This window comes from Treponema berlinense, from assembly GCF_052273165.1.
GTDB lineage: Bacteria > Spirochaetota > Spirochaetia > Treponematales > Treponemataceae > Treponema_D > Treponema_D berlinense_A.
The window spans coordinates 1-57,140 of record NZ_DAVZIU010000013.1; the positions used below are offsets into that span (position 1 = coordinate 1).

Consider the following 57,140-nt stretch of genomic DNA (forward strand, 5'->3'; position numbering starts at 1 on the left):
ATCATTACCGCACTGTAACCGTATTTGGTTATAATACTGATACCGCCACCCATAACCAAGAACTTTTTCTATTACATTTGAGCATAAATAAAATCTTATATTTGCTCTTACAATTTCTATATGATTGATAGGTGACAGTTTTATATTTAAATCAAGTGTATTCAATAAATTGTAACACTTCTTTGCTTTTGAAAGGTATTTATCAAAACTTTGTTTGCTTGTTGCCCAGATTTTGATTTCGTCATTACCGAATACCGGAACATATATTTTTTGTTCAAATGTCATCTATCTTCTATCCCGATTATATTTTAATAAATTATTCTTCTTTCTTTTCAAAATAAACTTTTAATTTTGGTACAGTTGCAGCCATATGATTTACAGTTTCGTGAAAATTACCAGTAATATTTTTTTCATTACGGCGCAGTGCTAAATTTTGGAACAAAAAAATCCATCATATCAGCTTTTTCTAATTTTAAAAGTTCAATTTTTTTATCAATTCCGCCGGCATAACCTGTAAGGCTTTCACCTGTTCCAACAACCCTGTGACACGGAATTATAAGCGAAATGGAATTATGTCCGACAGCTCCTCCGACTGCCTGCGCTGACATTTTTTTAAGTCCGCGCTCTTTTGCAATTATGCCTGCAATTTGTCCGTAAGTCATTGTTTTTCCATACGGAATTTTTAGCATAACATTCCACACAGCTTTTCTGAATTCGCTGCAGCGCATATAAATTTTCGGAATAAAATCCGGGATACCTCCTTTAAAATAAATGTCCAGCCATTTTTTTTGTTTCTTCAAAAACAGGAAGATCTTTTTTTTATGCTGTTTATTAAGCGCGTCTGCAAAAAATTTTTGCTCGTCAAACCATAAGCCCACTAAATTTTCTCCGTCAGCTGCAAGAGTAATTCCTCCTATAGGCGAATTATAATGATTTGTGTAATCCATTTTTACTTCTCCATTGTTTTTTTTGATTTATTTTTTTTTGCAAAAATTTTGGAGCGTAATCTTTCATTTCAGGAATTGCGTCTTCTGCAACTGCCCAAAAGTACAAACTTGCAACGCTGCAATACGGACTGAACCGTCTGCGGTATTTTTCTGTGATGATAAACCATTCTAATTCCGCGAAGAATTGCAAGATCTCCAATAAAATGCGCCCTTTTGTCAATACAAAATTCCAGGCAGTTTAAGGTGTATTAAGCCGCCTCTTTGTTGTCCAGGCTGACAGTCTGGAATGATTCTTAAAATTCATCAGGAGTATGGTAGTCCAGACTCTGATAAAATCTTGCTGTGTTATAGTAGTTGCTTAATCATCGCATTTGTAAAAATATTTTTTTTGATGAGTAAAAATTTATTTTATAACTATGGTTTTATTTTTTATCTTCCTCCCTCTAAATGTTTTTATAACAGATTGTTAGATAAAGTGCAAGATTATGCTTTTATAATTAAATTAAGCTAATGTTTCTCTTGAAAAAAACAAAACGTTTAGATAAAATGTATCATTGTCTTGGAATATATCTGTTGGAGGATATTTATGAAATTCTTGAATAAATACAACTATATCTCTTTTGTATTGTTGTTTTTAGTTATTGTTGCTCAGTTGGTTCCTTTTACAAACTCTGCAAAACTTTACTCTGAAGTAGAAGATATTGGAAAAACATGGGCTGAGCTTCCTGTTGGAATTACTGGAAAAGATAAAAGTTCATGGCCGCCGGAGATTAAATACGGTGAATTTAAAGATTGGGAAAAATCTGTACAGGAAAAATATCCATTGTACGGCGAAAAAACAATTTCCCTCTTTACTTATGTTTGGGATCCTGCTGGTGCTCTTTACGGTCCAAAAGTAAACGCTTTTATTTTTGCTCAGGTTGCATTTATTGCCTTCCTTTTGACTACTTTCCTTATCAAAAACTTTATGGCTAAGGCTGTATTTGCATTTATCCTTGGAATTGCTCACATTTGGGCTTTTGTTCAGATGTTTGTTTTGCAAAAAACAGGAGATCTTTCTCCTTATATGGTTGTTCCTGTATTTATGGCAGTAATTGCTGTCATTGCAATTGCCGCTGGTGTTTACTTTATCCCTGAATACTTTAGAGAAAAGAAACACAACGAAGAGATTAGAAAATCTCTCTAGTTTGTTATTTACGGCCCGGATGTTGTCCGGGTCTTTTTTTTTGCTTTGTGAAAAAATATTTTGTGCTAGAATTATAAAATGAATAAAAAAAATTCTTGGTTTGCAGTTTTTGTTATTTTTATTTTTTTCGTTTGTCAGACTGGAATTTTTGCACAAAAAAGCGGATATAAAATTATTCAGGTTGAATTGCCTAGGGGAAAAACGGTTTTATATTCGACATTTTACTGTTTTAACGATTTGGAAACAGGCAGAAACCTTGCCGAAAAGCTCTACGGTGTTAAAAATCTTGATAAAATCTTAAAAACCGGACGATTTAAAAAATTGATGGCAGTTCCTGTCGGTTCGGAACTTAGCGCATATAATTTTGCAATTATGACTCACAATAAGGAATTTTGGTTTTTTGAAAATCGTGATGACGGCTGGTTGTGGGGAACTGGCCGATATTAGTTTTTTTGTTGACACTTTTATAAGATTTGTCATTTTGATATAGTAGATTGTAGTTTTACAAAAATGGAGATAGAAAAATGGCAGATTTAATTCCTCAAGAAACGGGAAGCAGACAATATTATAAAGAAGATTTCTCTTTTAACTGGGAAACAATGGTGTTTTTTAGCCAGTGCAATATAAATAAAAATTTAAGCCTTAACGAACTTTTAAAACTTACTTCGGATATTGCCGTTGAAGATTTTGCAAGACGCGGAATGAGCCGAGAAACTCTGGCAAAAAACGGAATTGCGATTCTTGTTTCGAGAGATTCGTTTAGAATTCATAAATTTCCGAAAGAAAACCAGCGTATTGTTGTGCGCACTTGGGAAGAAAAAAGCGAAGCCTTGCAGTTTGTGCGCGCTGTCGAAATTGAAACTCTGGACGGAGAAAAACTTGTTAGCGGAATAACAGCCTGGCTTTTGGTTGATTTGAATAATCGCCGTATTTTGCCGATTAAAAAGTTTGACGAAATGGGATTGCGTACGCCAACCCTGAAAAAAACAGAGCACGACTGCCTTCCTTATGGAAAAATCCAGCTTCCTGAAGACGCAGTGCTTTTGGACGAACGTTTTATAAAATATACGGATTTGGATGCAAACGGACATACAAACAATTCTCGGTATGCGGCTTTTGCGGTTGATTCTTTGCCGGCTGAATTTCAGGGAATTGAATTTAAAGATGTCAGAATAAACTTTGCTAAAGAAGCAATGCTTGGACAAAAAGTGCAGGTTTTTGGAAAAATTGACAAGGAAGTAAAGAAAATTATTCTGGTTGGAAAAACCGAAAACGGAACTTCTTTTGAAACCGAACTTTTGTGGTAGTTTTTAATTTGCTGTCTGTTAAAACGGACGGACAAGGGGGTGGAGTACCGCCGAAGGCGTTCCAAAAAGGTTTTTCTTTTTGGAATGGAGCGCTGCGACGCGGAAGTACGGAAGCCCCGGTGGGGCTTTTATAAGCCCCATGGCCCCAAATTTTATGATTTTAATTTGAAGGTGAATTCAGCATCCATGGAGCTTTTTCTTTTACGGATTCCATGTCGATGTTTTTTACGAGATTTAGAACTGTGTTTACCAAATTCATAATCTTGTCGAGCGATTTGTAGATATAAATAAAATAGTAAACCTGAGTGCCTTTTTTGTGGCTGATTATCATGCCTGCGTCTTTTAGAATTTTCAGGTGGTGCGAAATTGCCGGGCGTGAAAGGCTGATTTTTGCAGTTATGTCTTGAACGTCCATGCCGTCTGTGCCGGATTCTGCGAGGATAAGGAGAATTTTTTGGCGTACAGGGTCGCTTAACGTTGTAAGGTAAGGAGTGCAGACTTCAAACTGGTTGCGGATAATGCTGATTTGTTGTTTAAATTCTGTTTCGTTGGGGTTTAGCAAAATGTGTGCCTCTATTGGTTTATTTGTTTAATCGGTTAAGTTTATAAACGCTTTAACTAATTGTCAAGTTTTTGTGTTTTTTTTGAACGTAAAAAACTGTTTTATGATTATCTTTTATAAAAAGAATTGAAAGAAAACGGAAGAAAACAAAAAATTGTGATTTTTTGGGAACGCTGTTATTATAAAGTTTAGCTATTATTAAAAATTTTTAGAGTTGATTTAGAGTTGTTATTGAAATTTTCCGAAAAAATAATTTTTTTTTATTCGATGTTAAAAAATGTTAAAAAAAAACTATTTTATTGACGTTTGAAATTAAAGAGATTATATTTTGTTTATGCGTTTAATTTCTTAAACTTATAAACAAAAAGTTGGCATAATTGAAAAATGTGCTGAAATTTTGTGTGTTTTACAGAAGGAGGATTTATTAAATGAATCGCTTATTTAAGCATCCATGGCTTATTATTGTAACAACTTTTCTTGTTACAGGTCTGCTTGCATTCCAGCTTAAAGACATTAAGATGGACAACTCGACCAGATTGTATTTTCCTCAAAAACATGAATCTTATCAGCGTTTGATTGATTCGGAAGATCGGTTTGGAAGCACTGTTGTGATCGGAGTTTCTCTTGAAACTGACAAAGGAACAATTATTACTCCGGAAAATTTGCAGATTATTGACCATATTTCTACGGATGTAGAAAACCTTCCTTGGGTTGATAGAATTGATTCTCTTACAAAAATTGACTTTATTGAGGATGTTGACGGTGCCCTTACTGCTGGAAATATTATCAATGCAGATCGCGACGAAAACGGATATCTTCCTCTTTTGACTCAGGCTCAGGTAAATGATCTTAAGCAGAATCTTACTGACTGGGACGAAATGTATACGCGTTCGATTATTTCGGACGACAATAAAGCGGCTCAGATGCAGATTACTCTTGTTACAAACAATCATCCTGGCGAAATTGCATATTTGAGTTCTTTGTCTGCTTCTCAGATTGATGCTCTTGCAAATGCCGGAATTAAGACTTTTGAGGAGTTTAAAAAGGCTCAGAAGGCCGGCAAACTTTCTTCTATTGAAGGTTTGTCTGAAGAAGACCTTTCTTCTCTTACCGAAACTATAAATGAAGCTGCAAAAACTCAGATATCAGAATCTGACCTTGAAGCCGAAACCCTCGCTAAAGTAAAAGAAATTGCCTTCAAATATACAAAAGGCACAAATCTTAAAGTTATTTTCTTTGGTGATCCAGTTGTTTCTGAAAACTTTATGGATTACATGACTTCGGATTTGACGAACTTGATTCCTCTTGTTTCGATTGTCGTTCTTTTGACTTTGTTTGCCAGCCTGAAAACTTTGGACGGAACTCTTTTGCCACTCGTTACGGTTTTGCTTGCAACTGCTTGTACTTGTGGACTTATGGCTGTTTTTGGATTTACATTCACGATTGTTTCGAGCGTAATTCCTGTTGCATTGATTGCCTGCGGTTCCGCGTACGGAATTCACGTCATGACGCATTATTATATAGCTCTTGACGAAGCAAAAGCTCAAGGCGTTGAAATTACAAAAGAAAGTCACAAAGATATTATTTTGAAAGGCGTTGCTAGCTGTAGCACTGCGGTTTTCCTTGCTGCAATTACTACTGTAATCGGATTTATTTCTTTGATTTTGAGTCCTATGGGACCTCTTCACAGTTTCTCAATCTTTACCGCCGTTGGAATTGCGCTTTCATGGATTTTTGCGGAAACATTTATTCCAGCAGTTTTGATGGTAAAGCCTGTAAAGAGAATCGGCCAGAAATCAAAGTTCATTATGAAACTCTCAAAAAGGGCAAAAAAGCACATTATTAAGCGTGGAAATGAACGCAAAGACACTTTGTACAACATCTTCCTTTTCTTCTGTGGTTCGCGCCCGAGAATGTTTGTATTTATGATTTTCCTTGTTGTGGTTTCTGTTTTTGGTGTGCGCAAGGTAAAAATCGAGTCTTCAATGATTAACTACTTCCCGCCAGATTCTAAGTTGCGTCAGGATATTGATTACGTTGACGACAGGTTTGCCGGAACAAACTTGATTTTTATGCTGGTTGACGGTCCAAAGGTTACTGACGAAAACGGAAACTTCCTTGACGAAAACGGAATCCCTGTTATGAACAAGGACGGAAAATTCCTCGACGTAAACGGAAACATCATAAAAAAATCTGATGGACGTCATTTTGCGCTTGTTGAAGGTTCTATGAAAGATCCTGATATTCTTGAGGCGGTTGACGGTCTTCAGGAAAATATTCAGAGCAAATTCCCGTATATCGGAAAAATAGTTTCGTTCCCGACTTTAATCAAGCGAATGAATCAGGTGCTTCACGCTCCAAGTGCAGAGGCGGTTGCTGTTTCTTCTGGTTCTGGCTATTCTGACGATTTTGGTTCTGATGATTTTGGCTTTGATTCAGGTTCTGACTTTGGTGATTTTGGCGATTTTGGCGATTTTGGCGAAGCAGAGGATTCTTCTGACGAAGACGAAATGCTTCCTGACTATGTTGATCCGAACGTTGAATATGTAAAAAAACTCAACAGCACTCTTACAGTTGATGAAGGATTTAAGCTTTTGACTTCGGCTTATGCTGAGGCTGGCGGAAAAAATGCTTCTCTTGACGATGTTGTAAAGGTTCTTGAGAGAAAATTGAATTACAAGGGAACTGATTATTACGAAATTCCTTTTGATGAGGCAAAATACGGTTACAAACAGCATGCAGCCCTCAAAAATATTGTTGGAAACTTTCTTTCTATGCTTTCTGACAAGGAAACTTTGGGACGCTGGGCAAATGACCCTCAGAACGAAAACGTTTTGAACCCGAACCGTCTTCGTGTTCAGCTTGTTTCCCGTTCTAATTCAAGCAGCGACATTGAAAAAGTAATCCGCGAATGTAATTCTTATGCAAAAAACCACTTCCCTGAAGGATACACAATTTCGTTTACTGGAAAGGGAGAACTTGAAACGGTAATGACAGAAATGGTTTTCTCAAGCCAGATTCAGAGTTTGATAATCTCGCTTTTGAGCGTATTTGTTGTTATTGCAATTTCGTTCCGTTCTATTTTGGCAGGACTTTTGGGCGCAATTCCTCTTACCCTTACAATTTTGCTTAACTACTGGACGATGGGAACTTTGGGAATTAGTCTTGACCTTGTTACTTCGATTATTGCTTCTGTTGCGGTCGGAATTGGAATTGACTACACGATTCACTTCCTTGAAACTTACAGAATGGAGCGTGCAAAGACAAGCGATGTTCATGCCGCTGCAAGACGCACATTTAAATCGAGCGGAACTGGAATTTTGACGAATGCCGTTGCCGTTGGTCTTGGATTTTTGGTTTTGTGCCTTTCAAGATTTATGGTTTTGCGCTACATTGGAATTTTGGTCGCAATCGTAATGTTTACAAGTTCAATGCTTGCAATGACAATCCTTCCAGGATTCTTGACAAACTTTGACCCGAAATTCTCTCGACCAAAAGTTGAGCCGACAGAAGATTTGGGTGTTGCCGAAGATTTGATTGAAGAATCTGAAGAAAAAAATAAAAACTAACCTGCAAGAATGCAGTAAGGAGGCATGATAAAAATTACATCCCTGTAATTTTTATCATTACAGTTTGTTCAAGCGTTGCTTTCACAAACTGTGATTCTCGCCATCCGTGGCTCGCCGCTAACGCGGAGTTTTATTAAGAAGTGTAAGATAAAAACAGCCAAAATGACGTCTGTTTTTATCTTTAACAAGTTTGCGTTGCAAACTTTCTTATAATCTGTTGTTTCTCACTTTGTTGCGAAACAACTTAAAAAGTCAATTCTAAAACTGAAGTTTTAATCTTGACTTTTTATGGGAGTAATCTATGAAAAAGAGTTTAAAAAAATCAATTTTGGCTTTGGCTGTTGCTATGGTTTCAACAGTGGCTTTTGCTCAGGATGCGCGTTCAATTATTGATGCGGCATTGAACATTAAAAAACCTGCATATAACCATTCGATTATCGAAATGGATCTTATCAACAAAGCTGGCAATATCGAGGAACATCGTATTATTGATGAACTTGGACGCCACAACGAAAAAACAGACACTTCTGACGTTGTAATGAACTTTAAGGTCAGCAACAACAAGTCGAATCAGGGAATTAAATTCTTGCAGATGGAAAACAAAGGCAAGGACGATGACAAGTGGATTTATATGCCTTCTCTCAAAACTACTCGCCGTGTAAATTCTTCTGAAGGAAGCAAGTCTTTTACTGGAACTGACGCAAGCTACGACGATATGTCTACACGCGAACTTGATGATGATACTCATGAACTTTTGGCAGAAGAAAACAAAAATGGTTATGACTGTTGGAAAATTAAATCAACTCCAACAGCAGCAACTGTTGCAAAAGCTCAGTATCAGTACCGCATTCAGTGGATTGACAAAAAAACAAACGTTCCTGTTTATGCAGAAATGTACGACAAAAAAGACGGAAGCCTTTTGAAAATTTTGACGGTTGATTCTCTTGAAAATATTCAGGGATATACGATTACAACTTCGACAACCCTCAAAAATGTAAAGTCTGGACATTCGACAAGAATTGCAGCCCAGAAAAATCCAAAGAGCCCGAACGGTTATAATATCATTCTTGATAAGCCGATTCCGGACAATGTATTTACACAGAACTATTTGAATACAGCAAAATAATTGATTTAACTCCGTTGCAGCGGTTTCTTTAGTTCTGTTGTGGCGGAGTTTTTTATTTATAGGAATAGTTTATGAAAAAAATAAAATTTATCGGGCTTTTTACAGCCGCACTTTTTACAGCAGTTTTTGCCTTTGCTGATGATTTTGATTTTGGCGATGATTATGGAAGCGACTTTGGCGGAGATTTTGGTGATTCTTCCACTTCTTTTGCCGGCGGTGCCCTCGAAGTAAACGGAGAAGCGCAGATTGATTTTCGCGCTTATTTTGATGATGAAGATGAATACGGACTTCCTGTTGACGAGTGGAAAACCGACACAAATCCAAAAGGAAAAATCAATTTAAAATATTCAAATTCGGCAGTTTCTGCAGAAGCAAAATTCGCATTCAGCAAGGACGTTCTTGAAAATTACAGGGAAGATGTAATTGATGAGCTTACTCTTGAATCTTATCTCGGAAATTTTGTTGTTCAGGCAGGAAAAATGAAGGTTGTCTGGGGAAAAGGCGACAAGCTGCATGCTATAGACAATTTTAACGCAAACGACTACACGGATTTTATAATTCCTGACTACATTGACAGAAGAATTGCAGAACCGATGATTCGTGTTCTTTACAATGTTCCAAAAGATGTTGGCCCTTTTTCTTCGAGCAGATTTGAACTGGTTTGGACTCCAACGATGACAGCAGACCGCTATGCTGCTTCAGGAAGATGGGGTCCGGCTCAGGTTGCAGGTTTGAAAAGTTCTTTGACTGATAAAGCTGGTACTGCGATTGTAGGGCAGGGAATAAAAGCTGGAACGGCAAATGCAGAATTAGCTAGCATAATGGCAAATCCTTCATTAACAGATGAGCAAAAATTAGAGGCAAAAAATAAAGCGGTAAATGCGCAGTCTCTTTACACGGCAATGCTCAGCAACTCATCTTCTCTTGCAGACAATCTTTATCCTGATACAAAACAGCTCAAATATATGCAGGCAGGTGCCCGTTTTACAACTACGACAGGCTCTCTTGACTGGGGGTTGAGCTACTATGTAGGACGTGATAAACGCGCTTCTTTTGACAGATCAAAAATTGATTCTTTTGTGAGCACTTATCTTTCAAAGGGAAGTGCGGATGACGACGACAAATTTATTGACTACGACTTTTTGCAGGTATTCGGCCTTGAAGCTGCAAAAACTTTCGGCGCATACAACTTCCGCGCAGAAGGTGCATACAATTTGACAAAGGACACAGCCGGAGACGATCCGAAGGTTCATAATAATTCAGTAGGCTGGGTATTTGGTTTTGACCGTGACTTGCCTTTAAGCGAACTTAACATGAATGTTCAGTTTCAGGGAAAATATATTCTTAACCACGAGAAAATCAATGATTTAGGAGTGCTTGATACAGAAAGCGGAACTTTTGAAAATGACAATAAAGTTGTCGTAAATATTTCTGACAGTTGGAATCATGGAAAAGTTAAGCCGGAAGTAAGTGCGGTTTACGGTTTTCAGCATTATGACTTGATTGTAATGCCAAAAATTACATGGTATGTTTCTGACGGACTTGAGTTCTGTGCAAAAGGAATGTACATGGCAAGCTATAAGAGCGACAAAACTGAATTTGAAGGCTGGCATAACAACGGTTTTGTTCAGCTGGGCGCAAAATACACGTTCTAATAATTGCCATTTTCGGGCAAGGGATAGTAGTGGCAGCGGAGCGGGTGCGCAGCACCGAAGGCGCGTAAGACGCCGTAGCCACGAATAGCCCGTTTTTTTGCGCAGCAAAAAATGACCCCAAATTAAAATTTAAAAATAAAAAATCCCCGAATGAAGCTGAATGACTTTTTTCGGGGATTTTTGTTTACGCAACTGTTAAGAAATTAGTTCTTTGCGCGTTCTACGAATGAACCGTCGCGTGTATCGATTACGATGCGGTCGTCTGTGTTGCAGAACAAAGGAACTTTTACTTCCATTCCTGTGTCGAGAGTTGCAGGTTTTGTTGATTTTCCAGAAGTATCGCCTTTTACACCAGGTTCGCAGTATGTGATTGTGCGTGTTACGTTTACCGGGAGAACAACGCCAACTGGTTTGTCGTTGTAGTAAGTAACTGAAACTTCGTAGTCGTCATCTGGAGAGATGTAGCCAGCATTGTCGCCAAGGTAATCTTTGTCCAGCATGATGTCATCGTAAGTTTCCTGATCCATAAAGTGATATTCGTTGCCATCGATGTAAGAAAGTTTTACAGTTTTTTTAACAAGGTCAACTTCCTCAAATTTTTCACCGGCATCAAGACCAAGCTGCATTGTTGAACCAGTTACGATATTCTGAACGCGGAGGTTTGTAACCATGCCCTGGCGTCCGCCTTTCTGTCCGAGAAGTTTCTGAACAATAAGAGGGCTGCCTTCATACATAAAAGCTGTTCCGACTCTAATTTCGTTTGTCATTAACATAATATGTTACCTCAAAAAAAATAAACGTTTATTCTATAATATTAGTGCTTATTGGACTTTTTTTCAACTACTGCAAGGTTTCGAGAACGTTGAGCAGTTTTTTTGCAAGGTTGCCGTTTTGAAAAAGATTTTCAGAAAAGTTTTCAAAAAAAGCCGTTAACTCGCCTTGTGCTGATTTTTGAAGAAAGTCATAAAGTTTACTTTCGTTTAATTCTGCGTCTGGAGTGTTGTATTCGTTCCAGAGAGATGAAAGTTCGTTTTTTAAGTTTTTGTCGCAAACAAAGGGCAGCATTTTTTCTAAGAGGGCATTAACCTTTACGAGCTGGTAATTTTCGTCCTGAACGTATGCATGCCAGAAAAATGGTTTGCCGGAAAGACAGGCCCTTGCAAGGCTTTCTTCGCCACGGACAAAGTTAAAGTCGCTTGTGCAGAGAAGTTTGTCCCATTCTTCCTGCGTTAAAAAAGGCAGTTGAACGAAATTCAATTTTTTTCCAGTCTGTTCCCAAGCTTTTTTTGCAAAAGGCAGGCTTTTTCCTGCGGCTGCAAGAACTTTTATGCAAAAGTCCGGATTTTTTTGTCTCTGAGTTTCCTGAATGCGGTTTAGAGAGTTAAAAATCTGAATAAATTCGCGTTCGTAAGAAAAAATTGTAACGCAAAATTCATTTTTGTTTTTTGGAAGAGTTTTTGATTCTTTTAAGGTTTTTAAAAACTGGCTGTCGATTAAAAGTCCTGCTGTTTTTTTTGTAAAGCCGGGCATAAAAAACATTTTTTTTACGTTTGGACTTCGCGTATAGCATTTTAAAAGATGAAAGTCGTCAGCATATTCTTCTGCCGTTAAGTATTCGATATTAAAAATATGAAAAATTTCTTTTGCATTTTTGTCAAAAAGAATTTTTTCAAGCCAGTCTGGCCGTCCGCACTGAAAACATTCGAGAATAATTGGAAAAGGATTTGAACTGAATGTAAAATCTTCGCTTTGGTTCCAGTCTAAAATTTGCCATCTTGTGTTTTTGTAGTCGAAAAATTGAGTTTTTTTGTCGGGTTCAATTTTTTTTGCCATTGAAGCAAAACTTTCCAAATTTGAACAGACAATTGTAAGGTTTAGAGAAGAATCGAGGTCGCTCAAGGCTTTTGCAAGTCTGTAGACAACTCCAATATCGCCAAAATTGTCTACAACTTTGCACAAAATCATTATATTCTTGTTTTGCATTTAGAATTTTATTCCGAAAGACATATTTGGTACTACCCTCATTTTTGAACCTGTCCAGACCTGACCTGTTGTTTTTAAGCGATATGCGTCGTCAAAGGCCGCATCGTTAAAGTCAGAAATGTGCATATCGAAATTTGCCGCCATAAATAGTTGAGTTTTGTGGCGTGGCTTAAACGAAAGAGAAAATCTTACGCTCGGCACAACGTTGAACCGGTCGTCTTTTTCTTCGATGTCGTCGGAATAAGCATAAAAAAGATTTGCAAAAATTTCTGTATCGAGAAGAATTTTGCTTACTAAAATGCTCTGATGTCCAATTCCTGGACTAGCCTCGAATGAACGTCCGATTTTTGCGGCATTGTGTCCTAAAAGCAACGAACCGTAGATTTTTGTTGAACCGGCATGGATTCCAGCGTTGAATGAACCACTTGTTGAAGCAGAAAATTCTCCCATCAACCTGAATTTTGAAATATTTTTTAGATTTCCTTTTTTGCGGATTATATTTGCTTCTGGATTGCCGATTTTTTTTAAATCAATTTTTGTAAAGAGAGGAGTTAGAGTTTCTGAATTGCAACTGTAAATTTTTGAGTTGTATGGATATAGAATTGTTTCTTCGGATTCGTCAATAAAAACTCCTGCTGCAGAATAATGCTGTACAGAAACTTTTAACATTGTAGGAATAATGCTTTCTTTGCTTATCGCAATTTTGTACTTTCGGTTTACAGGAAGTCCGAGAGCAACCTGTCCTTGAAGAAGGGAATTTGCCGCCAACGGAAGGTCTACTTTTGAAAAATCAACTTTTCCGTCCAAAATTGTTGCTACAACTTTTCCGTCGCTGTCAAAAACTGCATAGTCGCCAGCGCCTTTTAAGAGGAGAATATCCGTTCCGACAGATGAATAAACATTTTCTTCATCAACCGACATAATCCACGAAAGGTAAGTTTCCATTGCGTGCATATCGGCAAAGCAGTTGATTAAATAATTTATATCAACATCGAAATTTTTATAGCACCATCGGGTTGCTGCCGCAAAAATTGCACCCTGCTTTTCTGTTCTTGAAACTGGTTTTTCTTCAGTTTTATTTTCGATTTTTGTTTCGTCTTTTTTTGGAAAAACTTTCCAGAAAGCGGAGATTGAGCGGTCGTGAAGTGCTGTAATTCCGTTGTAAAAGTTGTAAACATTTTTGTTTAGTTTTGAGAGAATCGTAGTGCATTGAATCGGCAAAAATGGACCTGTCGTAAAGGGACAGTAGTCGCGCAGCATGAATTTCTTAAAGTATTTGTTCATGGCTGGAATATATTCGTCTTCGTATTTTTGAGGATCAGTATTCCAGTTGTTTATTAAAACTTTTGTCTGACCGTATTTTTGGTATTTCCAACTTTTGTAATTTGGCGGAACTGTCGGAACAATGTCTTCGGCATTTACAATATTCCAGATAAAGTCGTATTTTTTGTCATGTACGCTGTCGTTTGTCGTAACGTTTGGAGAAGCAAATGTGTATGTGTAGATGTAATTTGTGTCAAAAAGTTCAGCATCGCACAATTGTGCAGAAAGAAGGTTTGCAATTGCCGCTCCACGGGAGTGCCCTGTGATTAAAAAACAACTGTCGTCAATGTCGATTTTATTTCGTAAAAGGAAGGCAATCAGCGCGTTTTCGACGAGTTTTGTGGTTTTGAAAAAACCTTCGTGATATTCGGCTTCATTGCCAGTTTTGTCGGAAATATTTACGTTTGAGATCCACTCGTTTGCGTTGAGCGGAGTTCCGCGGATTACAATTATAATCAGATTTTTTTTTGAATTTGAACCGTTGATTTGTTTTGTCGCAAAACTAAAAGCCGCCTGGTCGTTTCCCCAGACTGGATTGTTGTAATTGACAGAATAATGAAATTCAATTTGTTTTTCCGAAAATCCGAGGGCTTTGTAACATTGAAGAATTAAATTTGAATTTTGTCCGATATCGCTATCTTCGTAAGAAACGGCAGAAAAAATTCCGGCAATACGCGCAATGTTGTGGTTATAAAGAGAGGCCGGGTTTTCACCGAACCATTTTTCATTCCAGTTTGCCGAAATCATTATTGGATTTTCTTCGATTGTAACGAGGCTTTTTACTGGAAATGAAATTTTTTCTGCTTGTGAAAGTGTCGCCACTGCAAAAATGGCAACTGTGCTGAGAGTTTTTTTTATTAAATTCATTTTTTCTCTTTCCTTAAATTTTAAAGCGAAGTTCCGCGGGCTTCTGAATCGGTGTCAATTCCATCAAGAACCAGTTTGATTTTTTCAAAATTGCCGTTGCGGAAAACTGTAACGGTTACTGTGTCATTCGGTTTTTTTGATTCGAGAGCGCTCGTATAATCTGCATAAGTGCGAATGTTTATTCCGTCGATTCCTGTGATTATGTCGCCACCAAGGTAAATTGTAGATGGATTAAAGCGACTTCCGTATTGAACAGGTTTTGTTCCGCCCAAAATTCCTGCTTTTTCTGCGCTGCTGCCTTCTTTTACCTGACTTACGAGAATTCCGTAATTGATTTTTAAGCCTGCATATTGTGCAATGCTTGAAGTCATCTGAACTGGAGATATTTGGATTGTTCCGCGGCGGACTTTTCCGTATTTTAAAAGGTCGCTTACAACGCGCTGGGCCGTGCTTACAGGAACTGCAAAGCCAATTCCAGCAGATGAACCCGAATTTGAAATTATCATTGTGTTTATGCCGACCATTCTTCCTTTTGTGTCTAAAAGAGGTCCTCCAGAATTTCCTGGATTGATTGCGGCATCGGTTTGAATCATATTTCTGATAATTACATTTGCACTTTCCTGAATCGGTCTTCCCAGTCCTGAAATTATTCCTGTTGTCATTGTTCGTTCAAGGGCAAAAGGGTTACCGATTGCGATAACTTTCTGTCCAACTTTTAACGTGCTTGAATCTCCAAAATCGATTGTCTTAAGCTTTACATTTTCCGGCGGATCAAATTTTAAAACTGCAATGTCGCTTTCAATATCTTTTCCTATGACTGTTCCTGGATAACTAGTTCCGTCAGCGAGTGAGATGTTGATTTTGTTTGCCTTGCTGATTACATGCACGTTCGTAACTACATATCCGCGTTTGTCGATTATTGAGCCTGAGCCTGAGCCTCCGTCCTGAACGACAGGCTCTAAAAACCAGTTGATTCCCATAACCTGCGTTGTAATGTTTACGACTGCTTCGTTGCATTTTTCGTAAACAAAAATATTCTGTTCTTCGTCCTGCGTGTATTGAGAAACAGGAGAGGCGGCTGGTGTTACAATATTTTTTTGAGGCAAAACTTCTTCAACAAATTCTGCTGTTTCGGAATTCTGCTGTTTTTGAACGTCCTCGGTTTGTGTCTGACCAGTTTTTTCAGAATTTTCAGATTTTAAATTTTTTTGAACTGCAAAAAATGCTGCGCTAGCACAAACTGCGCCTGCAAGAATTCCAGTTAATGTGTTTTTTATCATTTGCTGTTTTGAATATAATTTCATCTTTTGCCTCCAATTTTTATAAAAGCATGGAAATTCCGGCTTCTGTTTTTAAATAAGTTTGATTCTCAAAAAATTGTGCGTTTGAGCGCAAATTTAGATTTAGATAATTTAATGCAATTTGGAAGTCGAATCCAATATCAACCGCTCTCAAAAAATCAATTGAATTTGAACTTCTGCCGTCGTTTTCGAGGGCTGTTGTTCCAAAAGAAGAATTCAACGCGCTGTAAATTGCAAACGAAACCGACTGCCCCTTTAATTGAAAGCAGATTCCGTTTCTTAATACTTTATCGTAATTGTCGTTTTTTGTGTTGAATGTGGAAGTTGCAAAAGTGAATTCTGATGAAATTCCTGCATAAAAATTATTGAAATCCAGTCCAAAAATAAGTCCGCCGCCAAGACCGCAGCCATTGTCTGCTCCGTAAGGCTCGAACGGTTTGTTTTTAGCTCCTCCAGCTCTTATCAAAAAACCAAAATCCATGTCAAAATCAGTCTGTTTTTTTGAAGCAGTAAATTTTAAGGCTGAATTTATAAAAGGCGAAGAACCTTCGTGTCCTGCGTTTAACCCGACTTTTGCTGAAAGTTCGATATTTTTTGAAAAAGAATAGGCAAAAAAAGTTGAAAGTGGTGCGCAATAAAAATTTTTATTTTCACAGGCGGAAATTATGCCGGCATTTACGCCAACACAGAATGTTTTTTCAGGAAAATTAAAGGCTGCCGGAAGAATTCCAATACCAGAACCGCTTGCCGTAATTGAGGCAGAAGGAATTTTTATCGAACTGTCTGCTGTAAAATCAACCGAAAACTTTTGTTCGCCAGCTTTGAGACTTGCAGTGTAAGTTCCGTCTTGAATTTTTGTTCCGTTCTGTGCGATTCCGTCCCAAATTACATTTTGAATCCATGTTGTAAAGCCTGGCAAGTTCCGGCTTATGATGGAATTGCCCAAAGAATCTTTTATTGTTAAGGTTCCGTTTCCGAACGAAGTAACTTCAAAATTGAATTTTATCTGACCTGCTGAACCTTTTAACGCTGGATTAAAGCGCTCCTTGTTTGCCCTGAAATTTGAAACCGAAAACTGTGCTTCCTGAAGGCGGATTGTGATTATTTGATATGAATTTCTTGGAACGTAGATAGATGAAGATTCGCTCTTATAGCCAAATTTTTTTGCAGAAACCGTGTGGCTTCCTTCTTCAAGTTGAACGATGTTTCCGCTGATTTTTGTGTTGTCGACATAAATTAAAGTTTCTGGTTGAACTGCAATAAAATTTACAGTTCCTTCGTACTTTTCAAGTTCTACATAAAAAACGCGTTCTTCTCCCTGAGGAACATTTATTCTGTAGAATTTTGGTTTATAGCCTGTTTTTTTTACGCGCAGATTGTAGCGACCAGCCGGAAGGTCGTTTACCGTTAAATTTGTGTGGCCTTCAAAATTGCCGTTTAGAAAGACTTCTGCGTTTGGAACGTTTGATTTTACTGTGATTTTTGTTTTTTCTTTTTCGATTGCAGATTTTCTGTCAGATTTTAATAAATCCGGATAAGTTGAATACGCCTCATCAAATTCAAATCCTTGCTGAACGGATTTGTCTTCGACAAAAAATCCAAAAGAAGATGCGTTTTCGTTAGAAAATAAAGCACCTGCCGAAATTATAAAAATTGCTAAAATAGCAGTAAATCTTTGCAATGACATAAATTAACTAAATCCTTACTATAATTTACCCGATTATTCACAGGTCGGCAACAGACCGTGTTCAAGAAAACTAAAGTAACTGTTTTTTGTTATAATTATGTGGTCGAGCAGGGGAAGCCCTAAAAGTTCACAGCCTAAGGACAGTCTTCTAGTCGTTTCTATGTCGTCGTCAGAAGGCTCCGCGTGTCCTCCCGGATGATTATGAGTCAGAATAATTCCAGAAGCGTTTTCTTTGACAGCTTCTCCGAAAATTTCAGACGGCTTTAAAACTGCCATGTTTTTTCCGCCAATGCACAGAACTCTAATTGTAAGAATTTCTTTTGCGCCGTTCACGGTTACCATTACAAAGTGCTCTGCTTTTTGCATTGCATAGTGCTTTATGAACGGAATTACGTCCTGCGGCTGATTAACAACAGCCTGTGGATTTCTGTTGTGGCGTTTTCCAAATTCCAGTGCTGCCAGAATTGCCAGAGCCTTGCTTGCGCCGACTCCTTCGATTAATTGCAGTTTTTCAAGCCAGTTTTCCGGATTGTGAGAGCAGATTACTTTTAAAATTTCTTCCGACATATATTCGATGGGCATTTTTTTTGTTCCTGATCCCAAGACAAGCATTATGAGCTCTTTGTCGTTTGGGTAGGAAAGTCCATTTTTTAATGTCAGCCGTCTTAAATCAATTGGTTCCTTAAAATTGTTCATATTATATATATTGACCTGAAAATCAATATTTACCGATTTTTGGTGAACTTTTTTGAAAAAATAGAAGCGTTTGCGGATTTTTCAAGTATCTTCTTGTAATTTCTATACTTTTCTATTATGATTTGGCTTCAAGGTGCAGAGGGCACTTTTATTTTAACTGCGATTTTTAGGCCTTTTAGTGTATTTTAGAGGCTTTTTTGTCGCCTTTGGGATACATTTTATGAAAGACTCAATTTTTGATGCTGAAAAAACGGCAGATTATGGTGTCGGTTCAGCTGACAAAACTCAGGAAATTCCGAAAAATCTGGAAATTTCAGAAAGTGAAAATGATGATGAACAGTCGGAAGAAATTTCTTTTGAAGATTTAGGACTTGACCAGAGAATTCTGGAAGCAATCGAAAAAAAAGGTTTTAAAACTCCTTCTCCGATTCAGGTATTGGCAATTCCACGTCTTCTGAACGGCGATACAAACCTGATTGCAAAGGCACGAACTGGAACAGGAAAAACTGCGGCTTTCGGACTGCCGATTGTTCAGAATATTCACGAAGAAAGCGACCATGTGCGCGCTCTTGTGCTTGAACCTACTCGCGAACTTGCAATTCAGACTTGTACAGAAATGCAGAGTTTTACTTCAGAAAAATTTCCGCGCGTTACCGTTTTGTACGGCGGAGCTTCATATTCAACTCAAATTAAAGATTTAAAACGTGGAACCGAAATTGTCGTTGGAACTCCTGGCCGGATTAAAGACCATCTTGAGCGTGGAACATTAAAACTCGACAAAATCGATTATTTTATTCTCGACGAAGGCGACGAAATGCTCGACATGGGGTTTGTCGATGACATTAAGTTGATTTTTGCACAGGCAAATCCAGACAGCAGAATTTTGCTTTTTAGCGCAACCATGCCAAAACCGATTCTTCAGATTGCAGAAGAATTTATGGGCGAATACGACATTGTTCAGGAAGAAGGTTTTGTAGAAGAGCCTCTTTTGATTGATCAGAAATATTGGGTTGTAAGCGAACGCGACAAAATTGAAGCTCTTGTTCGCCTTATCGACATTTCGCCTGATTTTTACGGACTTGTTTTTACAATGACAAAAAACGATGCCGACCTGGTGAGCCGGATGCTCGACGAAAGAGGTTATGAGGCGGCCGCTTTGCATGGCGATGTTCCTCAGGGACAGCGTGAAAAAATCCTTGCAAGATTTAGAAATAAAAAAACGCGTGTTTTAGTTGCAACCGATGTAGCCGCCAGAGGAATCGATATTTCTGGCTTGAGCCACGTTGTAAACTATTCTCTTCCGTTTGACGCTGCAACTTATGTTCATAGAATTGGACGAACAGGACGTGCTGGAACTTCTGGAATTGCAGTTACCTTTGTTCGTCCAGAAGAAAGACGCAAACTTGAATTTTTAAGAAAGCGAATTCGCGCTGCGGCAAAAGGCGAAATGAAAGAAGAGCAGGTTCCTTCAATCGAAAGTGTTCTCGAAGTAAAACGAAGCCGTATACTTGAAGAATTGAAAGAAAAAATCGGTTTAAAGGCAAAAAAAGAATTTGTGCCAGAATCGAAAGAAAAACAGTTTGAAAACGACGAAATTGTTGCTTTGCCAGCAGATGTTGAATCCGAAAAAACATCGGAAAGAGAAGAGTCTTCTTCTCAAATCGGTCAGATTTCTAAAGAAAATAGCGAATCTGGCGAAGCAAAAGAAGAATTTGTTCCTCAGCTTAAAAAAGTTGAAGAATTGTACAAAAAAATGGCAGAAGATTTGTGCGCAAACCAAAATGCAGTAGAAGTCCTTGCCGCTGTTTTGCAGGTTAATTACGGAAAGTCTCTCGACGAAAGCCATTATGGAAAAGTTCAGAGCCAGAAAGGCGGAAGTTTTGCCTCTAATCCAAACCAGAAACGTATTTATGTTCAGCTCGGAAAAAGGGATGGCTTTAATGCCCGCTCAATTGCCGAATATTTTAGCGATTTATTGAATATTCCTGGACGAATGGTTGACAGAATCGACGTAAGTCAGAATTTCTCTCTTTTGAGTCTGCCGACAGGAAATGCCCTTCGTGCTCTTGAACTTTCAAAGAGCCGCACAAACTTGCCTCATATGCATCTCGATTCAAAAGAAGATGATAATTTTGGAGGAAGACGCCGCAGAGGCGGACGCGACAATGCAGACCGTTTTGAAGGACGCGGACGGCGTGGTTTTGGCTCAAATCGTTATGATGTAGCCAAAAAAGACGGAGAAAGACGCGGTCAAGGACGAAGCCGCCGGGCAAATGACGGTTTTAAAAGCGAACACGGACGCACACGCGTTCACACTTCAACCCAAAGAAACGGTGCCAGTGCTTACAAAAAATCAAACAAAAAGGCAGAAGTGTTCTAAAAATGCTCTTAAAAAGTTTCCTGTAAAAAGTCAGGGTAAATAAAATCCCGAAACATTTTGCGGTCAAAAAACAAACTCCGCAGTTTCGGGATTATTTTTTAGTATACGCCTAAATTTTGTTAAAAGCAATTTTTATAGTTCGGGCGATTGCATTTTTTACTTTTTTTGAAATCTTACATTCTTACAGGAACGCCCATTTTGTCCAGATCGGCTTTTATTCCGCCGACTGTGTAGCCCATGCTGTGAACCATGCTCGCAATGAGGGCTGCATCGGCTTTTCCTTCTTTTAGTACATTCGCCAGATGTTCGGGAGTTCCGCCGCCGCCAGAAGCAATTACAGGGACACCGACACTTTCCGCAATCATTTTTGTAAGGTTTATTTCGTAGCCGTTTTTCATTCCGTCTGCATCAATCGAATTTAGCACGATTTCTCCGGCTCCAAGTTTTACGGCTTTTATTGCCCATTCTCGCGCATCAAGGTCGGTTTTTGTCCGTCCGCCGTTTATAAAAACCCTGTAACCGCTCGGACAGGACTCGTCTTTTGCAGCATCCATTCCAAGAACAATACACTGGTTTCCGAAAATTCGCGCGCCCTGGCTAATAAGTTCCGGATTTTTTACGGCCTGGCTGTTCAAACTTACTTTTTCTGCCCCGGCAAGAATTGTCGAGCGAATATCTTCTATCGAACCGATTCCTCCTCCAACGCAAAAAGGAATAAAAACCTGCTCTGCAACGTGGCTTATAAGATCTAGAATTGGACCTCTGCCACGCGCGCTTGCCATAATGTCGTAAAAAACAAGTTCATCAACTCCCTGCTCGTAGTATTTTTTTGCCATTTCGACAGGATCGCCAATATCAACATTGTTCTGAAATTTTACGCCTTTTGTCGTTCGGCCGTCTTTTACATCAAGACAAACAATAATTCTTTTTTTTAACATACTTTCTGACCTTTTTTAGATTCGGCTGTATTTTTTGCTTTAGCTGATTCTTGCCTAAAAATTTCTACCTAACCGTTAATAAAATTTTTCAGAACCTGAAGTCCGCATTTTCCCGACTTTTCCGGATGGCACTGAAAAACCGTAATATTTTCGCTTTCTACGCAGGCTGGAACCTGTGTTCCGTAATCGACCCACGCTTTTACAATAGTTTTGTCCTCGGGCTGGATTAAATACGAGTGAACAAAATAAAAGTCCGAGTGTTCTGGAACGCCTGCCAAAAGTTTTGAACCGCCGTTTGCAAAATTCAAATCGTTCCAGCCAATCTGCGGAACTTTTAATCCCGGATTTTTTTCTTCTTTTTTCCAGACCGTGTTAAAAAGTTTTATTTCGCCTTTTAAAAGTCCAAGACAATCAACATCGCCTTCTTCAGAATGTTCAAAAACAATCTGACTTCCAAGACAGATTCCAAGCATTGGCTTTTTTGATTTTGCCCAGTCTTTTAAAAATGAATCAAAACCTGTTTTTTTAAACTGTTCCATTGCGTATTTTGCTTCGCCAACTCCGGGAACAATAAGCCGTTCGCAATTTTCGAGTTCGGACGGTTTTTTTGAGAGAATAAAATTTGCGTTCAAAGACAAAAGCGCGCGTTCAACACTTTTTATATTTCCTGCATTATAGTCAACAATTCCAATCATGGCTGAAATTCTAGCGGTGAGTGATTTTTTGGTCAATGCCAGCAGTTTTTAATCTGAAAAAAGTTTTGTTTTTTCGTATTGAAAAAATTGCGCAGGTTTCCGATAATTTTTATATGAATGAACTTTTTCAGGTAATAAAAGCAGTTTTTTCCAACAAAAGTGTAATTGCAGCAGCGATTGGTTGTGCCGTTATCTTTGAATTCATCAATTACATAAGCAATTACCGGAAAAAGCCGCCAAAACAAAAATTTAAGAAAATAGTTGCCTCAGTTCCTCCAGCTTCTTCTGAAAATGACGAAACTTCCGCCTCAGAAAATAAAGACGATGAATAGATTTTACTGTTAAAAAGCGTCTGAATAAAAAACGAGGTTTTTCTGTCTTTATGTCGAGATGATTTTCCCAAAAGCCACCGAGTTTTTTTATTTTTTTGTTGTCAAAAAGTTGAGTTAAAATTTCTTGCATATCGCGTGCTTCCCAAACATTTTCCTTAAAAAAATCTCTGTCCCGCAAATTGAACTTTTGGGTCAAAATATTCACAGTTTCGTCTTTTGTAAAAAGCCTTCTGTTCCGTTTTATGAATTTAAATGCAAATTCGGCGTCGTCTGCGCGATAATCAACTTTTTTTCCAGATTTTTGCGCATCGCAAATGTCGCAGCCTGAACAGATAACCTGTTCTCCGGTCAGATAGTTCATCATAAATTCTCTGCGGCATATTTTTGAATTTGCAAAATCGCCCATTACTTTTTCGCGGCTGTTTTTTTGTGCCTGTCGCCATTTTGCCTGATCTTTATGGCTCCAGATTAAGACCGAGCTTACATCATCTCCTTTTCTTCCTGCACGTCCTGCTTCCTGAATAAAATTTTCTATGTGTTCCGGGGCGTCAAGGTGAACTACAGTGTAAATGTTTCCCTTGTCCATTCCCATTCCGTATGCGCAGGTTGCCGCAAGAATCCCGTCTTCTGTGTCAAAAAACCACTTTTCAACTGCAAGCTTTTCTTCTTTTGTCATGCCTGCGTGGTAAAATTTTGCTTTTTCTGAACCAAAATATGCGGTCAAAAGGCGAGCCGTGTCTTCCGTTTTTTTCCTGCTTGAGCAAAAAACTATCATCGGTTTTTTTAGTTCGATGCAGGCTTTTAAAACGGCTTTTTTCTTTGCGTATGCGTACCTTACTTCGTAGTGAATGTTTGAGCGGTCTGCTGAACTTTGAACAAGATGGGCGTTTCCGTCAAAAAGAACTTCATTCACTCTTGCAAGAACTGGAGGACTTGCCGTTGCTGTAAATGCGGTGACGGTTTTTACTCCGAGTTCTTTTATGATTTTTCCGAGCGTAAGGTATGCTGGTCTGAACGAATCTCCCCATTCAGAAACGCAATGCGCTTCGTCGATTGCAATGTGGGCGATCCTGCATTTTTTTAAGCGGCAGATAATTTTTTCATTTTGCAAAACTTCTGGATTTGCAAGAATTACTCGCACTTTTCCGCATTCTATTTTCTGGAAATTTTCTTCCCTTTCTTCCTGCGTCTGACCGCCCTTAAAAACAACACACGAAAGGCTTCCTTCCTGCATTCTTCTCTGCTGGTCTGCCATCAAAGCCAAAAGCGGATACATTACAAGAGTTGGACCGTTCAAAATCAGCGCAGGTGTCAAAAAACACAGAGATTTTCCAGCTCCAGTCGGCAAAAGAACAATCTGCTTTCCTCGGCACACTCCGTCGTTTTCGTTTATCTGACCGTCTGGCTCAAAATCTTTATTTTCGGCGTATGAACTGTCTAGACATGAATTGTCTAGACAGGAACTGTCTAGAATATTTGCAATTACAAGTCTTTGCCACGGAAACAAAAATTTTATGCCGAATGATTTTTGCGCTATAAGAGTTGCCTCATCGCAATAAAAAAAATTCTTCTTCATCAAAACTTTGTGCAGGAAAATCTTCGCCTTCAATAAAAATTTCTTTTTCTGCCATACACATTTCTCCCATAAAACTTTTTGTTAGAGGTGGCATGGATTGCGAGAATCCCTCCATCACTAATATATATGGTGGCAAAAGTCAGTTTTTACACAAAAATAAAAAATTTTCTTATCTGTCAAGAATCGTAATTTCTACGCGGCGGTTTTTTGCCATTCCGGCCTTGTCCGAATTTGAGGCGACTGGAACTTTTGAGCCAAATCCCTGCGTAAAAACGTGTTTTTTTTCTCTAATTCCTAAATTCGTCAAAAAATCTGCAACGGCTTCCGCTCTCTGTTCGCTCAAAACCTGGCACGATTCTTCACTTCCAAAGCGTGCGGTGTGTCCCGAAACTAAAAGGTCGTTGTCAGGATAGCTAGAGAGAATTTCCCCGATTTTTTTGATTTTAGTTTTTTCGCTTTTTTCGAGCCGTGCGCTGTTTGCTTCAAACTGAATGTTTTCCAAACTGATTGTAAGTCCGCGGTCAGTTTTTGTTACCGAAATGTCTTGCAAACCCATTCCGTCAATTTTTTCGAGAACTGCCTGCACAGTCTCTTCTGTCGCCGTCCGCTTAAATTCTGTATATTCGACCTTCGTTTTTCCAGAAAACTGATATTCGTTTCCGCTCAAAGTTTCAATCACGATTCTAAAATTTTCTTCATAATGGTCAATCTGTCCCTTTTCAAAATCCCACCAGATTGTTCTGTCCGAAAATCCCATCGTCGTAACCGGAAAATCAGCCGTAAAGCCATTTGTCGTCTGCTCCATTTCTGTTTCGTAAAAAAGCGTGTATTTTGCAGAAATTACGGCAAAAGTCTTTTTAGTCCTAGAACTGTCCGAAGAAAAACCTTCTTCATCGCGCTCATATTTGTATTTTGCCGTAAAAGGTACAAAAAACGGCTCTTCAACGTTCAGTTGCCGTCTCAAATCTTCTGCTTCGTAGCCTTCGGCAGTCCACTCGTCGCCGATTTTTAGCATTTTGTCCGGAAAAACAGGAAGATCGCGGATTACTGGCATAAAATAGCTTGAGTCAATTTCAAACCGGCCGTCCTTTGCCCTCCAAAAATTGCTTTCAAAGTTTTCTCCCCATTTCCAGCTTCCGCCGTTATTGTCCGCTGAATGAGACTGCTCGCTTGTCATAAAATTTCCGCATATCCATCCGCGTCCGTTTTCATCAACTTTTTCGACTCTCTCAGTAACACGGCTTACTATTTTGGCGCTGTGGTTGAGCCTGCCGTTCACTTTAACAGTCTCGTCAACAGTAGAAATCAAGCCAAAATTGTCGCCTTCGCTGTATTTAAACTCAAATTTTCTGCCTTCGTCATTAGCAAAAAAGAAATTTGCGGCAAAAATAAAAAATCCGGCAAAAAAAATCGTTTTTTTCATAAAAATTCTCCATATAAAATTCGGGACGCACAGCCAGCTCTCTAACCGCTGTTACAGGCTTCGGTGCCCTCGGTGCTTTGCACGCGCACGCGCCCTTCCACATCGGGCTGCAATGCAATATAAAATGTATGGTATAATCGCTTTATGAACATTTTACTTGAGCGTTTTATTCACAATCCAGCACTTTTATTTATTTTCGGAATAATTATATTCATTTTAATCGTTTTTATCTCCTGGAAAGCCGGAAGAATCTCTGCCGAATTAAAATTTCGTCGTGTTTTAAAAACTGAACGTGCAGATGCTGTAAACCGTTCAAAAGCGGTTCTTTCCGGGCTTGCAGCCGAGCAGATTGCGCCTTTTTTGCCGAATTTTCCATGTAATCCTGCTGACTGCCGTTTTGTCGGAAAACCTGTGGATTTTGTTGCTTTTAGTACAGAAAATGATGGCGAAGTAAAAGAAATTTTATTTATCGAAGTAAAAAACGGGACAAGCCAGCTTTCAAAACGCGAAAGAGAAATAAAAAAATGTGTTGAAGAAAAAAAAGTGCGGTACCTAGAGTACCGCACCAATTTAGAAAGTAAAAGTTTTTAGTCTGTGTAGCGGATATCCTGCCAAATATTGTTGTATTTGTCCAGGTTTTCGCCAATATCGAGTTTAAGTTTGCAGTTATTCATCTGGTCTGCTTCGTACATTGGTTTTTTAGTCGTAAATTGCGCTGCTTCTGGAATTACAAAGCAAGGAAAGTGAAATGCATCAAGAAATTTTGCATAAACTTCTGGACGGTGAATGTAATTTATAAATTCATTTGCAAGTTCAACGTGTTTTGCAGTTTTTAAGATGCACATGCTGTCCAGATAAGACGGACCGCCTTCTTCTGGAATAAAAAAGTCGATTGTATCTTCCCATTTTTCTTCCGGAACTTCACCGTAAACAACTTCTGCATATCCCTGACAGAGCCAGAAATCTCCAGAAGCAAATGATTTTCCAAAGCCTTCTGCGTCAAATTTTACAAGGTTTGGTTTCCAGTTATTTACAATAAGTTCTTTTGCTTTTGCAAGTTCGCTATCGTCTGTCGTGTTAATATCGTATCCCAAAACTGTCAGTGCGTCTCCGACAACTTCGCGCATGTCATCCATCATTGTGGCATGTCCTGCGAATTTTTTGTCAGCAAAGATATTCCAGTTTTTTTCGTAAGTTCCAGCCTGGACTTTTGTTTTATTTACGCTTACGCCTGCTGCTCCAAGGTAGTATGGACTTGCATATTCAAAATTTGGATCATAAGTTGCCATTTTTGAAAGCAAAGGATTTATTTTTGAATTATTTGTTTGCTTTGAAGGATCGAGTTTTTGCAACATTCCCTGCGCAATCATGATTGAAGCATAGTCCTGCGAAGGAACAACAATGTCGTAACCTTTTGCGCCAGCCTTGAGCTTTGCATACATTTCTTCGTTAGAAGCATAGCTGTCTACTTTTACCTTACAGTTAAATTCTTTTTCAAAGTCGCGAAGAACTTCGTCTGGGGTGTAATAAGTCCAGTTGTACAGGTAAAGAGTTTTTCCGTCATCTCCACAAGAAGTAAAGAGACCCATAGCGGCAAATGCACCAAAAGCCGCAACTGCAATTTTAGAGGCGATTTTCATAACGCTTAACTCCAAAACCCGGAAGCACCATTGCAACCGGGAAAACATTAAATAAACCGCTCACACAGAGCGTTTTTTACATAAAAACAGAAAATTTTTTTAATGCGCTGCGGCAAAGCCTTTTAAGCCTTTTCTCAAAGAAAAAGTCAAAATTCCGATAGCAACGATTAAAACAAACGAAAGCGAATTGATAACCGGGCTTACTCCAAAACGAATCATCGAATAAACGTAAAGCGGCAGTGTTGTGCTTCCAGGTCCGCTTACTAAAAAAGTAATTACATAGTCTTCAAGGGACATTGTAACGCTCATCATAAAACCAGAAATAATTCCAGGCATAATTGCAGGAATAATAACCTTTGTAAGCGTCTGAATTTCGTTTGCTCCGAGGTCATGGCTTGCTTCGATAATCGAGGTGTCAAAATCATCGACGCGTGCAGTAACCATTAAAAAAACAAACGGCAGACAGAAAGTTGTATGGGCAATAAAAATCGTAAAAAGACCAAGGCTCATTTTTACGGCGCTAAAAAAAATCAAAAGCGAAAGACCCATAATTACTTCTGGCAAAACCATAGGCAAAAAACTTATTGTCTGGATATAACCCTTGCCCTTAAATTTATACCAGCTTACTCCGATTGCAGCCAGTGAACCCAAAACTGTTGCAACGACAGAAGACGAAATTGCAACGATAAAACTGTTCAAAAGCGAATGCCAGAGAGGCGCAGAGTCAAAAATCAGTTTTTGATACCAGACAAACGAAAAACCTGTTATTTCTGTGTCTTTAGAGGCATTAAACGAATAAAAAATAATTACCAGAAGTGGCAAAAACAAGAACAAAAGACACAAAAAAAGCACAATTTTTGAGAAACTGAACTGCGGAGCGCGTTTTTTCCAGCCACGTTTTGCATGGCGGAAGTTTTCACTCTGTTTTCCTCGGTTTGTTTTTATAAGGTTAAACGGATTGAGTTTCATTATTTTGCACCTCCAATTCCTGTCGTGTCTTCTTTGGTCGAAACTTTTTTGAGCTCAGCATCTTTTTTGCTGGAATAGAGCATCCACAAAATACCTGCCATAGAAAGAAGTGTCAAAATCATTGAAAATGCAGAAGCAAGAGGCCAGTTTCGAGTTTTCTGAACCTGGTCAACGATTATATTTCCAATCATATAACTGTCTTTTCCGCCGACGATATTCGGAACTGTGTAAGAACCAAAAATCGGGATAAAAGTAAAAATCAAGGCCGAAATAATTCCGCTGCGAATTCCAGGAAGCAGAACTTTTAACATTGACTGAGGTTTTGTTGCTCCAAGGTCGCGGGCTGCTTCCAAAAGAGAAAAGTCAAAACGGTCAACAGCAGTAAAAATCGGTAGAATCGCATAAGGCAGATACATATAAATGCTCAAAATAATAACTGCGCCTTTTGTGTACATAAACTTTACAGGTTCAAACGCGGCAGGATTTCCTGTTATTTTATGCCAGAAATTTACAATAGAACCCAAAAACATATTTAAAATTCCATTGTCGCCGAGGATTGTAATCCAGGCAAAAATTCTTATGAGCGAGTTTGTCAAAAATGGAATGATTATAAGAATCAAAAGCAATGTCTGACGCCGGCTTCTTGCCATGGCATAACCGCAGGGAAGGGCAATCAGAATCGTAATAAAAGTCGAAAGAGCCGTAATCCACAGTGTGCGCAGAAAAATAATTCCATACGCAGGAGTAAACATCTGTTTGTAGGCTTTTAAACTGAATTCAGCAATAACCGAACCATAAACATCGCGCTTCATAAACGAATATGCAACGATAATTATGAGTGGAATTACAAAAAACAGACTAAACCAAAATCCCATTGGCCAGGCATAAACAGGTCCTGGATTCATCTTTTTATATTTTTTGTCTCTTGCAGCCTTTGCAAATGCCAGCTGCGGACTTTCTTTTTCTTTTTTCATTACAAACTTGTCCTTTTGCATTTCTGTCGTTTTTTATTTTATTGATAGAAATGATAGAAAAAAATGCGAATACGAAGATATTAAAGATTATTTTTCAATATCTTCAACGATATATCCGTCTTCTGCCGACCACGAAATATAAACAGTGTCTTTCCACTGAATTTCTGGACCGTCATCAAGATAGTTTGTATGCTGCTTAAATACTTTTACGATTGTGCCTGTCTTTTCCAGTTTGATGTAGAATTTTGACTGGAAACCTGTGTAAACAGGCTCTTCAACTACACCCTTAAACACGTTTATGTCTTTGCGTCCGTTTACATTTGGTTCTTCGAGGGTAATTCTGATTTTTTCCGGGCGGATAGTAAAGGCAACTTTCTGTCCTTCGTCCGTGTGCTCGTAATCAGTTACAAGAATGTTTTTGTCTTCTTCTTTTGTTGCCTGAGTGTCGCCTGTAAGTTGAGCCTGCATTCCGAGGGCTGGAGTGTTGAGAGTTACCATGTATTCTTCGCCAGTTTTTGCCTTGTAACCTTCGCATTTTACGACAGTCGATTCAAAAAGGTTTGTTTCGCCGATAAACTGGGCAACAAACTGAGTAGCTGGGCTTTCGTAAATTTCAAAAGGAGTTCCAATCTGAAGTACATTTCCCTTATTCATGATTGCAATACGGTCAGAAACTGCAAGCGCTTCGCTCTGGTCGTGGGTTACAAAGATAAAGGTGATTCCAATTTTGTCGTGCAGCCGGTCAAGTTCAACAAGAAGGCTTGAACGCAGTTTTGCATCGAGGGCAGAAAGAGGTTCGTCGAGCAAAAGCACTTTTGGTTCGTTTATGAGTGCTCTGGCAATAGCAACACGTTGTCTTTGTCCGCCAGAAAGCTGGTTAGGCTTTTTGTACATGTGTTCTTCAAGTTGAACCAATGACAGATATTTTCGAACTTTTTCTTCAACAGTGGCATTGTCAACTTTTTTTAAGCGGAGAGAAAATGCAACGTTTTCAAAAACCGTCATGTGCGGAAAAAGTGCATAAGACTGAAAAACCGTATTAGACTGCCTTTTGTTTGGCGGAAGTCCTACGACGTTTGTATCATCAAAAAGAACGGCACCGTCATCAGGATTTTCAAATCCTGCAATAATTCGTAGAAGTGTCGTTTTACCACAACCTGATGGACCTAGCAAAGTGAAAAATTCACCTTGATTAATAGTAAAATTAACGTCATTCAGCGCAATAAAATCGCCAAATTCTTTCGATACGTGGTCAATCTTTACCTGACTACCGTTCAATGTGAGTACCTCTTTTTTACAGCCCGACTTCCGGGGGTTTTGATGAATAACAGAAAAACTGCATAAAAATTAAAATATGATTATTAGCCCAAATTGTCTACACATTTTTTAAAAGTTTTATAAATTTTATTTTTTGTTTATATATTTTCGGACAGTTTGGGCTGCATGCGACTGGGGCTAAGATTATACGGAAAAATTCTAAAGAAGTCGTTCTAGTACCATAAATAAAATAGTTCCGCCAAAAATGCTTATCATGCTGTTGCCTTTCCATAAATGCAAGATAATTGTTATCAAAACTCCGGCAATTGCAGGAATTCCCCATGGTGAAGAGCTAAAGGTCATGTATTTTGGATCGGCAAGGCAATAGACGATTAAAACACCGATTACCATTGCAGGAATATATTTTTCAATAAACGAAAGAACCTTAGGCGGCTTTTTTCTGCTGAACAGAATAAACGGAAAAGCCCGCAGCAGATACATAAGGGCTGCGGTTACAAGGGTTGCAATGAGTGCCTCTGAAAGTGTAAGTCGCATTTATTTTTCCTCCGTTGAAGTTGGTTCTTCTGTGGTTTTTGTATGCTTTATCTTCTTTGTTTTTACGGTAATTCCGCGCACTAAAATCAAAACTGCAATTCCAAGCGAAAGCGCTACGATCAAAATCTGCTGCGATGGAAGATAACCGAATTTTGAAAGAACGATTGCCGCTATTGCAGTACAGATTCCGCAGAGAGAAGGAAAAAGGTCTTTACTTTGTTTTATCTGTTCAATCATAAGTACAATAAAAAGAGAATTGAGCGCAAAATCGACGCCTGTAAAATCGAAAGGCAAAAAAGTTCCTAAAAGTGCACCGATTACGCTGCCCAAAAGCCAATAAGACCAGTCGAGAGCGGCAATAAGGCTGTAATATTCACCGTTTTTCTCTCCAAGAGGAACTTCGCTTGTTGTAATAAGGGCATAAGTTTCATCAGTAAGAGCAAAAATCAAAAAAGGCTTCCATTTTCCAACGCGCCTTTTGTCATATTTTTTTAGAAGCGAAAGTCCGTAGACAACATGCCTAATTCCCACAAAAAACTGCGTTACCAAAAATGCTGGAAGCGAAGCACCTGCTGCCATAAGACTTATACCAATATATTGCCCTGTTCCAGAAAAAATTGTCATTCCCATAAAAAGGGCGAGCCACCACGGATATCCGTTGTTTACAACCATCAATCCAAAAGGAATTCCAATAGAGATATAACCAAAAAAAATAGGAAGCGTAAGTTTTGCGCCTTTGCAAATGCTGTCTTTTTTTAACATAGAGGCGAGTATAGCACTTTTTACTGTTTGATAAAATATGTTTTGTATGCTAGAATTTTTTTGAAAATTTTGAGTTGGAGGAAATCTCTAAAAATGACTGCGATTATTTTTGGACTTTTGCTTATTTCGTTCTTTGTTTGCGCTGCCCTGCCACAGGGATTAGACTGGGGAGATTTTATAATTTCCGCACTAAAAGGCGTTGGTCCTCTGGTTGCCGTTCTTGCTGGAGTTGCCGCTTTTTTTATCGGTTTTGCCGACATTCAGGACAAAAAGGAAGCCCGTAGAGAAGAAAAAGAAGCCTTTGAAGAATCAAAAAAATCCGAAGAAAACGATTAGCTTTTATAGGAGTTCAGTATTCTTAAAAATTGTTGTTTTAATGGATTTTTAGAGCGTTTTCATTTTTGTTTTTATTGACCAAAATCGATAAAAAATTTAATATTTATATCCCCGTATATGCGCAGATAAAAGCTTCAATATCTGCGGAGTGTGATTTTTGAAGATGCAATCAAAATGAACACAAGAGACTTTTTAGTACAAGGTATATACAAATGAAAACTTTATTCGTAAAAGATTACGAGCAGAAACGCGACTGGTACATCATCGATGCTGCCGGCAAACCGCTCGGACGCGTTGCAGCAAAAGTTGCAGCAGTTGTTCGTGGTAAGAACAAGGTTTCTTACACTCCAAACCAGGCAATGGGTGACTTTGTTATTGTTATCAACGCTGACAAAGTTGTTGTTTCTGGAAACAAAGCATCTGACATGCTTTATCGCCATTACACAGGCTATGTTGGTGGTCTTCGTGAGTATTCATTCGAAAAACTCATCGAAAGAAACCCAATCGAACCGCTTTCACGCACAATCGCAGGCATGCTTCCAAATGGACGTCTTGGACGCAAAATGATGGACAGTGTAAAAATTTATGCAGGTTCTGACTACCCACATAAGGCTCAGAATCCAAAACCACTTGAAGTTTAAGTCAGGAGTCTATGATGGTTAAGAATATTGCAATTGGAACAGGTAGAAGAAAGACAGCTACTGCACGTGTATTTCTCCGTGACGGTAGTGGAAAAATCGTTGTGAACGGAAAAGATGTTACTGAATACTTCAATTCAGAAGAACAGGTACGCAGAGTACATCAGCCACTTCTCGTTACAAGCAACGAAAATAAATTTGACGTTTTGATTAACGTTGTTGGCGGTGGATTGAACGGTCAGGCAGACGCTTGTCTTCACGGACTTTCACGCGCCTTGCTTCAGGTAGATCCTGATGCTCATACATCACTTAAAGCTAACGGCTTCCTTACTCGCGACAGCCGCATGGTTGAACGCAAAAAGTACGGTCAGCGTGGTGCTCGCCGTCGCTTCCAGTTCTCAAAACGTTAGTTTTTATTCTGTACAATATGTACAAAACTTCGCTTTTGGTTTTTCTTTTAGGAAACAACTGGAGGCGAAAAAACTTTCGGAACAAAAATGCGCATAAGTGCTATAAAACAGACTTCGTCGGACATTGTAGAAATTGCAACGGACGGCGGGTCTGTTTTTTTTGTAAGATTTGCTTTTCTCGATTCTGTCAAGCCTGAAGAATTTTTTATTGGCGCAGAATTTTTTGAAGACAGGGAAATGGAAATCGTAGATGCCGCTTTGGCATTTGCCGCGGAATGCAAGGCGGAAGAGTATCTTGCCCGTTGTGAGCAGTGCAGGGCTGGACTCGAAAAAAAACTTTTTCAAAAATCACATTCAAAACAGTCGATAAAACAAGCCTTGGATTATCTTGAAGAAAAAAATCTTCTCAACGACCTTCGTTTTTCTGAAATCTGGCTTAGAAATCATATTATTACAAAACCTCAGGGACGGATAAGGCTTTTGAGGGAGCTTATTTCGCGTGGAATTAAAACGGGCGACGCAAAAAAAGCCGTTGATGATTTTTTTAAGGTTAATGATGAAAGTCAGCTTTGCCACAGAGCATATAAAAAAGCGTTAAAAAACGGGAAAAAAGATGAAAAACTTATAAAGTACTTAATGGATTCTGGTTTTTCATATAAACTGATACTTTCCGTTACAGACGAAGAATAACATATTTTGTGAAAAGGAAAAGAGGCTTGAGATGTTAAAAAAAACTGACAAACCGGAAGTTTTTTCGGCACTTGAAGTTGCAAATATTTGCGGTGTTGTTAATCAAACTGCGATAAACTGGATAAAAGGCGGTCATTTAAAGGCTTTTACTACGCCAGGCGGACAGTACCGCGTTTATCCCGACGATTTGGCTTCTTTTATGCAAGTCCGCAAAATGAGAATTCCTGAGTATCTTGCTAAAAAATGTGCAGGAAATTTTTATGAACACGGCGATATTCTTATTGTTGATGATGATAAGGGCTTAAATTGCGTAATTGCAAAATTCTTACAGAAAAAATACGAATCTTTTGGAGTTAAAATTTTTCAGGCGTTTGACGGTTTTGAGGCAGGAGTTTTAATGACAGAAAAGCATCCGAAAATTTTAATTCTTGATCTTGATTTGCCGGGTGTTGACGGATTTAGCCTCTGTAAAAAAATCCGCGAAAATGAAAATTTCGGAAAGCCGATGATTTTTGTTGTGACGGCTCTCGAAGATGCCGAGTCCGAAAAACGTGTAAAAGAACTCGGCGTAAATTATTTTTTCAAAAAACCGATAAACCTGATTGAACTTGCTCAGATTCTTGATGAAAATTCTTAGTTAGAATTTTCCGTATGAAAGAAGAGGAGCCTGTCCAAAAGCGGAAGCCGGATTTTTTATTGAAGAAAAACCTTCTAAAAGAATAGAACGCAGGCTTTCGCTTTTTTCGTATCTAAAAGTCTTGAACGAAAGATTGTCTGACTCAAAATCTGATTTTATGGATTTTTTTGCTTCGTCAAAAGTAAAAATTTCGTCGATAAGACCGTTTTCTTTTGCCTGTTTTGCCGAATAAATGCGTCCGTCCGCTATTTTCTGGACATCTTTTATATTCATATTGCGGCTCTCGCTTACAATCTGCGTAAACTGCTCGTATGCTTCGTCGGAAAGGCTCTGCATAATTTGAATCTGTTCTTCTGTCGGCTTTTCGTTGTAATTAAGCATATTTTTGTTCTTGCCGGTATGAATCGTAATCGACTTTATGCCTATTTTTTCGAGAAAGTCAGTTGCATCGATTGAGCTTGCGCTTATTACTCCAATTGAACCTGTAATCGTGTTGCGGTTTGCATAAATTTTATCTGCTGCGCAGCCAATGTAATAGCCTCCAGAAGTTGCCATTTCTGCAAAATACGCATAGATTTTTTTTCCGGTTTCCTTGTATTTTAAAAGTTCGAGATATGCTTCGTCGGCATGATAAACTGTTCCTCCTGGAGAATTTACGTACAGGAGAATTCCGGCATTTTTTTTGTCATTTTTGAGTGAACGGATTGTGTTCAAAAGCCATTTTTGGTTATATTCGCCTCCTTTTTCCTGAATTACGCCCGAAATATTAACGACTGCAATGTAATAATTTGAATCTTTGTTGTAAATAAAACTGTTTTGCGCCGGCTGTTCAACTTTTTTTGAATTTTTTGAAATAGAAAAGAAATCCGTTGAGAAAATCTTAAAAAATCCCATCAAAATTGAAATTAACGTGATTGTCAGCAAAACGGCAAGTCCGTATTTTGTGTTTTTTTTGTTCATTTTGTATGCTCCAGTTTAAATAAAGTCACTTTCTGTAAGAATTCCTGTACGAAGCGCGTGCATTTTTAAACTTTTGTATGCGTTTGTAAAAGACATATATTCATAAGGCTGAATCCACAACTGCAAAATTCCAAAAGTAAAGGTTGAAAGTAAATGCCAGCCAAAAAAACTTATATACATGACAAAAAGGTCTGCTTTAAAACCTTTTGTAAGCGTTTTGCTTATTTGCATTGCTTTTGCAACTCCAATTTTTGGATTTTCGGCAAGTACAAAAAACATCTGCGAGTAAGAAAAAGCCTTTACGATTCCTGGAATAAAAAACAGAAAACTCCAGAGCACAACCCAAAGCGTAAACCAAAGACCTGCAAGCGCGCCCTTAAACCAGTGCGTAAAACCGCGCAGATATTCAGCGAACGAGATTTTTTCCAGGGTTTTAAAATATTCATTGTAAAGATGGCACTGCGCAAGAATCAAAATTCCTGTGATAGAAATTGTCAAAATCGAAAAAAGCAGGCTTACGCCAGAATCCGAAATTGTAGAAACGCTAAAAGCATAATCGTCCGCAAAGTCGTCTTCCGTTTCGTAAATCCAGGAAGCAGTTTGTGCATAGGCTGAATTGCTGTTTACGATTTGTGAAGTATGAATTTCGGAACTTGTGCCCAAAAACAGCAGTATGAACGTGGTAATCAATGTTGCAAGGACTGGGACAGTTCTTCTGCCGGCAAGTTGTTTTTTTGCAGTCTGTTTATAAAGTTTTCTGTTAAACATTTTATTCTCCTGTTTTTTCTCCGAGCATTTGTGAGTAGTAACGGTTTTCGATTTTGTCTTCCGAAATGCCACATTTGGAAAGCAGTTTTAACAGTTTTCCGCGTGATTGAGATACGATTTTTTCGCTATTGTTCTCGGAAAGAATTTCGATTTCCAGAAAGTCGCCGAGTCTTGCAACATGGCAAAGTTCCAGGTTTGCGCCGTCATAGTGCCAGCTGAGAACGGTTTTTTGCTTTTTTAAGGTTGTTTTAAAACCTGTATCAAAAAGAAAGGCTTCGATTGCATCTGCATCTGAGAGAAAAAGTTCTTTTTCATCGTTTACTTCGATAGATGTTCCTTCTTTTTCGAGAATTTCTTTGCGCTTATAAGTAAAAATTACCGATTTTTGAGAAGTTGTCTGCGGTGCGTTTGGAACTTCCTGTGTGGAAAATGGAGTTTCTTTTCTAATGCGCACCTTGATTGATTTTCCGTTTATTGAGTTTGAATAGTAAGTATCGTCTTTTTCAACAGCTCCAGAAAAAGTTGCAAATTTTTCAAGATTTTGAATTACAGATTTTCGGTCCAAGACATGTGCTTTTAGTTCAATTTCGTACATTTTATTAATATAGCACATTTTATTGTAAAAATGAAAAAAAATACATCTTAAGAGAGTGGAATGTTTATGCTTAAGAAAACTGTGTTCTATTTAAATTTGCCATAAAAATAAAAAGGCTGTAGAATTGTGTAATTATGACAATTACTTTAAAAAATTCTAATTACGAAGTCGTGCTCAACACTCACGGAGCAGAAATCAATTCTTTTCGCGGAGCTGATGGCACAAAGTATGTTTTTGAAGGACCGGAATCTGTGTGGAAATTCCATGCGCCGGTTTTGTTTCCGCAGGTTGGACGCATAAAAGACGGTTTTTATACATACAACGGCAAGGAATATCATCTTGTAAACAACGGAATGAGCCGCGATCTGGAGCACAAGATAATTGAGCAGTCAGAAACGGCGGCAACTTTTGAACTGACAGACAGCGCAGAAACCGCTGACAAATTTCCGTGGAAATTTAGCCTTAAAACTCATTATGAACTTAAGGATAACGGACTTATTTTTACAACGACAGTAACGAATACAGATTCTTCGACAATGCTGTTTTCTATCGGAAGCCACACCGCTTTCTGCTGTCCGCGCAACACAGATCCAACTGGCACTGTAAATTCTGATTATCAGTATGAATTTGAAAAGAAAGAACCTTTGACGACAGTTTTGCTCAACGACGCTGCCCAGCTTGCTGTTGACGAAGAAGGAACTGCTCCTTGCACAAAACTTTACGGCGAAAAAGAAAATGGAATTGTTCCGATTGACGCAAAAGGTTTTGGAAACGGACATTTCTTTACGAAAATTACTTCTGACTGGGTTGGTCTTCGCAACAAAAAGGACGGAAGCCTTGTAAAAGTTAATTGCAAAGGTTATCCGTATGTTATGGTTTGGCAGGGCGGAAAAGGTGAAGAAGGCGTTGCTGGAAACGGCTTTAACTGTATTGAACCTTGGTACGGAACTGCCGATGCTGAAAATACCGAACACGAGTGGGAAGAAAAGTCAGGCTTAATTTCTCTTGAACCTGGAAAAAGTTTTACCGCTGACCAGTCGATTACGATTGAAAAATAATCGCAGCGTTTGAACGCATATATAACGGAAGTTTTGGAAATTCTCCTGACTTCCGTTATTTTTTTGTCTGAGAGAAATTTTGCAGATATTTTGCTTCGTATGTTTTGACTGGAAGTGGCGTAGAAAAATAAAAACCCTGAAAAAGCTTGCAGTCCATTTTTGAAAGTGCGAGCATTTGGTTTTCAGATTCAACACCTTTTGCAATAAATTCCATTCCCAAGTTGCTTGACATAGAAATCATTGTCTGCAGGATTATTTTATTTTTTCCAGAAACCTTTGATTCTGACAGGAATGAAGTGTCCATTTTTATTCCGTCGGCAATAAAGTCTTTTAGTACGTTGAGAGAAGAGAATCCTGTTCCAAAATTGTCGATGTAGACTTTTATTCCGAGTTTTTTTAACTGAGAAAAGATTGCGATTGTTTTTTCTGGATTTTCGAGCATTGCCGTTTCACGAATTTCGACTTTGAAGTTTTGAGGCGAAATGTCGTATTTTTTTATAAGCTCGGAAAAGGTTTTTATTATGTCGATAAAAAATTTGTCCTTGCTCGAAACGTTTACAGAAATAAAACGGTCAGAAAATCCTTGTTTTTTCCATTCGTGCAGTTTTTTTGCCACAAGTTCCCAGACGTAGACATCAAGCTTGTAGATTAAACTTGTTCGTTCAAGAACGTCCAGAAAAGAACTTGGCGTCAAATTTTCATATTTCGGGTTGTTCCATCGAACAACAGATTCTGCTCCGAGAACGTTTCCTTCTTTGTCCATAATCGGCTGAAGTTGAATCGAAAATTGTTTTTCGTTCAGCGATTTTTCAAAATCGTTTACAATATCTTTTTCCTTGAGCATTTTTTCCATCATCGACGGGTTATAGAATGAAAAAATTTGGTTGTCAGAATCTTTTATTGCGTCCAGTGAAATTTTTGCTTTGTCATAAATGGACTGAATTGTATCTTTTTTATCGTAAATTTCGTAAATTCCTGCCACAATTTGAATGTTGTAAAGAGTTTTTTCTATTATGCAGCTGACTTCGTTAAATATTTCTTCAAAAATATCTTTGTCAAAATCCTGTTTTTCCATCAAAATTGCAAATTTATCGTCTGCAATGCGTCCTATTATGCTTTTTTTGTGTCCAGGAAGCCTTTTCATGACTGCTGTTTGATTTTGCAAAACGGAATCGCCGACTTGTTCGCTGTAAATCGTGTTTATAAGTTTAAAATCTTTTATGTTTGTACAGATTAAAATCGGGTTTTTGAAAGTGTTTTGATACAAGGCTTCCTGCATTTTTTTGAAAAATCCGGAACGGTTAAAAAGACCGGTGAGCAGGTCGTGAGTCGCAATGTAATTTTTGCGTCTTGATTCCAGTGTTTCTTTTGTTTTGTCCTGAAGTCTCAAATATGATCCGATGTTTGAATTTGAAATGAAAAAATCCTTGTATTCGGTAATGTAATAGCGTTCTTCTCCGTTCTCGAGCTTTAGAGAAAGTTCTGAAGGACGATTTTTTAAAAAGTTCTGCCGGAATTCCTTTGCAAAGTTTTCAAGGTTGTCATTGGATTTTTTAAAGACGTTTTTTGCGGCAGAATTTGCATAGATTAAATTTTCCGAAGAATCGTAACAAAAAATAATGTCGTTTATGGACTCGGTTATGGCGTTTAGAGGACCGATTAAAACAGGAGCAGAAAAATCTTTATTTACGTAATTTTCTATAAAAATTGAACTTGCTACGAGCATTAAAAGCGAAATGTTTAACGGCAGATTCAGCGAATTAAAAACATAATTTGCGATTAAAACTAAACTTTCGCTTGTTAAAATTGTAACGTATTTTACTTTGTTATAAGAAGGCGCCTTTACAATGCTCGAAATTAAAAGTGCAAGCGAAGAAAAACTTAAGATTGCGCAGACTAGTTTATGAAATCCAAATTTTGAAGTGTATTCAATTCCCCAATAAAAAAATCCTGCCTTTGTGCGTGCTGGAATAAGGTCAAAAATAACATTGACTCTGGCATTTGCAAGAAGCAGAACGCTGTCGATAAAACACAAAATAAAGTAAAGTTCTTTTATAAAGCCGAGTTTTTTTGTCGTGTTTGTAAATGCGTGATTAAAGGAAAATGTCAGATAGTATGTCCAGATTGCGCATACCTTATAAACACAGAATAAAATGAGAGCCTTGCTGTAGAATTCCGACATCAAAAAAAGCGAATAGATTAAAAGCATTGCAGAAATTGTGCATATTACAAAAATTGTCGGTTCTTTTGCGTCAGTACGCGCCTTTGAAATTGTGCGGACAAACTGAAGCATAAAAATTGCCGAAAAAACAGAAAAGGCACTGAAAATTTTAAAGAATAAGTGCAAATTCATTTTGTGCCTCCTCGTGTATTTGTTTTTGAAATATAATTGCTTTCAAAATTTGCAACAGGAATAGGTTTTGAATAAAGATAGCCCTGAAAAAAGTCGCAATTGAGATTTTTTAAGAATTCTGCCTGGTCTTTGTCTTCGACGCCTTCGACAATAATTTTTATTCCGAGTTTTTGAGCCATTTTTATAACGGATTCGAGAATTTTTTTGCTCCGCTCTTTGTGTTTTGTTTTTGAAAGGAACATCATATCGATTTTTAAAATATTTATGCTGATGTTTTTTAGAATTTTAAGAGAGGAATATCCGGAGCCAAAATCGTCCATTTCGATTGTAAAACCAAATTTTTGCAAGTCTGTAATAATTTGGTTATGACGTTTTAAATCGTGAACCAATGCAGTTTCTGTAATTTCAAGCTTGAGTTTTTGAGGCGGAATTCCGTATTTTGTTACAAGAGAAGTAAAGGTTTCGTACAATGGAATAAGATAAAAATCCCTTGCGCTTACATTTACCGAAATATGATAGTCGATTCCCAAAAGCTGCCATTTTTGAAGAAGTTGAACAGCCTTTTCCCAGATAAATTTGTCAAGTTCGTGGATTAGTCCGTTGTCTTCGAGAATTTTGATAAACGAGGCTGGAGAATGAATTACGCCTTTTTCTGTTTTCCAGCGGACAAGAGCCTCTGCGCCAACAACTTTTTCGTCTGAGCATCTAACCTGGGGCTGAAGATACATTTTAAAATGATTATTATTCAAAGCATCGTTAAATGCGTTTATTACTTCACGATTTTTTTTCAAAATTGAAAGCATGTCGTTGTCGTAGTAGGCAACGTTTACCGAATAATTTTCGGAGATGTTTTTTATTGCCAAAACTGCTTTGTCAAACATTGAGCTGACATTCTCGTTAATATCAGTAATTTTGTAAATTCCGACAAAAATATGAAGTTTGTAGTTTAATGAAACAGTAAATTTTTCAAGTTCCTTGATTTTTTGCAAAGCGTCTGTTTCGTCAACTTCAGTTTTGTTTATAAGAATTGCAAAACGGTCGCCTGTAATTCTTCCTGTCAAAATAGTTTTGTACTGAGTGTTTTTAAGCTCTTTTGCAAACGCTTTTAAAAATTCATCTCCTTTTTCTGAACCAAAAAGGTCGTTTACGAGTTTAAAATTTTTAATGTTCGTACAAATCATATAATATTGAGAATTTGGATCGCTTTTTAAGATTTTTTCTGTTTCTGAATAAAAAGCATCTCTTGTTAAAAGTCCTGTCAAAGCATCGTGTGTTGAATCGAAAAGTTCTTTTGACGCCTTGTTTAGTTCTTCCGTAATGTCGCTCAGTTTTAAAATGTAGCCATAAGCTTTTTTCTGGCTGTCGAGAAGATAACTGAATTCTTCTGCCAGGGTAAGAGTTTTAGTGTCCTGTTTAATTTCTATGTTGCGTTTTACAAAATCTTTGCGGAGCGCAAGGAGAGATTTTAGTTCATTAAGAATTTCATCTTTTGTCAAAAAGAATTTTTTTGCGGTATTATTTGAATAAATGCATTTTCGTTCAAGGTTAAAGCAAAAAATTCCAATGTTTATGTTGTCAGACAGCTGCTTGAGCATTTCGTTCTGAATGTTTCGTGGAATAGAAAAAAGTGTAAAATACGAGCAAATAATAGAAAAAACTGAATAAAAAAGAACTGAAAAATCAAGATAAGTTTTGGATTTTAGAAAAATGATGTTTACGACAAGTGTAATAAAAAAAACTACAAAAACCGAAATATACTTCGATTTATAAAATTTGTTGGTTTGAATTATTTTTTTTAGAAGAATGCCAAAAATTAATGCTGAAAGCGAAAAGCATAAACTAAGATGAATATCGAACATCCAAAAATATTTTGCGTTCCAGCACAAAAAAACATTGTGGTTTATATAAAGCCCTGAAAGTTCAAATTCGTGATGAAAAAACGGATTGAGGATTAAAATAAAAGAATCAACTAAAAAAACATAAAGCCATATTTTCTTAAAAACTTCGATAAATTTTTTGTATTTTTGTGATGATGACATTTCTGTAAAGATAAATGCAAAATCGATCAGAAGAATCACCAAAAAATGAATACTTATATAGTAAAGGCTGGTTATAAAATATGCGAACCAAAGTGTAGTGTTAATGAGAGAAATATTGTAAAGAACTGTGGATGCAATGGCTCCAAGGTGAAGTTTGAAAAGACTTTTTGACAGCGGACTTTTGTTTTTTTTTAAGTAAATGCAATAGACTCCCATAAGCACAATAAAAATGCTCGAAAGAGTCATGTAAACAGTTTTCAAATAGATCCTCGATTTAACTTTTTTAACTTGAACTTTTTAACAGATTTTTATTATATACTAAAAAAGTTAAATTGCGAACTTTTATTTTAGATTTTTTTTAGTCTGTCTTCCGGGCATTTTTCAAAATACTGAAAAAGCCTTTCCCGTGCGTCTTCGTTGTTTTTTGCGTTTAGCATTTGTGTTTTTAAATAACCGGCAAAACTGAAATTCTGGCAGTAATATGCGAAAAATCTTTGTAGCCGTGTTTGAAAAAACTCCGGTGGCTGAAACTTTTCGACGTCGGAAATAAAGTCAAGTGCAAAATTGAGCATGTCGAGTTTTTCTTCTGGCAGAATGCCTTTTAATTTTGCAAAAATCCACGGTTGCGCAGCGGCTGCTCTGCCAATCATAACTCCGTTTACATGTGGAGCGCATTGTAAGGCGTAATCAAGGCTTTTTTTGTCTTTTATTTCGCCGTTTACGATTATTGGAATTTGAGGATATCGCAGAGAAAGTTTTTCGGCGTATTCGTAGCGTGGAAGAGCGCGCGCAAATTTTTCTTTTTGGGTGCGCGGATGCAAGGTTAACTGCTGAACTCCTTCCGAAACAAGCATATCTGTAAAACTAAAAAATCCGCTTTCGGTAAAGTTGTCTGCTCCGAGCCTAAGCTTAACGGAAAGCCGCGACGGAGTTTTTCCGTCTTTTGCGCAGTTTTCGAGGGCGGACTTTACTTTTCTGACGAGGTTTTGAGTTTCTGTTACAGGTTTTAGCATCCACGAAATTCCAGCTCCTGTGTTTGCAATTTGCGGAGCGGAACAGCCCATGTTTATGTCGATTCCAATGCCTGGAAGTTCAGAAAGAATTTGCGCTGCCTGAGCCATTGGTTCTGCGGTAGTTCCTGTAATTTGCCAGACGAGTTTTTTGGATTCTGGAGTGTCGCCGGTAATCGTGTAGAATTTTTCAAAACGGCCTTTGTGTAAAAGTGACGGAGCGTTTATCATTTCGTTGAAATATTCATCGCAACCACCGAATTTTTGTACGCTGCGCCTGAATGCTTCGTGACTGAGAGTTGCCATTGGAGCAAGTAAAAATTTTTTGTCCATAAAACTATGATGTCCTTTTTTTGAAAAAAACTGAACGCACCAGCGCTGGGAACCCCGAAGTTGCGGCGGTAATGAAATTGCCACCGCAATGGAGCGAAAGCGGAAGGGTGGACATAGCGACCCGCGGATGTGGGTGGTGCCCGCTTAATTTTGGATTATCGCAAGGGCGGCATCCAGAAATTCTGCTTCGAGTGTTTCGATTTTTCCGCTGTCGACGGCCTGGCTTATTTTTGGGTCAATCGGGATTCTTGCAAGGAGCGGAATGTGGAATTCTTGGGAAATCTGCTCGACGTGGCTGTCTCCAAATACTTTTATTTGTTTGCCGCAGTCCGGACACTGAACGTAACTCATATTTTCGATTAGTCCGTAAACCGGAATTTTCATGGTCTGCGCCATTTTTACGGCTTTTTCGACGATTACGCGAACAAGCTGCTGTGGACTTGAGACGATTATGATTCCGTCGAGAGGAATGCTCTGAAAAACTGTAAGAGGAACGTCACCTGTTCCTGGAGGCATATCGACAAACATGTAGTCAACATCGTTCCAGAAAACTTCTTCCCAGAATTTTTTTACAAAGCCGTTTATCATTGAGCCACGCCACAAAACAGGATCGTTTTCGTTTTTGAGCAGAAAATTCATGCTCATAAGCTGGATTCCGGATTCTGTTGTTTCTGGAGCAATAAGGCCAGTTTCGTCGCAGTAGACTCTCTCTCCGTTTGAACCAAAACTTGTCGGGATTGAAGGACCTGTAATGTCTGCGTCCAAAATTGCGGCTCTAAGTCCTTTTTTTGCGGTTTTTGATGCCAAAAGCGAGGTTACGAGAGATTTTCCGACTCCGCCTTTGCCAGAAACTACGCCGATTACGTGTTTGACGGTGCTTTTTGGATGCAGATGAAATTTTAAATCTTTTGATTTGCAGTTTGATTTGCAGGTTGAACAGTTGTGAGTGCAGCCTTCTTCTGACATATATTTGCCTCTTTGTTTGAAATCTTTCTAAAAAATATGTCTGACTATTGTAATAGAATATTTTTTTGTTTGCTATAGCGTTTTCTTCCTGATTTTTTGTTCCGATAATTATTTAGTTATGGAAAATAAAAAATATAAAACCGTTTTGATTGGAACTGGCCGGATTGGATTTTTGCTCGGATTTGATAAAAAACGTGAACAGCCGGCAAGCCATACTATGGCGCTTTTAAAAAATAAAAAAATTGAACTTTGTGCTGGTTGCGATCCTGACTTGGAGCGATTAAAAATTTGGCAAAAATACGTAAAAAGCCACGGCTCTGAAGGGCTTGTTTTTGAAGCGAGCAGTGAACTTTACAAAAATATAAAAAAAATTGACATTGCGGTGGTTGCCGTAAACGAAAGTGCGCATTTAGAAGAATGTATCCGTGCGATTGAAGCAAGACCGCGCCTTGTGATTCTTGAAAAACCTGTTGCTTTGAATTCTTTTGAGGCGCAAAAAATTGCAGACTGCGCTGAAAAAAATAAGGTTCCTGTTATGGTGAATCACGAACGCCGTTTTGACAAAAATTATGCACTTGCAATGCAGTGGATGGAAAAAATCGGGGAAATTCAAAAGGTTGAAGCTGAATTGGATTCAGGACTGCGCGTTTACGCAAAAGAATTTGAAAAAGACGGAACTTACAGCCTCTTGCACGATGGAACCCATCTTGTTGATATTGTTCGTTTTTTGTGCGGAACTGAACTTGAAAAACCTGTGGTTACAGGCGTTTTTAAGGACGAGAAAAAAATTGTGCGGAATTTTTGCGCGCATTATAGTTTTTGCAAAAGCGAAAAGTTTGAAGATATTCCTGAAATTTGCATAAAAATGAGCGGGCGTTCAAAATTTTTTGAATTTAGAATTGAAATTTTGGGGACGGAAGGAAAAATCTGCATTGGAAACGGAATTGCCGATTTTTATTTGAGAAAACAGAGCAAACTTTATACAGGATTTTATTCGCTTGAAAAACAGAAAGCAAGCCTGCCTAAAAAAACTCGGTATTTTTCGGGAATGGTGGAAAACGCGGTTGGTTTTTTGGACGGAAAAATGCCAATTTTAAGTCCTCTAAAAGAAGCCATTAAGGATTTAAAAGTTCTGGAAGAAATTAAGGAAAAACTGTAAACGCGCAAAAGATTGGAGTGGCCACAAGGTGGGTGCGAAGCACCGGAGGCGCGTAAGACGCCGTAGCCACGGAAAGCTTGGTTTTTGCAAGATTCTTGCAAAAATGTGCCCAAAAAAATGGAGATAGCCGGATTCGAACCGGTGACCCTCTGATTGCGAACCAGATGCTCTACCAACTGAGCTATATCCCCATACTTAGAAATTATCACATTTTTCTAAATTATTCAATAAAATCAGTATTGAAATTGGTTTTCTGAATTTGTATAATTGATAAATTACACAAAAATTTAATTGATTTTTTTAGGGGATTTAAAATGGCTTATTATTTTGAAGAACCTTCGCACACTTTTGGCGAATATCTTTTGGTTCCTGGTTATTCTTCTGCGGAATGCACTCCAGATAGAGTTTCATTAAAGACTCCAGTTGTAAAATTCAACAAAAAAGCTGGTGAAACTTGTCCGCTTACAATGAATGTTCCAATGGTTTCTGCCGTAATGCAGGCTGTTTCTGACGATAAACTTGCAATTGCGCTTGCGAAAGAGGGCGGAATCAGTTTTATTTTTGGAAGCCAGACAATTGAAAATCAGGCTGCAATGGTTGCCCGTGTAAAGGCTTACAAGGCAGGTTTTGTAACTTCTGATTCAAATATTCGTCCGGATCAGACTTTGGAAGAAGTTGTAGAATTGAGCGCAAGAACAGGTCATTCGACAGTTGCTGTTACAGAAGACGGAAGCCCGAACGGAAAACTTCTTGGAATTATTACTTCGAAAGATTTTAGAATTGGTCATTGTCCAGCAGGTTCAAAGGTAAAAGACTTCATGACTGGTCTTGACGATTTGGCAACTGGCAAAGAAGGAATTGATCTTTCAGAAGCAAACGATATTATTTGGGAGAAAAAAGTAAATCAGCTCCCGATTGTCGATAAAAATGGAAATCTTGTGAGCCTTGTTTTCCGCAAGGATTATTCAACTCACGCAGAGCATCCGAACGAACTTCTTGATTCTAAACAGCGTTACATTGTTGGTGCAGGAATTAACACACGCGACTACATGGAACGCGTTCCAAAACTTCTCGAGGCTGGCGCAGATGTTTTTGTTCTTGATTCTTCAGAAGGTTTTTCTGAATGGCAGGCTCGTGCTCTCAAGGATTTACATGCTGCTTTCCCTGGAATAAAAGTTGGCGCTGGAAACGTTGTTGATGCAGAAGGTTTTAACTTTTTGGCAGATGCTGGCGCAGACTTTGTAAAAATAGGTATTGGCGGTGGTTCAATCTGTATTACACGCGAACAGAAGGGAATTGGTCGCGGACAGGCAACTGCAACAATCGAAGTAGCAAAAGCACGCGATGAGTATTTTAAGAAAACTGGAATTTACGTTCCTGTTTGTTCTGACGGTGGAATTGTTCACGATTATCATGTAACTTTGGCACTCGCAATGGGCGCAGATTTTGTAATGCTCGGACGCTATTTTGCACGTTTTGATGAATCTCCTTCAAACAAACTCGTAATCAACGGAAACTATGTAAAAGAGTATTGGGGCGAAGGTTCAAACCGCGCACGCAACTGGCAGAGATACGATCTTGGCGGCAAAAAGGGTATGGCATTTGAAGAAGGCGTAGATTCTTACGTTCCTTATGCTGGACACTTGCACGATGGAGTTGGAATGACACTGAGCAAGGTTGTGCACACAATGTGCAACTGTGGAGCGCTTTCTATTCCAGAATTGCAGGAAAAAGCAAAAATTACACTTGTTTCGCCGGTTACAATTCAGGAAGGTTCAGCTCACGATGTAACTGTAAGAAACACGACAAGCGTTCAAAACTAAATTTATTTTTTAGTTGAATATATGTTAATAAACAGCCCGATTCGTCATATAAAACTGTCGATTCGGGCTGTTTTTTTTATAACTGTGATTTTGTTCAAAAAAATTGCTGATATTTGCAAATACTTGTATTTGCGAATACTTGTATTTGCGGATACTTGCGAAAAAATTTTCTATTCAACAATTCTGTATTTTTTTATAAAATAGGCTTGGAAAATTTGTTCGCGGAGAAAAATTATGGAACAAGACCTTGCTACATTACAGCTTATCTCTAATACGCTCAAAGAAGATCCGAACGCAAGTCAGCGGGTTTTGGCAAAAAAAACAAATGTGTCATTGGGTATGATGAATGCGATTTTGGGACGTTTTGCCGAACGTGGCTGGATAATGCTTACAAACGTGAATAAAAGAAAATTCGCTTATGCTTTGACAAACGAAGGAATGAGGGAACTTCGTGAACGCGGAAAGAATTTTGTAGAAAAAACTTTTAAAATTGCAAATTCGTATAATCAAATAATGACAGACGAAGTAGCCCTTGCAAAAAAGCAGGGAAAAACGAAGGTTGTGCTTTACGGAGAAAGCTATGTAAAGTTCCTTCTGGAATACGCCTGTTCAAAAAATAAAATTGAATTTGAAAAAATTTCTGAATTAAAAGAGCCTGAGATAGAAAATAACGAATACGCCATTGCTGGTGAAATGAATGATAAAGAAACAAAAGAAAAACTTTTAAAGGCGGGTTGTACGGATATTCTGGAATTGATACAGTCAAACTCGTCCGAAGATAAGATTTTTTAGGTTTTTTGTACAGGGAGTTTTATGGAATACTATTGCTTAATGGTAAGAACCGGCGAAGAGGAAGAATTTAAAAAAAAGGCGCAGAAGGCATTTTGTGAGCAGGCTTGTACGGCGGAACTGTATTATTTTCAGAGAACGTTAAAAACCAATCAGGGAAAACTGTATGAAAAACCTCTTTTTCCAGGATACTTGTTCTTTCAGACAGAAAGTCTGACACCTAAAATTATGCAAATCTTAAAAAAAATTGACGGTTTTATAAGAATTCTCCTTGATAATATAAATCCCATAGAAATTTTAGGAACACAGCTGGAAGAATTGAGATTTTTTATCGGAAATGGTGAGCATTGGGGTATTTCAAAAGTTGAATTTATGCCAGAAAAAAACATTCGGGTAATTTCTGGTCCCCTTATGGGATTGGAAGGTAAAATTTACAAAGTAAATAAAAAACGAGGCAGAGTTACGATAATTACAACCTTAAATCCAGATGGAAAGAAAATAGATTTGGCATTTGAGTGCGTTCAGATGATCAAAAAGTAGGTGAGCATCGTGGATTGTTTTATTTCTGAACATATTGACAGATAGAACTTTGCATAATAAAATCGTATTCATATCAAATTGCAGTCTGTTTACGAGGGGCGTTAGGTCCATAAATAAGTGCAATGTTTACATACTCCGGGAACAACAGGGAGAGAACTGTTCTGCTATGGAAGTTTGATTTAAGAAAAATCAGCTTATCAGAAAGGGAGAAGGTGTGTAGATGTTGCAGAAAAATGTAAGACAGGCTGATTTTTTTTGTCATTTCTTTTATCCCATTAATTAAAGAGAATAATTCTCTTTTTTTTGGATTTTCTATTAATATATTATTGCAGATTTTGAACGGAACTATGCAAACCCACAGTGTAAAACAAATGTAAAAAAATTGTATTACATTTACAGTTTTTACGGATTAGATAGTATAATAGAACTAATCAATATGAATTAATTTGTAGAAATTAAAAACAAATTAATTGATTATTTTTCTCAAAAACCAGAAATAGATACCGTAATTATATTTGGTTCTTTTGCAAGTATGGTTAGAAATCAAGGATTAACAATTTTATTAAATCTCTTTTTTGGTCCTTTAATAAATGCTTTACGAGCTGTAGCAATGCAAGTAAATGCTGCAGTTTTAAGTTTTGCTCAGAATTTTAGCACTGTTTTAAGACCTCAAATAATAAAATCTTACGCTGCAAATGAAAACACATTCCGTAAAAGTTAATGCAACTTTAAATATAATAAAAACTTTATTTTCTCTGATTTTTCCGCTTGTAACATTTCCTTATTCTTCGAGAGTTTTAGGACCGGTTGGAACTGGAAAAGTGCATTTTGCACAGTCGATAATTTCTAATTTTGCAATGATTGCGGCTTTGGGAATTGGAACTTACGGAATTAGAGAAGCTGCGAAAATCCGTGATGATAAAACAGTTTTGACTAAATTTGTAAAAGAAGTTTTTTCAATCAATTTAATTTCTACAGTTTTTGCATATTTTCTTCTATTTACATCACTTTTTTTAGTTCCAAAATTTGAAGAATACAGAAATATTTTAATAGTTTGTTCATCAACAATTCTTTTTACAACTTTGGGAATGGATTGGCTTTATTCAGCAAAAGAAGAATATTTTTACATTACAATTCGTTCAATTGTTTTTCAATTTTTAAGTGCTGTTTTGCTTTTTACTTTAGTCCGAAAATCTGATGATATTTTGCAATATGCTGCAGTTTCTGTAGTTTCTAGCGTTGGTTCAAATATTTTAAACTTTTTTCATGCTAGAAAATTTTTAGATTTAAAAGAAAAAATTTGCCTTGAATTAAAAAAACATTTAAAACCGATTTTTACACTTTTTGCAATGAGCGTTGCCGTTAGCATTTATACAGTTTTAGATTCAATAATGCTTGGATTTTTAAAAGGCGATAGCGAAGTTGGATTTTATAACGCTGCAACAAAAATCAATAAACTTGTTTTAATGCTTGTAAATTCAGTTGGAGCAGTTTTACTTCCGAGACTTTCGTATTATGCAGAATTAGACGACAAATCATCTTTTAAAAATCTAACTCAAAAAGGAATAAACTTTTTAATAATTTTAGCATTACCTTGTGCCGCAGGTTTAGGCGTTCTTTCAAAACAAGTGATTTTACTTTTTTCAGGTGAACAATTTTTGCCGGCTTTAAATGCAATGAGAATTATGAATCCAATTATTTTAATTATTGCTTTAAGCGGATTAATTGGAATTCAGATTTTTATGCCACTTAGAAAAGAAAAATTAACTTTAATTTCAGTTATTTGTGGCTGTGGTGTAAATGTGATTTTTAATTCAATTTTAATTCCAAAATACGGAGCAACAGGAGCGGCAATTGCAACTTTAATAGCAGAAAGCGTTGTAACTTTAATTCAATTAATTTTAGCAAGAAAATATTTTGATTGGAAAAAAATTGCAATTCATTTTGTTCAATGTTTAATTGCAACAATTTTTATGAGTTTTGCAGTTTATTTTATTTCATCAAAAACTACTTCAAATTTAATTTCTGTTTTATGTGGAATTTTAATCGGAATTATAAGTTATGTAATTGTTCTTTTAATTTTAAAAAATGAATTTTTACTAAAAGTTTTAGGAGAAAGAAAAAATGTTAAACAGAATTAGAAAATTAAAAGTTTTAAAACCTTTAAAAATTTTTTACAGATATTTTAGATTCGGAAAATGCCCAAGTTTTGCAAAACCAAAATTCTTTTTAAATAATTCAAGAAATCAAGAAACAGCTTGTTTTATTCTTGCAGGTTATAAAAGTTTTACTTGGGAAATTGTTTTTAAACGAATTAAAGCTTTTTGTCCGAAAAATATTGATATTTGCATTGTTTCAAGTGGAATTTTTAGCAAAGAACTTTTAGAAATTGCACAAAAAAATTCTTGGTCTTATTTACAAACTAAAAAAAATAATGTTTGTCTTGCTTTAAATACTGCAATTAAAAATTTTTCATCTGCAAAAAATATTTTTAAACTTGATGAAGATATTTTTGTTACAAAGGATTTTTTTACAAATCTTCCAAAAATTCATGAAGAATCAAAAGAAAAATATTTTCCTTGTTTTACAGCTCCTTTAATTCCAATAAATGGATTTGGTTATTCAAAAATTTTAGAAAAACTTAATTTAATTGAAGAATATAAAAAGCATTTTGAAGAACCAAGAGTTTCTGCAGGTTCTTGGATGCAAATTGAGAATAATCTTGAAGTTGCAAAATTTTTTTGGGGTAAGAAAAATTTTGTTCCACAAATTGATGAGTTAAATAAACGCTTAAGAAAAATCGGGGGGGGGTATCTAATCTGTCCAATTCGTTTTTCAATCGGTGCAATTTTTTTAGAGCGTAAAACATTAGAAGAAGTTGGATTTTTTCCAGTTTACAAAGGTAATGGAATGGGAAGCGACGAAGTTTTTTTATGCAATCTTGCAACAACATCTTCAAAAGCAATTATTGTTTCTGAAACTTCTTGCGTTGGTCATTTAAGTTTTGGAAAACAAAATCAAGGAATGAAAGAATATTTTTTAGAAAATAAAGAAATTTTTGACATTAAAGAAGAATAAAAGGAGAAAAGCGTGATTTACGATTATTTAATAGTAGGTTCAGGTCTTTACGGTGCAACTTTTGCTTATCTTGCAAACAAGGCTGGTAAAAAGTGCCTTGTAATTGACAAAAGGAATCACATTGGTGGAAATGTTTATTGCCAAAATATAGAAGGAATAAATGTTCATAAATACGGAGCTCATATCTTCCACACTTCAAACAAAAAAGTCTGGGATTTTGTAAACAGTTTTGTTGAATTTAATCGATACACAAATTCGCCGGTTGCAAACTTCCACGGAAAACTTTTTAATCTTCCATTTAATATGAATACTTTTTACCAAATGTGGGGCGTTACAACTCCGGACGAAGCAAAGGCAAAAATTGAAGATCAAAAAAAATCTAGTGGAATTACAGAGCCAAAAAATTTAGAAGAACAGGCAATTAGTTTAGTTGGTCGCGATATTTACGAAACTCTTGTAAAAGAATACACAGAAAAACAATGGGGAAGAAAATGCACAGAACTTCCGACATTTATAATTAAACGGCTTCCTGTTCGATTTACTTTTGACAACAATTATTTTAACGATTCTTTTCAGGGAATTCCAATCGGTGGTTATAACAAATTGATTGAAGGTTTGTTTTCTGGAATTGAAGTTAAAACTGAAACTGACTTTTTTTCTGACAGAAAATATTTTGAAAGTTTAGCAGAAAAAATTGTTTTTACTGGAAAAATCGATGAGTTTTTTGATTATAAATTTGGAAAGCTAGAATACCGCACCGTCCGCTTTGAGACAGAAACGCTCGATATGCAGAATTTTCAGGGAAATGCTGTTGTGAACTACACAAGCCATGACGAACCGTTCACTAGAATTATCGAGCACAAGCACTTCGAGCCTGAAAATCCGGCGTATTCACAGGCAAAGACCGTGATTTCAAAGGAATACTCAACAGAATGGCACGAGGGAGTCGAACCCTTCTATCCAGTGAACGATGAGAAAAACGCTGGCCTTTACAAAAAGTACAAAGAACTTGCAGACGCGGAATCCAACGTGATTTTCGGCGGTCGCCTTGCGGAGTACAAGTATTATGACATGGACGATGTGATTGCGAAAGCGATGGAAGACACAGAGACGGAGATGGGAGGAGAACGATGAAAAAGAAAATAAAGAATGAGAAAGAGCAAATATATTTTCTTGATGATTATATTCCGAGTAGTAAGGATGCTGGCTGTAAGGCAAGAATTGACGCAAGGGAAATATTTTTAAGGCGAGGTTATAAGAGTTATCCTATAAATTATCAGCTTGGAAAAACTTTTTTTTCAAAAGTACATTTTTATATTTCTGTTTTTTTTAGGTTATGCAAAATTCCTCGTCATTCTATTATAGCCGTTCAATTTCCGCTTTATTATTTAGGCAGAATATCTATTTTATTTTCATACATTGCATCATTTAAACATCTCCGAACTATTATTCTATTACATGATTTAGATTTTTTGCGTTTTGGAGGAAAATACGGACTAAAACAAAAAATAGGTTTCAGAATTCTTTTTAAAGCGAAAAATATAATTTCTCACAACCAAAAAATGACGGAAGTCCTTGAAGAAATAGGAATTGATTCAAAAAGAATTGTAAATTTGAAAGTTTTTGACTATTTGCTTGATTCCCGCTTCCCTGTCTCTGCACATTTAAATGGAAATACAGTTGTATTTGCAGGAAATTTAAGAAAATCTTTGTTTTGCAAAAATTTAAAAGCAATAAATCTTAAAAACATATCAATCCGTCTGTATGGAGTTGCTGACAATCCAACTTCTCTCTTATCTAAAAATATAGAGTACGCAGGTTGCTTTAAGCCAGATGAACTGCCGTATAAACTGAACGGAAACTATTCTCTTGTATGGGATGGAGACAGTCTTAAAACTTGTTCCGGTCTGATTGGAAATTATTTGCGCTATAATAATCCCCATAAAGTTTCTTTGTCAATAATCAGCCGGCTTCCTGTGATTATTTGGGAAGAAGCGGCATTGGCAGATTTTGTCGTGAATGAAAAAATTGGTTTTACTGTGAAAAATCTTTTTGAACTGGAAGAAAAAATCAGTCATATAACGGAAAATCAATATGCTGAATTCCAGAAAAATCTTGAAAGGCTTTCCTCAAGTCTTTTAAGAGGACTTTTTTTAGAATCTGCTCTTGAAAAAGCAGAAGCAGATATAAATGCTGGTGAAAAATAACAATGTAATTTTAGTTTTGGTGGTAAAAAATGAAAAAAAAATTTTGGATTGTGGGGCGCCGCAAATAGAGGAAAGACAACGACTTTGAATATTCTTGTTGATTTGCTTTCGCTGGCTTCTGATTCTTACAGATTTTGCAAAATCCAAAAAACTCGAAGTTGTTTATGTTACAGGCAACGGTGTAGTAGATAACAGACAGAAATTTTTTGCAACAATACCTGAATGGCTATATTTGGTTGACAATGCCGAGTATGTTATTACAAATAGTTTTCATTGCGGTGTTTTTTGTACAATTTTTGGTACAAAATTTGCCGTTATACCTTTATGCGGAATTCACACTGGCATGAATGTAAGGTTTGATTCTTTGTTCAAATTGCGTGGAATTGAGCAAAGATTTCTGACAGATGATTTTAGCGTTGTAGAGAAAGAATTCGTTGCCAAAGATGTCAATGTATCGAAAAAGTTTTTGGAGGAGTTGAAGTGAGTCCCTTAGTTTCAATAATTGTTCCTGTTTACAATGTAGAAAAATATATATGTCGCTGTTTGGATAGTATAAAAGACCAGACTTTTAAAGATTTTGAATGTATTTTGATAGATGACGGAAGCCCGGATAATAGCGGTGCAATTTGTGATGAATATGCCAAAGATGACGCAAGATTTATTGTAGTTCATCAGAAAAACGCCGGAGTAAGTGCTGCAAGAAATGCAGGACTAGATGTTGCAAAAGGTGAGTGGGTTTGCTTTGTGGATAGTGATGATTGGGTGGAAGAAAACTATTTACAGGAACTTGAAAATAAAAATGAAGGAAATTGCGATTTAGTTTTTTTTAACATAGTAGATGAATTTAAAAATTATTCTAAAAATATTTATGAACCAATTGATGAAAATCTTATACCACATAATTTTATACCAAAATATTTAACACAAGAATATCGTGGTGGTCCTTGGAGTTTTTTTGCAAAAAATTCCTTAATAAAAAAAATACGGTTTGATAAAGAAATTTTTTTTTGGGAAGATTTTCTTTTTAAAATTCAGTTATTATGCAAAAGTGTTGGGGGGGGTATATTAACAAATATTTATATCATTATAACTGTTTTAATGAATCTTCTGTTTGCCAAAAAATCGATTCTTCCAAAACAATGTCAATGTTAGAAGCTATCAATAAAGTTAAAGAAATATTGCATGACGAAAAATTATACGATAAATATAAGTATTGGATGGATTACCGAATTTTATGGACAAAACTGTTTTATATAAAGTCCTTACCAAAAAGAAAACGAAATTGGAAAATCATATTTGATGACAGCGAGATTCAAAATATCAGATTATATGAAGATAAGTTTAATAAAAGCATGAAGATATTATTGAAGTTTATTTCAAAGAAAATGTTTTATTTTGCTGATTTATTTATTGATATAAATAATTTTATTAAAGGTAGTTATAAAAAATGAAAGTTTTATATGCTGGTTATAGGGATTCAAGGCATTCAAAGTTCGGAGGGTATGATTATATTGTAAACAATCCTGGAGCTGAATATTTGGATGCAGCAAAATTACCGTTTGGTTTTATTCCTGTTGGAAAAAAAGGAAAAAAAATTAACTTAATTGTTTTGGATTTAATTGCAAGGCTTAAATCTAAAAAATTTGATGTTGTACATTATTTTTATTCAGATTTTATGCTTTTTAATAAAATCTGTGATAAAGCAACAAGCAAATTTGTTGCAACCGTTCATATGAAATCAGAAGATTTTTCCGAAAAAAAAATAAATATCTTAAAAACTTATAAAGTTGTAATAGTATTAAGTTCATCGGAAGAAAAAAACTTAAGAAAACTAGGAGTAAATGCATGTTTTGTTCCACATGGGTTTAATAAGCCAGAATTCAATTATTTAAAATCGAGTATTGATAATTCGAAAATCAATATCTTTTATTCTGGAATGAATTATAGAGATTTTGATACTTTTTACAAAGTTGCAGAATATCTTGAAAAAGAAAATGTAAATATTCATTTTTTTGCAGTTGGGCAGTCTTCAGAAAGAAAAGAAATACTAAAAAACTTAAAAAATATCACAGTTTGTCCTCGTTTAAGTGATGATGAATATTATTCATTGTTAACTGATTGTGATTACAATTTTTTGCCATTAACATTTGCAACAGCTAATAATGCCTTATTGGAAGCACAAAACCTTGGAGTGATTTCAATTCTTCCTAAAATTGACGGAATTGAGGATTATGCAGATTCTACAAATAATTATTTATATGAAAATTGGACTGATTTAATTAATATTTTTACACATATTTCAAAAGCAAAGAAATCAGAAAAAATTATTGATTACTCAAAGGCTTTTAGTTGGGAAAATATTTATAAACAATTAAATAAAATATATTTGGAATGTTAACACTTCTTGTAAAATAAAAATGCAGAGTATTCTTTTTTTTCCTTTATTTTTAATTTATTGTTCTCTGTTTACTTTTGTTGGAAATAAATATAAGAATTATACTAAAAACCTGTTGATTATTATTTTTATTTCAATTTTTGTTTTTATATTGGGTGTTAGAGTAAATTTTGGTACAGATCAAGAAACATATTTGCATATGTATTTTTACCAAGGTGCGGATTTACTACGATGTGAAAAATTATATGTTTTACTAAATCAATTTTTAAGGTTATTAGACGCACCCTATCAATTATTATTTGCTTTAATAGCCTTTTTAGAAATATATTTCCTTATACTAACTTTTGAAAAAGAAGATGTTAATGTATTTTGGGGATTTATTTTATTTTTTTTAATTTATATAAACTTGTACTTGAATTTATCAAGGCAAGCAATTGCTATGAGTTTTATATTATTTTCAATATATTTTTTTAGTAAAAAAAAATATTTATCTTGGATAATAATTTCTTTGATAGCAACAGGTTTTCATGTATCTTCTGTTTTAAGTATTTTTTTGATTCCGGTATTGAATATTACAAAAAAGATTAAAATTCCTAAATTTATTTATTATCTGATAATTTGTATTTTGATTTTATTTTTCGATAGA

Annotated in this window: 56 protein-coding genes and 1 tRNA gene (1 of these 57 running past the window's edge); 29 read left to right on the top strand and 28 right to left on the bottom strand. The window is 36.8% G+C overall.

Translation table 11 applies throughout. The features are described from left to right. Both ACT6XC_RS05830 and ACT6XC_RS05835 read right to left on the bottom strand, forming a co-directional pair. Positions 1–285: hypothetical protein (locus tag ACT6XC_RS05830; RefSeq protein WP_443741131.1), on the bottom strand; the 285-nt coding region annotated here is incomplete at its 3' end. Positions 286–413: 128 nt separating this feature from the next. Then, positions 414–947, bottom strand: coding sequence for a methylated-DNA--[protein]-cysteine S-methyltransferase (locus ACT6XC_RS05835; RefSeq protein WP_443741132.1), 534 nt, complete (start codon positions 945–947; stop codon positions 414–416). Between the two features lie 586 nt (positions 948–1,533). Between ACT6XC_RS05835 and ACT6XC_RS05840 the strand changes: the two genes are divergently transcribed. The 3 genes from ACT6XC_RS05840 (at position 1,534) to ACT6XC_RS05850 (ending at position 3,440) form a co-directional block, all read left to right on the top strand. Continuing rightward, the gene (locus tag ACT6XC_RS05840; protein ID WP_443741133.1) at positions 1,534–2,133 is read left to right on the top strand and encodes a hypothetical protein; all 600 of its coding nucleotides are present in this window, start codon (positions 1,534–1,536) and stop codon (positions 2,131–2,133) included. 78 nt (positions 2,134–2,211) lie between these two features. Continuing rightward, positions 2,212–2,580, top strand: a complete 369-nt coding sequence (locus ACT6XC_RS05845; RefSeq protein ID WP_443737882.1) for a hypothetical protein — start codon at positions 2,212–2,214, stop codon at positions 2,578–2,580. A gap of 77 nt (positions 2,581–2,657) precedes the next feature. Further along, on the top strand, positions 2,658–3,440 hold the full coding sequence (locus tag ACT6XC_RS05850; protein WP_443741134.1) for an acyl-[acyl-carrier-protein] thioesterase: 783 nt from the start codon (positions 2,658–2,660) through the stop codon (positions 3,438–3,440). Positions 3,441–3,600: 160 nt separating this feature from the next. Here the strand turns inward: ACT6XC_RS05850 and ACT6XC_RS05855 are convergent, their stop codons facing one another. Further along, positions 3,601–4,002 (bottom strand): ArsR/SmtB family transcription factor, encoded by a 402-nt coding sequence (locus ACT6XC_RS05855; RefSeq protein WP_443741135.1) that lies wholly within the window; start codon positions 4,000–4,002, stop codon positions 3,601–3,603. A gap of 428 nt (positions 4,003–4,430) precedes the next feature. Here ACT6XC_RS05855 and ACT6XC_RS05860 point away from each other — a divergent pair, with 428 nt between their 5' ends. From ACT6XC_RS05860 to ACT6XC_RS05870, 3 genes are all read left to right on the top strand, one after another. After that, positions 4,431–7,571 carry an efflux RND transporter permease subunit gene (locus tag ACT6XC_RS05860; protein ID WP_443741136.1) on the top strand — a complete coding sequence of 1,047 codons (3,141 nt, stop codon included), beginning with the start codon at positions 4,431–4,433 and terminating at the stop codon, positions 7,569–7,571. A 301-nt stretch (positions 7,572–7,872) separates the two neighbouring features. Further along, positions 7,873–8,697: an outer membrane lipoprotein-sorting protein gene (locus ACT6XC_RS05865; protein WP_443741137.1), complete on the top strand. Its 825-nt coding sequence runs from the start codon at positions 7,873–7,875 to the stop codon at positions 8,695–8,697. A 71-nt stretch (positions 8,698–8,768) separates the two neighbouring features. Next, a complete protein-coding gene (locus ACT6XC_RS05870) occupies positions 8,769–10,352 on the top strand; it encodes a hypothetical protein (RefSeq protein ID WP_443741138.1) in 1,584 nt (527 codons plus the stop codon). A gap of 203 nt (positions 10,353–10,555) precedes the next feature. On the opposite strand, the gene efp is transcribed toward ACT6XC_RS05870, so the two are convergent. From efp to ACT6XC_RS05900, 6 genes are all read right to left on the bottom strand, one after another. After that, complete coding sequence (efp, locus tag ACT6XC_RS05875) at positions 10,556–11,125, bottom strand: elongation factor P (protein ID WP_273463939.1); 570 nt, start codon at positions 11,123–11,125, stop codon at positions 10,556–10,558. 67 nt (positions 11,126–11,192) lie between these two features. Further along, a complete protein-coding gene (gene earP, locus ACT6XC_RS05880) occupies positions 11,193–12,335 on the bottom strand; it encodes an elongation factor P maturation arginine rhamnosyltransferase EarP (protein ID WP_443741139.1) in 1,143 nt (380 codons plus the stop codon). Beyond that, on the bottom strand, positions 12,336–14,525 hold the full coding sequence (locus tag ACT6XC_RS05885) for a lipase family protein (protein ID WP_443741140.1): 2,190 nt from the start codon (positions 14,523–14,525) through the stop codon (positions 12,336–12,338). Positions 14,526–14,545: 20 nt separating this feature from the next. Further along, a complete protein-coding gene (locus ACT6XC_RS05890; RefSeq protein ID WP_443737890.1) occupies positions 14,546–15,829 on the bottom strand; it encodes a S1C family serine protease in 1,284 nt (427 codons plus the stop codon). A gap of 16 nt (positions 15,830–15,845) precedes the next feature. After that, entirely contained in the window at positions 15,846–17,513 is a 1,668-nt protein-coding gene (locus ACT6XC_RS05895; RefSeq protein WP_443741141.1) for a PEGA domain-containing protein, read from the bottom strand. Between the two features lie 33 nt (positions 17,514–17,546). Further along, the gene (locus ACT6XC_RS05900; RefSeq protein WP_443741142.1) at positions 17,547–18,209 is read right to left on the bottom strand and encodes a JAB domain-containing protein; all 663 of its coding nucleotides are present in this window, start codon (positions 18,207–18,209) and stop codon (positions 17,547–17,549) included. A 220-nt stretch (positions 18,210–18,429) separates the two neighbouring features. On the opposite strand from ACT6XC_RS05900, the gene ACT6XC_RS05905 reads away from it, so the two are divergent. After that, positions 18,430–20,589 (top strand): DEAD/DEAH box helicase, encoded by a 2,160-nt coding sequence (locus ACT6XC_RS05905; protein ID WP_443741143.1) that lies wholly within the window; start codon positions 18,430–18,432, stop codon positions 20,587–20,589. A 173-nt stretch (positions 20,590–20,762) separates the two neighbouring features. Here the strand turns inward: ACT6XC_RS05905 and hisF are convergent, their stop codons facing one another. Together hisF and hisH are read right to left on the bottom strand one after the other, a co-directional pair. Next, positions 20,763–21,527 carry an imidazole glycerol phosphate synthase subunit HisF gene (gene hisF / locus ACT6XC_RS05910; RefSeq protein ID WP_443737894.1) on the bottom strand — a complete coding sequence of 255 codons (765 nt, stop codon included), beginning with the start codon at positions 21,525–21,527 and terminating at the stop codon, positions 20,763–20,765. A gap of 68 nt (positions 21,528–21,595) precedes the next feature. Beyond that, positions 21,596–22,222, bottom strand: a complete 627-nt coding sequence (gene hisH, locus ACT6XC_RS05915) for an imidazole glycerol phosphate synthase subunit HisH (RefSeq protein WP_443741144.1) — start codon at positions 22,220–22,222, stop codon at positions 21,596–21,598. Between the two features lie 113 nt (positions 22,223–22,335). On the opposite strand from hisH, the gene ACT6XC_RS05920 reads away from it, so the two are divergent. Further along, a complete protein-coding gene (locus ACT6XC_RS05920) occupies positions 22,336–22,554 on the top strand; it encodes a hypothetical protein (protein ID WP_443737896.1) in 219 nt (72 codons plus the stop codon). Here the strand turns inward: ACT6XC_RS05920 and ACT6XC_RS05925 are convergent. The 3 genes from ACT6XC_RS05925 to ACT6XC_RS05935 form a co-directional block, all read right to left on the bottom strand. Next, entirely contained in the window at positions 22,472–24,130 is a 1,659-nt protein-coding gene (locus ACT6XC_RS05925; protein WP_443741145.1) for a RecQ family ATP-dependent DNA helicase, read from the bottom strand. The genes ACT6XC_RS05920 and ACT6XC_RS05925 overlap by 83 nt on opposite strands. Next, the gene (locus ACT6XC_RS05930; RefSeq protein ID WP_443741146.1) at positions 24,102–24,224 is read right to left on the bottom strand and encodes a hypothetical protein; all 123 of its coding nucleotides are present in this window, start codon (positions 24,222–24,224) and stop codon (positions 24,102–24,104) included. Before ACT6XC_RS05930 ends, ACT6XC_RS05925 begins: the two co-directional genes overlap by 29 nt. Before the next feature lie 75 nt (positions 24,225–24,299). Further along, entirely contained in the window at positions 24,300–25,553 is a 1,254-nt protein-coding gene (locus ACT6XC_RS05935; RefSeq protein WP_443741147.1) for an OmpA family protein, read from the bottom strand. Between the two features lie 144 nt (positions 25,554–25,697). Here ACT6XC_RS05935 and ACT6XC_RS05940 point away from each other — a divergent pair, with 144 nt between their 5' ends. Continuing rightward, complete coding sequence (locus ACT6XC_RS05940) at positions 25,698–26,144, top strand: Holliday junction resolvase-like protein (RefSeq protein ID WP_443741148.1); 447 nt, start codon at positions 25,698–25,700, stop codon at positions 26,142–26,144. Here the strand turns inward: ACT6XC_RS05940 and ACT6XC_RS05945 are convergent. From ACT6XC_RS05945 to ACT6XC_RS05970, 6 genes are all read right to left on the bottom strand, one after another. Continuing rightward, on the bottom strand, positions 26,141–27,193 hold the full coding sequence (locus ACT6XC_RS05945) for an extracellular solute-binding protein (protein WP_443737900.1): 1,053 nt from the start codon (positions 27,191–27,193) through the stop codon (positions 26,141–26,143). The two genes, ACT6XC_RS05940 and ACT6XC_RS05945, sit on opposite strands and share 4 nt — an antisense overlap. A gap of 99 nt (positions 27,194–27,292) precedes the next feature. Further along, the gene (locus tag ACT6XC_RS05950; RefSeq protein WP_443737901.1) at positions 27,293–28,162 is read right to left on the bottom strand and encodes an ABC transporter permease; all 870 of its coding nucleotides are present in this window, start codon (positions 28,160–28,162) and stop codon (positions 27,293–27,295) included. Then, positions 28,162–29,136: an ABC transporter permease gene (locus ACT6XC_RS05955; protein WP_443737902.1), complete on the bottom strand. Its 975-nt coding sequence runs from the start codon at positions 29,134–29,136 to the stop codon at positions 28,162–28,164. Before ACT6XC_RS05955 ends, ACT6XC_RS05950 begins: the two co-directional genes overlap by 1 nt. A gap of 87 nt (positions 29,137–29,223) precedes the next feature. After that, positions 29,224–30,414, bottom strand: coding sequence for an ABC transporter ATP-binding protein (locus tag ACT6XC_RS05960; protein WP_443737903.1), 1,191 nt, complete (start codon positions 30,412–30,414; stop codon positions 29,224–29,226). Between the two features lie 198 nt (positions 30,415–30,612). Further along, positions 30,613–30,948, bottom strand: coding sequence for a branched-chain amino acid transporter permease (locus ACT6XC_RS05965; protein WP_443741149.1), 336 nt, complete (start codon positions 30,946–30,948; stop codon positions 30,613–30,615). After that, on the bottom strand, positions 30,949–31,710 hold the full coding sequence (locus ACT6XC_RS05970; RefSeq protein WP_443741150.1) for an AzlC family ABC transporter permease: 762 nt from the start codon (positions 31,708–31,710) through the stop codon (positions 30,949–30,951). Between the two features lie 93 nt (positions 31,711–31,803). On the opposite strand from ACT6XC_RS05970, the gene ACT6XC_RS05975 reads away from it, so the two are divergent. From ACT6XC_RS05975 to ACT6XC_RS05995, 5 genes are all read left to right on the top strand, one after another. Continuing rightward, on the top strand, positions 31,804–32,046 hold the full coding sequence (locus ACT6XC_RS05975) for a hypothetical protein (RefSeq protein WP_443741151.1): 243 nt from the start codon (positions 31,804–31,806) through the stop codon (positions 32,044–32,046). 212 nt (positions 32,047–32,258) lie between these two features. Beyond that, a complete protein-coding gene (gene rplM, locus ACT6XC_RS05980; RefSeq protein ID WP_443741152.1) occupies positions 32,259–32,687 on the top strand; it encodes a 50S ribosomal protein L13 in 429 nt (142 codons plus the stop codon). A gap of 14 nt (positions 32,688–32,701) precedes the next feature. After that, positions 32,702–33,094 (top strand): 30S ribosomal protein S9, encoded by a 393-nt coding sequence (rpsI, locus tag ACT6XC_RS05985; protein ID WP_443741153.1) that lies wholly within the window; start codon positions 32,702–32,704, stop codon positions 33,092–33,094. Between the two features lie 87 nt (positions 33,095–33,181). After that, positions 33,182–33,784, top strand: a complete 603-nt coding sequence (locus tag ACT6XC_RS05990; RefSeq protein ID WP_443741154.1) for a regulatory protein RecX — start codon at positions 33,182–33,184, stop codon at positions 33,782–33,784. A 31-nt stretch (positions 33,785–33,815) separates the two neighbouring features. Next, positions 33,816–34,421, top strand: coding sequence for a response regulator (locus ACT6XC_RS05995; protein ID WP_443741155.1), 606 nt, complete (start codon positions 33,816–33,818; stop codon positions 34,419–34,421). On the opposite strand, the gene sppA is transcribed toward ACT6XC_RS05995, so the two are convergent. From sppA to ACT6XC_RS06010, 3 genes are read right to left on the bottom strand one after another with little or no spacing between them, the layout of a single operon-like run. Beyond that, complete coding sequence (sppA, locus tag ACT6XC_RS06000; protein WP_443741156.1) at positions 34,422–35,381, bottom strand: signal peptide peptidase SppA; 960 nt, start codon at positions 35,379–35,381, stop codon at positions 34,422–34,424. 15 nt (positions 35,382–35,396) lie between these two features. Continuing rightward, complete coding sequence (locus ACT6XC_RS06005; protein ID WP_443737909.1) at positions 35,397–36,149, bottom strand: DUF975 family protein; 753 nt, start codon at positions 36,147–36,149, stop codon at positions 35,397–35,399. Position 36,150: 1 nt separating this feature from the next. Next, on the bottom strand, positions 36,151–36,744 hold the full coding sequence (locus ACT6XC_RS06010) for a CYTH domain-containing protein (protein WP_443741157.1): 594 nt from the start codon (positions 36,742–36,744) through the stop codon (positions 36,151–36,153). Between the two features lie 134 nt (positions 36,745–36,878). On the opposite strand from ACT6XC_RS06010, the gene ACT6XC_RS06015 reads away from it, so the two are divergent. Continuing rightward, complete coding sequence (locus ACT6XC_RS06015; protein ID WP_443741158.1) at positions 36,879–37,802, top strand: aldose 1-epimerase family protein; 924 nt, start codon at positions 36,879–36,881, stop codon at positions 37,800–37,802. Between the two features lie 55 nt (positions 37,803–37,857). Here the strand turns inward: ACT6XC_RS06015 and ACT6XC_RS06020 are convergent, their stop codons facing one another. From ACT6XC_RS06020 to ACT6XC_RS06035, 4 genes are all read right to left on the bottom strand, one after another. Continuing rightward, positions 37,858–40,155, bottom strand: a complete 2,298-nt coding sequence (locus ACT6XC_RS06020; protein ID WP_443741159.1) for an EAL domain-containing protein — start codon at positions 40,153–40,155, stop codon at positions 37,858–37,860. Then, on the bottom strand, positions 40,152–42,455 hold the full coding sequence (locus ACT6XC_RS06025; protein ID WP_443741160.1) for an EAL domain-containing protein: 2,304 nt from the start codon (positions 42,453–42,455) through the stop codon (positions 40,152–40,154). Before ACT6XC_RS06025 ends, ACT6XC_RS06020 begins: the two co-directional genes overlap by 4 nt. A gap of 86 nt (positions 42,456–42,541) precedes the next feature. Then, a complete protein-coding gene (locus tag ACT6XC_RS06030; RefSeq protein WP_443741161.1) occupies positions 42,542–43,537 on the bottom strand; it encodes a tRNA dihydrouridine synthase in 996 nt (331 codons plus the stop codon). 144 nt (positions 43,538–43,681) lie between these two features. Next, on the bottom strand, positions 43,682–44,503 hold the full coding sequence (locus ACT6XC_RS06035) for a P-loop NTPase (protein ID WP_443741162.1): 822 nt from the start codon (positions 44,501–44,503) through the stop codon (positions 43,682–43,684). A gap of 118 nt (positions 44,504–44,621) precedes the next feature. Here ACT6XC_RS06035 and ACT6XC_RS06040 point away from each other — a divergent pair, with 118 nt between their 5' ends. Then, positions 44,622–45,662, top strand: a complete 1,041-nt coding sequence (locus ACT6XC_RS06040) for a Gfo/Idh/MocA family protein (RefSeq protein WP_443741163.1) — start codon at positions 44,622–44,624, stop codon at positions 45,660–45,662. Between the two features lie 118 nt (positions 45,663–45,780). Here ACT6XC_RS06040 and ACT6XC_RS06045 read toward each other — a convergent pair. Continuing rightward, positions 45,781–45,853, bottom strand: a tRNA-Ala gene (locus tag ACT6XC_RS06045). A gap of 123 nt (positions 45,854–45,976) precedes the next feature. Here ACT6XC_RS06045 and ACT6XC_RS06050 point away from each other — a divergent pair. From ACT6XC_RS06050 to ACT6XC_RS06110, 13 genes are all read left to right on the top strand, one after another. Continuing rightward, positions 45,977–47,485, top strand: coding sequence for an IMP dehydrogenase (locus ACT6XC_RS06050; protein WP_443741164.1), 1,509 nt, complete (start codon positions 45,977–45,979; stop codon positions 47,483–47,485). Positions 47,486–47,719: 234 nt separating this feature from the next. Further along, positions 47,720–48,277 (top strand): winged helix-turn-helix transcriptional regulator, encoded by a 558-nt coding sequence (locus tag ACT6XC_RS06055; RefSeq protein ID WP_443737918.1) that lies wholly within the window; start codon positions 47,720–47,722, stop codon positions 48,275–48,277. Between the two features lie 21 nt (positions 48,278–48,298). Then, positions 48,299–48,814: a transcription termination/antitermination NusG family protein gene (locus tag ACT6XC_RS06060; protein ID WP_443741165.1), complete on the top strand. Its 516-nt coding sequence runs from the start codon at positions 48,299–48,301 to the stop codon at positions 48,812–48,814. 532 nt (positions 48,815–49,346) lie between these two features. Next, on the top strand, positions 49,347–49,535 hold the full coding sequence (locus tag ACT6XC_RS06065) for a hypothetical protein (protein ID WP_443741166.1): 189 nt from the start codon (positions 49,347–49,349) through the stop codon (positions 49,533–49,535). Next, a complete protein-coding gene (locus ACT6XC_RS06070; RefSeq protein WP_443741167.1) occupies positions 49,510–50,955 on the top strand; it encodes a flippase in 1,446 nt (481 codons plus the stop codon). Before ACT6XC_RS06065 ends, ACT6XC_RS06070 begins: the two co-directional genes overlap by 26 nt. Then, a complete protein-coding gene (locus ACT6XC_RS06075) occupies positions 50,939–51,892 on the top strand; it encodes a hypothetical protein (RefSeq protein ID WP_443741168.1) in 954 nt (317 codons plus the stop codon). Before ACT6XC_RS06070 ends, ACT6XC_RS06075 begins: the two co-directional genes overlap by 17 nt. Positions 51,893–51,904: 12 nt before the next feature. Continuing rightward, positions 51,905–53,026, top strand: a complete 1,122-nt coding sequence (gene glf / locus ACT6XC_RS06080) for a UDP-galactopyranose mutase (protein WP_443741169.1) — start codon at positions 51,905–51,907, stop codon at positions 53,024–53,026. Next, on the top strand, positions 53,023–54,099 hold the full coding sequence (locus tag ACT6XC_RS06085) for a hypothetical protein (protein WP_443741170.1): 1,077 nt from the start codon (positions 53,023–53,025) through the stop codon (positions 54,097–54,099). The genes glf and ACT6XC_RS06085 overlap by 4 nt, the downstream gene beginning before the upstream one ends. A 97-nt stretch (positions 54,100–54,196) precedes the next feature. Continuing rightward, entirely contained in the window at positions 54,197–54,583 is a 387-nt protein-coding gene (locus ACT6XC_RS06090; RefSeq protein ID WP_443741171.1) for a polysaccharide pyruvyl transferase family protein, read from the top strand. Next, positions 54,580–55,251, top strand: coding sequence for a glycosyltransferase family 2 protein (locus ACT6XC_RS06095; protein ID WP_443741173.1), 672 nt, complete (start codon positions 54,580–54,582; stop codon positions 55,249–55,251). The genes ACT6XC_RS06090 and ACT6XC_RS06095 overlap by 4 nt, the downstream gene beginning before the upstream one ends. Then, complete coding sequence (locus ACT6XC_RS06100; RefSeq protein WP_443741174.1) at positions 55,245–55,550, top strand: hypothetical protein; 306 nt, start codon at positions 55,245–55,247, stop codon at positions 55,548–55,550. The genes ACT6XC_RS06095 and ACT6XC_RS06100 overlap by 7 nt, the downstream gene beginning before the upstream one ends. After that, complete coding sequence (locus tag ACT6XC_RS06105; protein WP_443741175.1) at positions 55,547–56,497, top strand: glycosyltransferase; 951 nt, start codon at positions 55,547–55,549, stop codon at positions 56,495–56,497. The genes ACT6XC_RS06100 and ACT6XC_RS06105 overlap by 4 nt, the downstream gene beginning before the upstream one ends. A 19-nt stretch (positions 56,498–56,516) precedes the next feature. Next, positions 56,517–57,140: the 5' portion of an EpsG family protein gene (locus ACT6XC_RS06110; protein ID WP_443741176.1), read on the top strand. Its footprint extends 492 nt past the window's final position; 624 of the gene's 1,116 nt are visible here — the first part of the coding sequence; its start codon is at positions 56,517–56,519; its stop codon lies off the right edge, out of view.

Coding starts and splice junctions, on each gene's coding strand:
- ACT6XC_RS05905 (WP_443741143.1), top strand. CDS start 18,430: ATGAAAGACTCAATTTTTGATGCTGAAAAAACGGCAGATTATGGTGTC.
- ACT6XC_RS06070 (WP_443741167.1), top strand. CDS start 49,510: ATGAAAACACATTCCGTAAAAGTTAATGCAACTTTAAATATAATAAAA.
- ACT6XC_RS05995 (WP_443741155.1), top strand. CDS start 33,816: ATGTTAAAAAAAACTGACAAACCGGAAGTTTTTTCGGCACTTGAAGTT.
- ACT6XC_RS05895 (WP_443741141.1), bottom strand. CDS start 17,513: ATGTCATTGCAAAGATTTACTGCTATTTTAGCAATTTTTATAATTTCG.
- ACT6XC_RS06030 (WP_443741161.1), bottom strand. CDS start 43,537: ATGGACAAAAAATTTTTACTTGCTCCAATGGCAACTCTCAGTCACGAA.
- ACT6XC_RS05850 (WP_443741134.1), top strand. CDS start 2,658: ATGGCAGATTTAATTCCTCAAGAAACGGGAAGCAGACAATATTATAAA.
- ACT6XC_RS06015 (WP_443741158.1), top strand. CDS start 36,879: ATGACAATTACTTTAAAAAATTCTAATTACGAAGTCGTGCTCAACACT.
- ACT6XC_RS05900 (WP_443741142.1), bottom strand. CDS start 18,209: ATGAACAATTTTAAGGAACCAATTGATTTAAGACGGCTGACATTAAAA.
- ACT6XC_RS05865 (WP_443741137.1), top strand. CDS start 7,873: ATGAAAAAGAGTTTAAAAAAATCAATTTTGGCTTTGGCTGTTGCTATG.
- hisF (WP_443737894.1), bottom strand. CDS start 21,527: ATGTTAAAAAAAAGAATTATTGTTTGTCTTGATGTAAAAGACGGCCGA.
- ACT6XC_RS05975 (WP_443741151.1), top strand. CDS start 31,804: ATGACTGCGATTATTTTTGGACTTTTGCTTATTTCGTTCTTTGTTTGC.
- rplM (WP_443741152.1), top strand. CDS start 32,259: ATGAAAACTTTATTCGTAAAAGATTACGAGCAGAAACGCGACTGGTAC.
- ACT6XC_RS05930 (WP_443741146.1), bottom strand. CDS start 24,224: ATGCCACCTCTAACAAAAAGTTTTATGGGAGAAATGTGTATGGCAGAA.
- ACT6XC_RS05970 (WP_443741150.1), bottom strand. CDS start 31,710: ATGTTAAAAAAAGACAGCATTTGCAAAGGCGCAAAACTTACGCTTCCT.
- ACT6XC_RS05925 (WP_443741145.1), bottom strand. CDS start 24,130: ATGAAGAAGAATTTTTTTTATTGCGATGAGGCAACTCTTATAGCGCAA.
- ACT6XC_RS06035 (WP_443741162.1), bottom strand. CDS start 44,503: ATGTCAGAAGAAGGCTGCACTCACAACTGTTCAACCTGCAAATCAAAC.
- ACT6XC_RS05935 (WP_443741147.1), bottom strand. CDS start 25,553: ATGAAAAAAACGATTTTTTTTGCCGGATTTTTTATTTTTGCCGCAAAT.
- ACT6XC_RS05940 (WP_443741148.1), top strand. CDS start 25,698: ATGAACATTTTACTTGAGCGTTTTATTCACAATCCAGCACTTTTATTT.
- ACT6XC_RS05955 (WP_443737902.1), bottom strand. CDS start 29,136: ATGAAAAAAGAAAAAGAAAGTCCGCAGCTGGCATTTGCAAAGGCTGCA.
- ACT6XC_RS06050 (WP_443741164.1), top strand. CDS start 45,977: ATGGCTTATTATTTTGAAGAACCTTCGCACACTTTTGGCGAATATCTT.
- ACT6XC_RS05870 (WP_443741138.1), top strand. CDS start 8,769: ATGAAAAAAATAAAATTTATCGGGCTTTTTACAGCCGCACTTTTTACA.
- hisH (WP_443741144.1), bottom strand. CDS start 22,222: ATGATTGGAATTGTTGACTATAATGCAGGAAATATAAAAAGTGTTGAA.
- ACT6XC_RS06055 (WP_443737918.1), top strand. CDS start 47,720: ATGGAACAAGACCTTGCTACATTACAGCTTATCTCTAATACGCTCAAA.
- ACT6XC_RS06100 (WP_443741174.1), top strand. CDS start 55,245: ATGTTAGAAGCTATCAATAAAGTTAAAGAAATATTGCATGACGAAAAA.
- ACT6XC_RS06005 (WP_443737909.1), bottom strand. CDS start 36,149: ATGTTTAACAGAAAACTTTATAAACAGACTGCAAAAAAACAACTTGCC.
- ACT6XC_RS05920 (WP_443737896.1), top strand. CDS start 22,336: ATGAATGAACTTTTTCAGGTAATAAAAGCAGTTTTTTCCAACAAAAGT.
- ACT6XC_RS05990 (WP_443741154.1), top strand. CDS start 33,182: ATGCGCATAAGTGCTATAAAACAGACTTCGTCGGACATTGTAGAAATT.
- ACT6XC_RS06105 (WP_443741175.1), top strand. CDS start 55,547: ATGAAAGTTTTATATGCTGGTTATAGGGATTCAAGGCATTCAAAGTTC.
- sppA (WP_443741156.1), bottom strand. CDS start 35,381: ATGAACAAAAAAAACACAAAATACGGACTTGCCGTTTTGCTGACAATC.
- ACT6XC_RS05845 (WP_443737882.1), top strand. CDS start 2,212: ATGAATAAAAAAAATTCTTGGTTTGCAGTTTTTGTTATTTTTATTTTT.
- ACT6XC_RS05885 (WP_443741140.1), bottom strand. CDS start 14,525: ATGAATTTAATAAAAAAAACTCTCAGCACAGTTGCCATTTTTGCAGTG.
- earP (WP_443741139.1), bottom strand. CDS start 12,335: ATGCAAAACAAGAATATAATGATTTTGTGCAAAGTTGTAGACAATTTT.
- ACT6XC_RS05950 (WP_443737901.1), bottom strand. CDS start 28,162: ATGAAACTCAATCCGTTTAACCTTATAAAAACAAACCGAGGAAAACAG.
- ACT6XC_RS06010 (WP_443741157.1), bottom strand. CDS start 36,744: ATGTACGAAATTGAACTAAAAGCACATGTCTTGGACCGAAAATCTGTA.
- ACT6XC_RS06065 (WP_443741166.1), top strand. CDS start 49,347: ATGGTTAGAAATCAAGGATTAACAATTTTATTAAATCTCTTTTTTGGT.
- efp (WP_273463939.1), bottom strand. CDS start 11,125: ATGTTAATGACAAACGAAATTAGAGTCGGAACAGCTTTTATGTATGAA.
- ACT6XC_RS06085 (WP_443741170.1), top strand. CDS start 53,023: ATGAAAAAGAAAATAAAGAATGAGAAAGAGCAAATATATTTTCTTGAT.
- ACT6XC_RS06075 (WP_443741168.1), top strand. CDS start 50,939: ATGTTAAACAGAATTAGAAAATTAAAAGTTTTAAAACCTTTAAAAATT.
- ACT6XC_RS06040 (WP_443741163.1), top strand. CDS start 44,622: ATGGAAAATAAAAAATATAAAACCGTTTTGATTGGAACTGGCCGGATT.
- ACT6XC_RS05965 (WP_443741149.1), bottom strand. CDS start 30,948: ATGCGACTTACACTTTCAGAGGCACTCATTGCAACCCTTGTAACCGCA.
- ACT6XC_RS06060 (WP_443741165.1), top strand. CDS start 48,299: ATGGAATACTATTGCTTAATGGTAAGAACCGGCGAAGAGGAAGAATTT.
- ACT6XC_RS05835 (WP_443741132.1), bottom strand. CDS start 947: ATGGATTACACAAATCATTATAATTCGCCTATAGGAGGAATTACTCTT.
- ACT6XC_RS05840 (WP_443741133.1), top strand. CDS start 1,534: ATGAAATTCTTGAATAAATACAACTATATCTCTTTTGTATTGTTGTTT.
- ACT6XC_RS06020 (WP_443741159.1), bottom strand. CDS start 40,155: ATGAATTTGCACTTATTCTTTAAAATTTTCAGTGCCTTTTCTGTTTTT.
- ACT6XC_RS05890 (WP_443737890.1), bottom strand. CDS start 15,829: ATGAAATTATATTCAAAACAGCAAATGATAAAAAACACATTAACTGGA.
- ACT6XC_RS05945 (WP_443737900.1), bottom strand. CDS start 27,193: ATGAAAATCGCCTCTAAAATTGCAGTTGCGGCTTTTGGTGCATTTGCC.
- ACT6XC_RS05860 (WP_443741136.1), top strand. CDS start 4,431: ATGAATCGCTTATTTAAGCATCCATGGCTTATTATTGTAACAACTTTT.
- rpsI (WP_443741153.1), top strand. CDS start 32,702: ATGGTTAAGAATATTGCAATTGGAACAGGTAGAAGAAAGACAGCTACT.